The 57,671-nt window shown below is 73.4% G+C and carries 42 protein-coding genes and 2 pseudogenes (2 of these 44 only partly in view); 26 read left to right on the top strand and 18 right to left on the bottom strand.

The genetic code is table 11. The features are described from left to right. Window positions 1–197: the final stretch of an ABC transporter ATP-binding protein gene (locus Q2K16_RS04145; RefSeq protein ID WP_302746359.1), read on the top strand. 1,483 nt of this gene lie to the left of the window's left edge; the window shows 197 of its 1,680 coding nt (coding positions 1,484–1,680); its start codon lies beyond the left edge, outside the window; the stop codon is at window positions 195–197. Between the two features lie 252 nt (window positions 198–449). After that, entirely contained in the window at window positions 450–1,157 is a 708-nt protein-coding gene (locus tag Q2K16_RS04140; RefSeq protein ID WP_302743617.1) for a VOC family protein, read from the top strand. Between the two features lie 70 nt (window positions 1,158–1,227). Here the strand turns inward: Q2K16_RS04140 and Q2K16_RS04135 are convergent, their stop codons facing one another. Both Q2K16_RS04135 and Q2K16_RS04130 read right to left on the bottom strand, forming a co-directional pair. Further along, window positions 1,228–1,527: an STAS domain-containing protein gene (locus Q2K16_RS04135; RefSeq protein WP_302743616.1), complete on the bottom strand. Its 300-nt coding sequence runs from the start codon at window positions 1,525–1,527 to the stop codon at window positions 1,228–1,230. Next, complete coding sequence (locus Q2K16_RS04130) at window positions 1,524–5,624, bottom strand: SpoIIE family protein phosphatase (protein ID WP_302743615.1); 4,101 nt, start codon at window positions 5,622–5,624, stop codon at window positions 1,524–1,526. Before Q2K16_RS04130 ends, Q2K16_RS04135 begins: the two co-directional genes overlap by 4 nt. 360 nt (window positions 5,625–5,984) lie before the next feature. On the opposite strand from Q2K16_RS04130, the gene Q2K16_RS04125 reads away from it, so the two are divergent. Beyond that, a complete protein-coding gene (locus tag Q2K16_RS04125; RefSeq protein ID WP_088647449.1) occupies window positions 5,985–7,001 on the top strand; it encodes a LacI family DNA-binding transcriptional regulator in 1,017 nt (338 codons plus the stop codon). Window positions 7,002–7,076: 75 nt separating this feature from the next. On the opposite strand, the gene Q2K16_RS04120 is transcribed toward Q2K16_RS04125, so the two are convergent. Then, window positions 7,077–7,727 (bottom strand): formylglycine-generating enzyme family protein, encoded by a 651-nt coding sequence (locus tag Q2K16_RS04120; protein ID WP_302746358.1) that lies wholly within the window; start codon window positions 7,725–7,727, stop codon window positions 7,077–7,079. A gap of 63 nt (window positions 7,728–7,790) precedes the next feature. Then, window positions 7,791–9,449 carry an FAD-binding dehydrogenase gene (locus Q2K16_RS04115; RefSeq protein WP_302743614.1) on the bottom strand — a complete coding sequence of 553 codons (1,659 nt, stop codon included), beginning with the start codon at window positions 9,447–9,449 and terminating at the stop codon, window positions 7,791–7,793. Window positions 9,450–9,545: 96 nt separating this feature from the next. Here Q2K16_RS04115 and Q2K16_RS04110 point away from each other — a divergent pair, with 96 nt between their 5' ends. The 6 genes from Q2K16_RS04110 (at window position 9,546) to Q2K16_RS04085 (ending at window position 17,515) form a co-directional block, all read left to right on the top strand. Next, window positions 9,546–10,802, top strand: a complete 1,257-nt coding sequence (locus Q2K16_RS04110; RefSeq protein WP_302743613.1) for a PucR family transcriptional regulator — start codon at window positions 9,546–9,548, stop codon at window positions 10,800–10,802. Between the two features lie 32 nt (window positions 10,803–10,834). Continuing rightward, window positions 10,835–12,472 carry a copper resistance CopC/CopD family protein gene (locus Q2K16_RS04105; RefSeq protein ID WP_302743612.1) on the top strand — a complete coding sequence of 546 codons (1,638 nt, stop codon included), beginning with the start codon at window positions 10,835–10,837 and terminating at the stop codon, window positions 12,470–12,472. A gap of 124 nt (window positions 12,473–12,596) precedes the next feature. After that, entirely contained in the window at window positions 12,597–13,850 is a 1,254-nt protein-coding gene (gene kynU, locus Q2K16_RS04100) for a kynureninase (RefSeq protein ID WP_302743611.1), read from the top strand. Between the two features lie 80 nt (window positions 13,851–13,930). After that, the gene (locus Q2K16_RS04095; RefSeq protein WP_302743610.1) at window positions 13,931–15,496 is read left to right on the top strand and encodes a Na+/H+ antiporter; all 1,566 of its coding nucleotides are present in this window, start codon (window positions 13,931–13,933) and stop codon (window positions 15,494–15,496) included. Window positions 15,497–15,849: 353 nt separating this feature from the next. Continuing rightward, window positions 15,850–16,014, top strand: a complete 165-nt coding sequence (locus Q2K16_RS04090; RefSeq protein ID WP_302743609.1) for a hypothetical protein — start codon at window positions 15,850–15,852, stop codon at window positions 16,012–16,014. 127 nt (window positions 16,015–16,141) lie between these two features. Further along, window positions 16,142–17,515, top strand: coding sequence for a carbohydrate-binding protein (locus Q2K16_RS04085; RefSeq protein WP_302743608.1), 1,374 nt, complete (start codon window positions 16,142–16,144; stop codon window positions 17,513–17,515). Window positions 17,516–17,615: 100 nt separating this feature from the next. Here the strand turns inward: Q2K16_RS04085 and Q2K16_RS04080 are convergent, their stop codons facing one another. From Q2K16_RS04080 to Q2K16_RS04070, 3 genes are all read right to left on the bottom strand, one after another. Then, window positions 17,616–18,002: a S1 domain-containing protein gene (locus Q2K16_RS04080; RefSeq protein ID WP_302743607.1), complete on the bottom strand. Its 387-nt coding sequence runs from the start codon at window positions 18,000–18,002 to the stop codon at window positions 17,616–17,618. A gap of 76 nt (window positions 18,003–18,078) precedes the next feature. Next, window positions 18,079–20,271: a carbohydrate-binding module family 20 domain-containing protein gene (locus tag Q2K16_RS04075; protein WP_302743606.1), complete on the bottom strand. Its 2,193-nt coding sequence runs from the start codon at window positions 20,269–20,271 to the stop codon at window positions 18,079–18,081. 305 nt (window positions 20,272–20,576) lie between these two features. Beyond that, on the bottom strand, window positions 20,577–22,022 hold the full coding sequence (locus Q2K16_RS04070; RefSeq protein WP_302743605.1) for a pectinesterase family protein: 1,446 nt from the start codon (window positions 22,020–22,022) through the stop codon (window positions 20,577–20,579). Between the two features lie 204 nt (window positions 22,023–22,226). Here Q2K16_RS04070 and Q2K16_RS04065 point away from each other — a divergent pair, with 204 nt between their 5' ends. Genes Q2K16_RS04065 through Q2K16_RS04040 form a run of 6 tightly spaced genes read left to right on the top strand, consistent with a single transcriptional unit; the run spans window position 22,227 to window position 28,419 of the window. Further along, the gene (locus Q2K16_RS04065; RefSeq protein WP_302743604.1) at window positions 22,227–23,159 is read left to right on the top strand and encodes an STM4015 family protein; all 933 of its coding nucleotides are present in this window, start codon (window positions 22,227–22,229) and stop codon (window positions 23,157–23,159) included. Window positions 23,160–23,165: 6 nt separating this feature from the next. Continuing rightward, complete coding sequence (locus Q2K16_RS04060; protein WP_302743603.1) at window positions 23,166–24,116, top strand: STM4015 family protein; 951 nt, start codon at window positions 23,166–23,168, stop codon at window positions 24,114–24,116. Between the two features lies 1 nt (window position 24,117). Continuing rightward, window positions 24,118–25,317 carry an STM4014 family protein gene (locus tag Q2K16_RS04055; RefSeq protein ID WP_302743602.1) on the top strand — a complete coding sequence of 400 codons (1,200 nt, stop codon included), beginning with the start codon at window positions 24,118–24,120 and terminating at the stop codon, window positions 25,315–25,317. After that, complete coding sequence (locus tag Q2K16_RS04050) at window positions 25,305–26,108, top strand: STM4013/SEN3800 family hydrolase (protein WP_302743601.1); 804 nt, start codon at window positions 25,305–25,307, stop codon at window positions 26,106–26,108. Before Q2K16_RS04055 ends, Q2K16_RS04050 begins: the two co-directional genes overlap by 13 nt. Beyond that, window positions 26,105–27,430 carry an STM4012 family radical SAM protein gene (locus tag Q2K16_RS04045; protein ID WP_302743600.1) on the top strand — a complete coding sequence of 442 codons (1,326 nt, stop codon included), beginning with the start codon at window positions 26,105–26,107 and terminating at the stop codon, window positions 27,428–27,430. The genes Q2K16_RS04050 and Q2K16_RS04045 overlap by 4 nt, the downstream gene beginning before the upstream one ends. Then, window positions 27,427–28,419: an STM4011 family radical SAM protein gene (locus Q2K16_RS04040; protein WP_302743599.1), complete on the top strand. Its 993-nt coding sequence runs from the start codon at window positions 27,427–27,429 to the stop codon at window positions 28,417–28,419. Before Q2K16_RS04045 ends, Q2K16_RS04040 begins: the two co-directional genes overlap by 4 nt. 13 nt (window positions 28,420–28,432) lie before the next feature. Here the strand turns inward: Q2K16_RS04040 and Q2K16_RS04035 are convergent. The 7 genes and pseudogenes from Q2K16_RS04035 to Q2K16_RS04005 form a co-directional block, all read right to left on the bottom strand. Continuing rightward, window positions 28,433–29,603 (bottom strand): annotated as a pseudogene (locus tag Q2K16_RS04035) (MFS transporter). 8 nt (window positions 29,604–29,611) lie between these two features. Further along, window positions 29,612–31,396, bottom strand: a complete 1,785-nt coding sequence (locus tag Q2K16_RS04030) for an IucA/IucC family protein (RefSeq protein WP_302743598.1) — start codon at window positions 31,394–31,396, stop codon at window positions 29,612–29,614. Then, on the bottom strand, window positions 31,393–31,968 hold the full coding sequence (locus tag Q2K16_RS04025) for a GNAT family N-acetyltransferase (protein ID WP_302743597.1): 576 nt from the start codon (window positions 31,966–31,968) through the stop codon (window positions 31,393–31,395). Before Q2K16_RS04025 ends, Q2K16_RS04030 begins: the two co-directional genes overlap by 4 nt. Continuing rightward, window positions 31,965–33,257, bottom strand: coding sequence for a lysine N(6)-hydroxylase/L-ornithine N(5)-oxygenase family protein (locus Q2K16_RS04020; RefSeq protein ID WP_302743596.1), 1,293 nt, complete (start codon window positions 33,255–33,257; stop codon window positions 31,965–31,967). Before Q2K16_RS04020 ends, Q2K16_RS04025 begins: the two co-directional genes overlap by 4 nt. Before the next feature lie 26 nt (window positions 33,258–33,283). Next, window positions 33,284–34,834 (bottom strand): pyridoxal phosphate-dependent decarboxylase family protein, encoded by a 1,551-nt coding sequence (locus Q2K16_RS04015; protein WP_302743595.1) that lies wholly within the window; start codon window positions 34,832–34,834, stop codon window positions 33,284–33,286. A 143-nt stretch (window positions 34,835–34,977) separates the two neighbouring features. Continuing rightward, on the bottom strand, window positions 34,978–36,222 hold the full coding sequence (locus tag Q2K16_RS04010; protein WP_302743594.1) for an MFS transporter: 1,245 nt from the start codon (window positions 36,220–36,222) through the stop codon (window positions 34,978–34,980). After that, complete coding sequence (locus Q2K16_RS04005; RefSeq protein WP_302743593.1) at window positions 36,219–36,929, bottom strand: siderophore-interacting protein; 711 nt, start codon at window positions 36,927–36,929, stop codon at window positions 36,219–36,221. The genes Q2K16_RS04010 and Q2K16_RS04005 overlap by 4 nt, the downstream gene beginning before the upstream one ends. Before the next feature lie 106 nt (window positions 36,930–37,035). On the opposite strand from Q2K16_RS04005, the pseudogene Q2K16_RS04000 reads away from it, so the two are divergent. Together Q2K16_RS04000 and Q2K16_RS03995 are read left to right on the top strand one after the other, a co-directional pair. After that, a pseudogene (locus Q2K16_RS04000) lies at window positions 37,036–39,081 on the top strand (penicillin acylase family protein); the annotation flags it as partial. A gap of 6 nt (window positions 39,082–39,087) precedes the next feature. Continuing rightward, window positions 39,088–39,648, top strand: coding sequence for a GNAT family N-acetyltransferase (locus Q2K16_RS03995; RefSeq protein ID WP_302746357.1), 561 nt, complete (start codon window positions 39,088–39,090; stop codon window positions 39,646–39,648). A gap of 54 nt (window positions 39,649–39,702) precedes the next feature. On the opposite strand, the gene Q2K16_RS03990 is transcribed toward Q2K16_RS03995, so the two are convergent. After that, window positions 39,703–40,200: a DinB family protein gene (locus Q2K16_RS03990; protein WP_302743592.1), complete on the bottom strand. Its 498-nt coding sequence runs from the start codon at window positions 40,198–40,200 to the stop codon at window positions 39,703–39,705. 188 nt (window positions 40,201–40,388) lie between these two features. Between Q2K16_RS03990 and Q2K16_RS03985 the strand changes: the two genes are divergently transcribed. Next, complete coding sequence (locus Q2K16_RS03985; RefSeq protein ID WP_302746356.1) at window positions 40,389–41,084, top strand: GyrI-like domain-containing protein; 696 nt, start codon at window positions 40,389–40,391, stop codon at window positions 41,082–41,084. Here the strand turns inward: Q2K16_RS03985 and Q2K16_RS03980 are convergent. Next, window positions 41,069–41,395, bottom strand: coding sequence for a hypothetical protein (locus Q2K16_RS03980; protein ID WP_302743591.1), 327 nt, complete (start codon window positions 41,393–41,395; stop codon window positions 41,069–41,071). The genes Q2K16_RS03985 and Q2K16_RS03980 overlap by 16 nt on opposite strands. A gap of 89 nt (window positions 41,396–41,484) precedes the next feature. Between Q2K16_RS03980 and Q2K16_RS03975 the strand changes: the two genes are divergently transcribed. From Q2K16_RS03975 to Q2K16_RS03955, 5 genes are all read left to right on the top strand, one after another. Then, window positions 41,485–41,952, top strand: a complete 468-nt coding sequence (locus Q2K16_RS03975; RefSeq protein ID WP_302746355.1) for a hypothetical protein — start codon at window positions 41,485–41,487, stop codon at window positions 41,950–41,952. Further along, entirely contained in the window at window positions 41,952–43,349 is a 1,398-nt protein-coding gene (locus Q2K16_RS03970) for a hypothetical protein (protein WP_302743590.1), read from the top strand. The genes Q2K16_RS03975 and Q2K16_RS03970 overlap by 1 nt, the downstream gene beginning before the upstream one ends. Next, entirely contained in the window at window positions 43,346–44,749 is a 1,404-nt protein-coding gene (locus Q2K16_RS03965; protein ID WP_302743589.1) for a VWA domain-containing protein, read from the top strand. The genes Q2K16_RS03970 and Q2K16_RS03965 overlap by 4 nt, the downstream gene beginning before the upstream one ends. 14 nt (window positions 44,750–44,763) lie before the next feature. Then, on the top strand, window positions 44,764–45,876 hold the full coding sequence (locus Q2K16_RS03960) for an ATP-binding protein (RefSeq protein ID WP_302743588.1): 1,113 nt from the start codon (window positions 44,764–44,766) through the stop codon (window positions 45,874–45,876). Window positions 45,877–45,956: 80 nt separating this feature from the next. Then, window positions 45,957–48,782: a DUF5682 family protein gene (locus Q2K16_RS03955; protein ID WP_302746354.1), complete on the top strand. Its 2,826-nt coding sequence runs from the start codon at window positions 45,957–45,959 to the stop codon at window positions 48,780–48,782. Between the two features lie 126 nt (window positions 48,783–48,908). Here Q2K16_RS03955 and Q2K16_RS03950 read toward each other — a convergent pair whose 3' ends face one another. Beyond that, on the bottom strand, window positions 48,909–50,546 hold the full coding sequence (locus Q2K16_RS03950) for a fibronectin type III domain-containing protein (RefSeq protein ID WP_302743587.1): 1,638 nt from the start codon (window positions 50,544–50,546) through the stop codon (window positions 48,909–48,911). 527 nt (window positions 50,547–51,073) lie between these two features. Here Q2K16_RS03950 and Q2K16_RS03945 point away from each other — a divergent pair. The 3 genes from Q2K16_RS03945 (at window position 51,074) to Q2K16_RS03935 (ending at window position 57,354) form a co-directional block, all read left to right on the top strand. Continuing rightward, complete coding sequence (locus tag Q2K16_RS03945) at window positions 51,074–52,579, top strand: CehA/McbA family metallohydrolase domain-containing protein (protein WP_302743586.1); 1,506 nt, start codon at window positions 51,074–51,076, stop codon at window positions 52,577–52,579. Between the two features lie 354 nt (window positions 52,580–52,933). Further along, entirely contained in the window at window positions 52,934–55,672 is a 2,739-nt protein-coding gene (locus tag Q2K16_RS03940; RefSeq protein WP_302743585.1) for a M14 family zinc carboxypeptidase, read from the top strand. Between the two features lie 122 nt (window positions 55,673–55,794). Next, on the top strand, window positions 55,795–57,354 hold the full coding sequence (locus Q2K16_RS03935) for a class I SAM-dependent methyltransferase (protein ID WP_302743584.1): 1,560 nt from the start codon (window positions 55,795–55,797) through the stop codon (window positions 57,352–57,354). A gap of 71 nt (window positions 57,355–57,425) precedes the next feature. Here the strand turns inward: Q2K16_RS03935 and Q2K16_RS03930 are convergent, their stop codons facing one another. Further along, window positions 57,426–57,671: the 3' end of a RodZ family helix-turn-helix domain-containing protein gene (locus Q2K16_RS03930; protein ID WP_302743583.1), read on the bottom strand. It continues 648 nt past the right edge of the window; the window shows 246 of its 894 coding nt (coding positions 649–894); its start codon lies off the right edge, out of view; it ends in the stop codon at window positions 57,426–57,428.

Genomic DNA, 57,671 nt, shown 5'->3' with positions numbered 1-57,671 from the left:
GCACCGAGCGGGCGCTCGGTGCGGTGCTGGCCGGCCGGACGGTGATCGCCATCGCGCACCGGCTCAACACCGCGCACGACGCCGACCGGGTGGCGGTGCTGGAGGACGGCCGGATCACCGAGATCGGCCGGCACGACGACCTGGTCGCGGCCGACGGCGTCTACGCCTCCCTCTGGCGCTCCTGGCACGGCCACTGACCGCCACCGCCACTTCGAAAAGTTTCCCCGCTGATGTCGCCCGTGGGCAGGGATTCGACGCGCACGACCACTTGAAGTTTCCGAAACGTTTCCGTAAAGTCATCATTGTCGATGTGTTGGACGGTGGCCCCCGTCGTCGGCAGGCAGGTCCGGGCGGCAACGCCCGTCCCCCGCCCGGACCCCTGCCGCCGTCCGAGGGCCGCGCGCCGTAAAACCGTTGTCGCCCCCGGCGAGGATGGCTACGGTGCCCGGATGCTCCCGCGACACCTGACGCTGACCCTGGACGCACGGCACCCGACCCGACTGGCCCGGTTCTGGGCCGACCTGCTCGGCCAGGACACCGTCGCCGACGGCACCGGCGGCGTCCGCCTGCCCGGCACCGACACCCGACCCGACCTGCGGTTCGTGCCGGGCCAGCCGCACCGCACCGGGCCCCACCGGATGCACCTGCACCTGACCAGCGACAGCCCCGACGACCAGCAACGGCAGGTCGCCCGGGCGCTGACCCTCGGCGGCAGCCACCTCGACGTCGGGCAGCGGCCCGAGGAGACGCACGTCGTGCTGGCCGACCCCGAGGGCAACGAGTTCTGCGTCATCGGGCCGGGCAACACCTTCCTCGCCGGATGCGGCCGGCTCGGGGAGGTCGCCTGCGACGGCACCCGCGAGGTCGGCCTCTTCTGGAGCCGGGCGCTGGGCTGGCCGCTGGTGTGGGACCGGGACCAGGAGACCGCCGTCCAGGCACCGCACGGCGGCACGAAGGTCGCCTGGGGTGGGCCGCCCGTCGCCCCGCAGCGGGGCCGCGACCCGCAGCGGTTCGACCTCGCCGCCGTCGGCACCGACCCGTCGCCGGAGGTCGACCGGTTGGTCGCCCTCGGGGCCACCCGGCTCGACGCCACCGCCACCGGGGTCGTCCTGCTGACCGACCCGGACGGCAACGTGTTCGGGGTGACCGCAGGCTGAGCCCACCCGCCGCGAACCGCACGGCGACCGCCAGGAGGGCACCAGCAGGAGCAGCCCGGCGGACCGGGGATCAGTCGGCGAAGGTGACAGTGGTCAGCTCGGTCAGGCCGGAGATGGTCAGGACGCTGCCCAGCAGCGGGTTCGCCACCACCCGCAACCGGTCGACGTGGGCGAACAACGCGGCGAGCGCGGCGCTGTCCAGGTACTCCACCCCGGTCAGGTCCACGGTCAGCAGGTGCCCGTCGACCACCGCGCCGGCGATCGCGGCCCGGAACCGGTCGGCGTTGCTCATGTCGATCTCACCGGCGACGGTCAGCAGCGGGGCGCCGTCAGGCTGCCGGCCGGTGGCCAGGTCCAGGGGCGTGTTCATGCGGGAATCCTCGTGTGCAGCTCGACGGTGGTGCCGGCGTCGGTGGTCCGGATGTCCACGTGCGACATCAACGCGCGCATCAGGTTGATGCCGCGTCCCCGGTCGTGGTCGATCTCGGGCACCTTCCACCGCCCGGAGTCGACCACCGTGACGAACAGCTCGGTGCCCGCGGCCACCGCGAGCAACCGGATCAGCCCGGGACGGGCGTCGCGGTGGCCATGCTCGACCGCGTTGGCGCACGCCTCGCCGGTGGCCACCAGCACGTCCTGGGCCAGGTGCGGGTCGGCACCGGTGCGGCGCAACCACTGGCGCAGGGTGGAACGCACCGGGGCCATCTGCGACCGGTCAGCGGGGAACGACAGCTCCAGCGGTGCCGGGTGGCGGTAGAGCAGCAGGGCGATGTCGTCGTACCCGCCCCGCGGGGTCATCCGCTGCATCACCCGGTCGGCGAGCTGTTCCACCCCGGCGGTGTGGTCCTCCCGGACGGCGGAGGCGGCCTGCGCGATCCCGGTGTCGAGGGACTGCCGGCGGCGTTCCACCAGGCCGTCGGTGTAGAGCAGCAGCACGGCCCGGGGCGGCACGATGCTTGTCGCGTCGGGGCGGCCACCGCGCGACGGGATGCCCAGCGGGCTGCCCCGGCCGGCGGCCAGCAGTTCGGTGTGGCCGTCGGGATGGGTGAGGATCGCCGGCGGGTGCCCGGCGCTGCTGTAGGTCAACCTCCCGGTCTCCGGGTCGAGGATGCCGCAGAACACGGTGGTGCAGGCCGCGCCGGGCAGCATCCGGGCGAACCGGTCCAGGGCGGTGAGCACCTGCGCCGGGCCGGACGCCTCCAGCAGCAGGGCCCGGCAGGCGCTGCGCAGTTGCCCCATCACGGCGGCGGCGGGCAGGCCCCGGCCGACGCAGTCGCCGACGACGATGCCGATCCGGCCGTCGGGCAGGTTCACCGCGTCGTACCAGTCGCCGCCGACCTCGAGGGGGCGGGTCGCCGGCTCGTAGCGGACGGCGAACCCGGCGGGGAGTTCGGCCGGGCCGAGGATGGAGCGTTGCAGGGCGACCGCCACCTCACGCTGCTGGTCGGCGGCGTGGGCCCGGTGCAACGCCTGCCCGAGCGCCCCGCACAGCAGCAGCAGGAGCATCTGGTCCTCGGTGCCGAAGCCCCGTGCCGGGTCGAGTTCGAGCCAGATCACCAGCGGGCCCTGTGGCGAGTCGACAGTGGTGCCGACGCCGGCGGGCCGGGCCCCGGCGGCCGGGTCGATGGTGATCCGCAGGGGTGGCTGCGCCCGCAGCGCAGTGACCGTCTCGCGGGCCGGGTCGGACAGTTGCCCCCAGTCGGTGCCGGGGGTGGCGGTCACCGTCGGCGTGCCGTCGGGTGCCCAGTGGGTGGCGACCGCCCGGTGGGCCTGCCAGAGCTGGCGCAGCTCCTCGACGCCGGCGCGCAACGCCTCGCTGGTGCTGCCGGCCCGGGACAGCCGCTGGTTGAGGGTGCTGAGGGCGGTCTCCCGCTGCACCGCGTACCGTTCGGCGGTGACGTCGCGGATCGTGCCGACGACCATCCGCCGTCCCTGGTCGTCGGTGACCGCGTTGAAGGCCACCGCCGTCCAGAGGCGGTGCCCGTCGCGGTGCCGCAGCGGCACCACGAACGATCCGTGGGCGACGGTCATCGCCTGGGCGAACGCGTCGGCCACCAGCCGGTTCGCCGAGGCGTCGGCGACGTCGTCGGGCCACCACGGGTAGCGGGGACGGTAGGGCAGTCCCTCGGGGCCGTACCCGAACAGCTCGGCGAAGGCGGTGTTCATCTCCACCAGCGCGCCGTCGGCGTCGAGGACGAAGAACCCCTCCTGCAACGAGTTGATCAGCGCGGTCCGCCAGTTGGCGTGGTGGTTGCGCAACCGGGCCAGGTCGACGTTGGCCCGGACCCGGGCCAGCAACTCCTCGGCGGAGAAGGGTTTGACCAGGTAGTCGTCGGCGCCGGCCTCCAGCCCCTCGACGGCGGCCTCCTGGCCGGCGCGGGCCGACAGCAGCAGCACCGGCACCCCCATGGTGCGGGGTTCGGCTCGCAGCGCGGCGACCAGTTCGAGGCCGTCCAGGCCGGGCATCATCACGTCGCTGACGATCAGGTCGGGCGGTACGGTCCGGGCCCGGGCCAGCGCGGCGAGCCCGTCGCCGACGGCGGTGACGTCGTAGCGGGACCGCAGCAGCCGGTGCAGGTACTCGCGCATGTCGGCGTTGTCGTCGGCGATCAGCACCCGGGGCCGGTCCGCGCCCGGCAGGTCGACCGGCGACGGCTGCGGCACCGGGCGGTCGTCGGTGTCGGCGGCCGGCAGCCAGCGCAGCGCCTCCTCGACGAACGGTTCGGCGCTGTCCGACGGCACCGGCGCGCCGACGCCTGTGACGACGTGCTCGGCGGGCAGGTGGGCGACGCCGTACGGCAGCCGCACGGTGAAGGTGGTGCCGACGTCCGGGGTGCTGTCCACGGTGATCGTGCCGCCGTGCAGGCCGACCAGTTCCCGGACCAGGGCCAGGCCGATGCCGCTGCCCTCGTGGGACCGGGACCGGGCCTGCGGCACCCGGTGGAAGCGCTCGAACAGCCGGGGGATCTCGTCGGCCGGCACCCCGATGCCGGTGTCGACGACCTGCACCGTCGGCGTGCCGTCGCGTTCGGCGACCGCCACCCGGATGCCGCCGTGGAAGGTGAACTTGAGGGCGTTGCTGAGCAGGTTGAGCACCACCTTCTCCCACATCGCCCGGTCGACGTGCACCGGCCCGGACAACGGGGGGCAGTCCACGTCGAGGGTGAGGCCGGCGCGTTCGACCGCCGCCCGGAACACGCTGGCCAGCTCGGCGGTGAACCGGGACAGGTCGACGGGCTCGTAGCTCGCCTGCATCCGGCCGGCCTCGATGCGGGAGAAGTCGAGCAGCGCGGTGACCAGCTTGCCCAGCCGCAACGCGTTACGGTGCATGACGTCCAGCTCGTCGCGGACCTGCGCGTCCCCGTCACCCAGCCGGGCCCGCAGTTCCTGCAACGGGCCGCTGATCAACGTCAGCGGGGTACGGAACTCGTGGCTGATGTTGGAGAAGAACGCCGTCTTGGCCCGGTCCAGCTCCACGAGTTCCTCGGCCCGCTGCTGCTGCACCTCGTAGGCGACCGCGCCGTTGATCAGGGCGGCGCTCTGCTGGGCCACCAGGTCGAAGAAGGTGCGGTAGCCGTCGTCGAGCGCCCGGCCGGCGCTGGCGGCCAGCACGATGACGCCGATGTCCTCGGCACCGGTCTCGCCGTGCAGCGGCAGCACCACCGCCTCGGTCGGTGCGGTCTGCCAGCCCCCGGTGGGGAGTTCGCCGACCCGGGCGACGAGGTCGGTGACGTGCGCGGGTCGACCGTCGGCGAGCACCTGGGCCACCGGCCACACCGCCGCGGCGGCGCCGTCGGCCTCACCGGGCAGGGTGCTGGCGGTCAGCCGCAGGTCGCCGTCGCGGGCACGCAGGTACACCGCCGCGTACGGCACGTCGGCCCCGGCCCGGCCGAGCGATCCGGCGACCAGCTCGCACGCCTCGCCGACGGTACGGGCGGTGCCGGCCTGGGCCCCCAGGTCCTGCAACGCGGCGAGCCGGCGCTCACCGATCACCCGTTCGGTGGTGTCGCTGACCGCGGTGAACACGCCGCGCACCACACCGTCGTCGTCGTGCAGCGGGCTGTAGGAGTACGTCCAGTACGTCTCCTCCCAGTAGCCGTGCCGGTTCATCGGCAGCAGCAGATCCTCCGACCAGGTCGCCTCGCCGGTCTCGACCACACCGCGCAGCATCGGCCCGATGATGTGCCAGATCTCGCCCCACACCTGGTCGCCGGGCTTGCCGAGGGCCGGGTGTTTGCCGCCGAGCAGCGGGCCGTAGGCGTCGTTGTAGAGGAACCGCAGCTCCGGGCCCCACCAGACGATCATGGGGAACCGGGAGGTCAGGCAGATCCGGGTGGCGGTGCGCAGGCTCGCCGGCCAGCCGTCGACCGCGCCGAGGGAGGTGGCGGGCCAGTCGAAGGCGCGCATCCGGGCCGCCATCTCGCCGGTGCCGGTGAACACGGAACGCCCCGCCTCAGCCTCGGCCATCGCCGCCCCGCCCTCCCGCACGTCTCGCGCAGGGACGACCGCGTGTCCGCGGTTCGTCGCCGGCCACCGGCAGAGTCTCCTGCCGTCGCGGCACAGCATGCCGCATGCGCGGCCGGAGCAGAAATCGGGCGGGGCGCGGAGGCGCGTTCCTTCCCGGCCTGACCCTCCGCACCGGACAAGTCGGTTTCGGGAAAGTTTCGGCTGTCCGACGCCCGGCGACCCGCGTCCCGCAGACGGGCCGACGCGCCGCCGGGAGCCGGTGTCGGGCGGTCGCATCGCCGTAACGACCAGGGCGTCACCCGACCTCCGAAACTTTCGGGCTATGCTGCCGACGGGCGCACGACTGCGGAGGAGATGGGCATGGCGGAGGACCGGGCGACGCTGTCGGAGATCGCGACCGCCGCGGGGGTGTCCGTACCCACCGTCTCGAAGGTGCTCAACGGTCGACCCGACGTCGCCCCGGCGACCCGGCGGCGGATCCAGGATCTGCTCGACCGGCGGTCGTACACCGCCCGCCGGGCGCCCTCGGTGCCCGGTGCCGCCGGCCTCATCGACCTGGTCTTCCGGGATCTCGGCAGCCCCTGGGCGATGCAGATCCTCGACGGCGTCGAGGAACTGGCCTACCGGGCGGGCGTCGGGGTGGTCGTCTCCGCCGTGCACGGCCGCAGCCGCAGCCGCCCCGACCGGCGGTGGATCGAGCAGCTGTCCAAGCGCCGCTGCGACGGGGTGCTGCTCGTGCTCTCCGACCTGTCCCCCAGCCAGCAGGGTCAGCTCGACGAACTGGGCATCCCGGTGGTCATCATCGACCCGGCCGGTCAGCCCGGCGCGGGCATCCCGTCGGTCGGGGCGACGAACTGGTCCGGCGGGGTGGCCGCCGCCGAACACCTGCTCGACCTGGGTCACCACCGGATCGCGGTGATCGGCGGCCCGCCGACGGTGCCGTGCAGCCGCGCCCGGGTCGACGGGTACCGGGCCGCGATGAACGCCGCCAACCGCAAGATCCCCGCCGGGTACGTCCGGCACGGCGACTTCACCTCCCCGTCGGGCTACCGGGAGATGAACGCCCTGCTGGACCTCGCCCAGCCCCCCACCGCCGTGTTCGCCTGCGCCGACGAGATGGCCCTGGGCGCCTACGAGGCGCTCTACGAGCGGGGCGCCCGGGTCCCCGACGACATCAGCATCGTCGGCTTCGACGACCTCGACTCGGCCCGCTGGGCGGCCCCGCCGCTGACCACCGTGCGTCAGCCGCTGGCCGAGATGGCCGGCATGGCGACCCGGATGCTGCTCTCCCTGGTGGCCGGGGAGGGGCTGGACAGCCACCGGATCGAGCTGGCCACCCCGCTGATCGTGCGGCACAGCACCCGTCGGCTGGCCTGACCGGCGGGTTCCACCCCCGGCCGCCTTCCCCGTCCGGCGCGCCAGGGGACCGTCCGGGGGGTACCGGTCGCGGGGTCAGCGCGGCAGGGAACGGGCCAGCCGGAAGCCGACGTCGTCGATGCGCAACGTCGGGTGGCTGCGGCGGCGTACCGACGCGCGGCAGCTCCAGTGCTCGTCGAACCAGCCGCCCCCGCGCAGCACCCGGTATCCGCCGTACACCTCGGCGTCGTAGACGTCCCAGCACCACTCCCAGACGTTGCCGAGCAGGTCGTACAGGCCCCACGGGTTGGGGGTGCGCCCGGCCACCGGGTGCGGCCGTTCGCCGGAGTTGTCCCGGTACCAGGCGATCTCGTCGAGCGGGCCGTACCGCGGACCGGTGGTGCCGGCCCGGCAGGCGTACTCCCACTCGGCCTCGGTCGGTAGCCGGTAGCCGTCGGCGCACGGGTCCCAGTCCGCGCCCTCCCCGTCGTCGTGCAGCCGGTACGCCGGGGTCAGCCCCTCCTGCCGGGACAGGGTGTCGCAGAAACGCACGGCGTCCACCCAGGACACCCCCTCCACGGGCAGCCGGTCGCCCCGGGTGCTGCTCGGCCGTTCCCCGGTCACCCGGGCGTACCACCCCTGGGTGACCGGTACGACGCCGAGCCGGTACGCCGCCACCCCGACCGACCAGCGCCGCTCGGTACGCCTGTCGGACAGGATCACCTCCCCCGCCGCGACGGTCACCATCGCGGTCAGCGCGTCGTCGTCCACCGCAGCCGAGCCTACCGAGGGCGCGGCCGGGTAGCGGCGTCAGCCGACGGCCGTCGCCGCGGCGCGACCGGCGGTGCGGCCGGAGAAGAGGCAGCCGCCGAGGAAGGTGCCCTCCAGGGCGCTGTAGCCGTGCATGCCCCCGCCCCCGAAGCCGGCGACCTCGCCGGCCGCGTACACCCCGCCCAGCGGTTCGCCGTCGGGGCGCAGCACCCGGGCGGACAGGTCGGTGTGCAGCCCGCCGAGGCTCTTGCGGGTGAGCACGTGCAGTTGCACCGCGATCAGCGGGCCGGCCGCCGGGTCGAGCAGCCGGTGCGGGGTGGCGACCCGGATCAGCCGGTCACCCCGGTAGCGGCGGGCCCCCCGGATCGCGGCGAGCTGGGCGTCCTTGCCGAACGGGTGGGTGATCTCCCTGTCCCGTGCCTCGACCAGCGCGGTCAGCGCGGCGGTGTCGAGCTGCGGCCCGTCGGTCTCGGCGGCCAGCTTGTTCATGCCGGCCACCAGCTCGGGCAGGGTGTCGGCGACGACGAAGTCGGCCCCGTGCCGCTTGAACGCCTCGACCGGGCCGGGCGCCCCCGGTCGGACGCGTTGCAGCACCTGCCGGACGCTGCGGTTGGTGAGGTCGGGGTTCTGCTCGGAGCCCGACAGCGCGAACTCCTTCTCGATGATCTTCTGGGTGAGCAGGAACCAGCTGTAGTCGTGGCCGGTGGCGCGCAGGTGTCGCAGGGTGGCCAGGGTGTCGAAGCCGGGGAACAGCGGCACCGGCAGCCGGGCCCCGGTGGCGTCGAGCCACAGCGAGGACGGGCCGGGCAGGATGCGGATGCCGTGTCCGGGCCAGATCGGGTCCCAGTTGCGCAGCCCCTCGGTGTAGTGCCACATCCGGTCCGGGTTGATCACCTGCCCGCCGGCCGCCTCGGTGACGGCGAGCATCCGGCCGTCGACGTGGGCGGGGACGCCGGTGACCATCCGGGCGGGCGGGGTGCCGAGCCGGGCCGGCCAGGCCCGCCGGACGAGGTCGTGGTTGCCGCCGATGCCGCCCGAGGTGATGATGACGGCCTGGGCGTCGTGCTGGAAGTCACCGACGACCTCCCGGGAGCTGCTCTGCCCCCGGGGCGCGTCGTCGGGGGCGAGGAGCGCGCCGCGTACCCCGGTGACGACGCCCGCGGTGGTGACGAGTTCGTCGACCCGGTGCCGGAACAGCAGCGTCACCCGGCCCTGCGCGACGGCCTCGTGGACCCGCCTGGCGAACGGCTCGACCACGCCGGGGCCGGTGCCCCAGGTGACGTGGAACCGGGGCACCGAGTTGCCGTGCCCGTGGGCCGCTCCCCCGCCCCGCTCGGCCCAGCTCACCACCGGGAACACCCGGTGGCCCAGCGACCGCAGCCAGGCCCGTTTCTCCCCGGCGGCGAAGTGCACGTACGCCTGCGCCCACTGGCGCGGCCAGTGGTCCTCGGGCCGGTCGAAGGCGGCGCTGCCGGTCCAGTCCTGCCAGGCCAGCTCGACCGAGTCGCGGATGCCCATCCGCCGCTGCTCGGGCGAGTCGACGAAGAACAGCCCGCCGAACGACCAGAACGCCTGCCCGCCGAGGTTGTGCTCCGACTCCTGGTCCAGCAGCAGCACCCGGCGGCCCGCGTCGGCGGCCTCGGCGGCGGCGACCAGGCCGGCCAGGCCGGCGCCGATCACGATGACATCCGTCTCCATGCGCCGACCCTAGGTAGCTTGGTGCCAAAATGATCCGTGCCGGGGCGCAGTATTCACCACCGGAATTGTCACCCGGATGACAAAGGATGGCCGATCGTGTCCGACGCCCTGCTCGACATCGAGCCCGGCCTCGCCGGGCTCGCGCCGTCGGTCGGCGACCGCCTGCGGGAGCTGCGTGGGCCGCTGCACGAGCGGATCCTCGCCACCGTCCGGGCCGCGATGGCCGGCCAGGGCCGGTCGCTGACCGGTGGGCAGGGGCAGGGCCTGGCGCTGGGCGTGCAGACCGCCGTCGACACCTTCGTCGACGCGGTCGCCGACCCGGGCCGGGAGCTGACCGGGACCCGGGAGGTGTTCCACGCCCTCGGCCGCACCGAGTACCGCGAGGGGCACCGGGTGGACGCGCTGCGGACCGTGCTCACCCTCGGGGCCCGCGACATCTGGGCCTTCCTGGTGGAACACGCCACCGCGCCGTCCGCGCCCGGCGGGCCCGCCGCCACGCCGGCCGGCACGGACCCCGGCCCGGCCCCGGCCGACCTGTACGTGATCGCCGGGGCGCTGTTCGGCTACGTCGACGCGCTGGCGGGGGCCGCCGCCGAGGGGTTCCTCGCCGAACAGCGCGACACCGCCCAGGACTGGGCCACCACCCGCCGCCGGCTGGTCACCCTCCTCGTGCAGCCCGACCCGCCGACCGGGGCGGTGCTGCACGCCGCCGCCGACGCGGCCCGCTGGCCGTTGCCGGCGACGGTGGCCGTGTTCAGCGTCGACGGCACCGACGCCGAGCACGTGGCCCGGAGCATCGGCGCGGGCGCGCTGGCCGCCGTCGTCGGCGACGCCATCCGGGTGGTGCTGCCCGAGCCCGGTACGCCGGGGCGGCTGGACCGGGCCCGGCAGGCGCTGGTCGGGCGGCGGGCCGCGCTCGGGCCGACGGTGCAGCGGCACCGGGCGCGGCTGTCGTACCGGCTGTCCCGCCGGGCGCTGGCCCTGCACCAGCACGGCGCGCTCGGCCCGGACCCGGTGGTGTCCTGCGACGACCACCTGCTCACCCTGCTCACCGCGTGGGAGCCCGGCCTGGCCGGGCACCTCGCCGGCACGGTGCTGGCCCCGCTGGCCGGGCTGCGGCCCACCACCCGCCGGGCGCTGGCCGAGACGCTACGCGGCTGGCTGCGCCGGCAGGGGCAGGTGGTCGCCGTCGCCGCGGACCTGCACACCCACCCGCAGACGGTCCGCTACCGGATGCGGCAGCTACGCGGCCTGTTCGGCCCGGACCTCGACGACCCGGACGCCCGCCTCCTGCTGACCCTCGCCCTGCACCAGCACCCGACCGGTGAGCCGGATCGTTCCGGCGACGGTTGAACCATGTGATCACGAAATACGAACCACTGTGCGTGCGTACCACCCGTTCCGCCGTACTGCTGGGGTTCCTCCTGGCGCTGCTGTCCGTACCGCTGGCCCCGGCGACCCCGGCCGCCGCCCACGCCGCGCTGGTCGCCACCAGCCCGGTCCGCGACGCGGTGATCGGCTCCCCGCCCGGGGAGGTGGTGCTGGTCTTCAGCGAGTCGGTCTCGCCGGTCGTCGGCCGGGTGCAGGTGCTCGGGCCGGACGGGCGGCGGGTCACCGCCGGAGAGCCGGTCGCGGACGGGGCCACCCTACGCATCCCGGTCCGGGTGCCGGACCGGCCGCTCGGCACCTACCTGGTCAGCTACCGGGTGATCTCGGCCGACAGTCACCCGGTCGCCGGCAGCTTCGCCTACTCGGCCGGTGCGCCGTCGGCGACGCCCCCGGAGCCGGTGAGCGTGGACGAACGACCCTCGGGCGGGTGGACCCCGGCCGCCCGCTACGTCGGCTACCTGGGCCTGGTGCTGGCGGTCGGTCCCACGCTGCTCGGCGCGGCGCGCTGGCCGCCCCGTCGCCGCCGTCGCGCGGTGACCGCCACCGGGTACGTCGGTCTCGCCCTGGTGGCCGTGGGCACCGCCGGGACGTGGGTGGCGCAGGCCGCGGACATGGTCGGGGTGCCGGTCGGCGACCTGACGCGCGGCGACCTGACGGCGGTGGCGGGCAGCGACGTCGGCCCGGTGCTCGGCGCGCGGCTGGCGCTGGCCGGGATCGCCGCCGGGCTGCTGGCGGCGGTGGCCGGGGGACGGGCCGGGCGCGGACGCCGGGCGGCGCTGGCGGTGGTGGGCCTGGCCGGGCTGGTCACCTGGCCGCTGGCCGGGCACCCGGTGGCCTCGCCCCTGCCGCCGGTGAGCATCCTCGCCGACGTGGTGCACCTGGCCGGGATGAGCGTGTGGCTGGGTGGGCTGTTCACCCTGGCGGTGTTCCTGCTGCCCGGCACCCACCGGCGGGTGCTGGGCCGGGTGCTGCCGGCCTGGTCGCGGTGGGCGACCGTCGCGGTGGGGTGGCTGGTCGCCTCCGGCGTCGGGCAGGCCGCGATCGAACTCGGCCGGCCCGGCGCGCTGGTCGGCACCACGTACGGGCGGCTGCTCTGCGCCAAGGCGGCGCTGCTCGCCGCCGTGCTCGGTGTCGCAGCCTGGCAGCGGCGGGCGGTGCGCGCCGGACGGGCCGTCGACCGGCCCGGGCGGGTCGCGCGGGCCGCCGGGGTGGAACTCGCCGCCACGGCGGTGGTGCTGGCGCTGACCGCCGTGCTGGTGCAGACCCCGCCCGGCCGGACCGCCGACACCGAGGCCGCCCGCGCCACCCGTGAGGGTGTCGCACAGACCCTCACCAGCGGCACCTACACCCTCCAGTTCGACATCTACCCGGTACGGGTGGGGGTGCCGAACTCGCTGCACGCATACGTCTACACCCCGCAGGGGCAGCCGCTGCCGGTGGCCCAGTGGACGGTCAGCCTCGCCCTGCCGGCGGCCGGGATCGAACCGATGACGGTGCCGGTGGACACCCCGGAGCCGCACCACGGCAGCGCCGAGATCAGCCTGCCGGCGCGCGGGGACTGGACGATCCGGTTCACCGTCCGTACCAGCGACATCGACCAGGCCACCGTCACCGCCACCGTCCCGGTCCGCTGACCGGCGACGCCCCTGGTGCGCCGGGGGCGTCGCCGGTCGGTGCCTTGGCCCGGCCGGGGTGGGCCGAGCAGGCGATCCGTTAGCCTGCATCGGCCCGGGTGTCCCCGGGCGGAGGGAGGACACCATGAGCACACACCCGTCCCGGCACGTCGCGCAGGAGCGGGACGCCGCCGATCCGCTCGCCGGCCTGCGGGACCGGTTCGTGGTGGACGACCTGCTCTACCTCGACGGCAACTCGCTGGGTCGGCTGCCGGCCGCCACCGGCGACCACTTGGCCGGGCTGGTCCGTGGCGGGTGGGGCACCGAGCTGGTCCGCAGCTGGCCGACCTGGATCGAGTGGCCGCGCCGCATCGGTGACCGGATCGCCGCCCACGCGCTGGGTGCCCGCGACGGCGAGGTGATCGTCTCCGACTCCACCTCGGTCAACCTCTACAAGCTGGCCGCCGCCGCCCTCGACGCCCGGCCGGGCCGGGGCACGATCCTGGCCGACGCCGAGGAGTTCCCCACCGACCGGTACCTGCTGGAGGGGCTGGCCGCCCAGCGCGGGCACACCCTGCGGCTGCTCCCCTCCGACCTCGACGAAGGGCTGGACCCGGAGACCCTGGCGGCGGCGCTGACCGAGGACGTGGCGCTGGTGGTGCTGTCGGCGGTGTCGTACCGCTGCGGGGCCCTGCTGGACGTCGCGGCGGTGACCGAGGCGGCCCGCCGGGTCGGCGCGCTGGTGCTGTGGGACCTGTCGCACGCGGTCGGCTCGGTGCCGCTGGACCTGACCGCAGCCGGGGCCGACCTGGCGGTCGGCTGCACCTACAAGTACCTCAACGGCGGCCCCGGCGCGCCGGCCTTCCTCTACGTCCGGCGGGAGCTGCAGGAGTCGTTGCGGCAGCCGATCTGGGGCTGGTTCGGCCAGCGCGACCAGTTCCGGATGGGCGCCGGCTACGATCCCGCGCCCGGCCCGGAGCGGTTCCTGGTGGGCACCCCGCCGGTGCTCGGGATGGCCGCCCTCGCCCCGGCCCTGGACGTGCTGGCCGACGCCGGAATGGACCGAGTCCGGGAGAAGTCGGTACGCCTCGGCGAGCTGATCGTCGAGTTGGCCGACGCCTGGCTCGTCCCGCACGGTTTCCGGCTCGCCTCGCCGCGCGACCCGGACCGGCGCGGCGGGCACGTGTCGCTGTACCACCCGGAGGGGTTGCGGATCTCCCGCGCCCTGGTCGACGCCGGGGTGGTCGGCGACTACCGGGTGCCGGACCGGCTGCGGCTCGGTCCGGCGGCGCTCTACACCCGTCACGTCGACGTGTGGGACGCGATGGACCGGCTACGGGACATCGCCGAGCGGCGGGCCTGGACCGGCGTGCCGGCGGAGCCGTCCCGGGTCACCTGAGCCGATCCGGGCAGATCCCGGATTCTCCCCGCCCCGCCGCCGACTTCGTATCAGCATGTCGGGTGGAGGCGGGGGGTGGCGTGGACGTCCTGGTCCTGATCGTGGTGCTGGCCGCCACCGTGCTGGTCGGCACCACCATCGGCGGCCGGTACCGGGTCGCCCCGCCGGTGCTGCTGATCACCATGGGCGGCCTGCTGGCGCTGCTGCCCCCGCTGTCGGACGTGGTGCTCGAACCCGAGGTGGTGCTGCTGCTCTTCCTGCCGGCCGTGCTCTACCGGGAGAGCCTGGTGATCAGCCTGCGGGAGATCCGGTCGAACCTGCTGGTGATCGCCTCGCTGGCGGTGGCGCTGGTGGTGGTGACCATGGTGGCGGTGGCGCTGGTGGCCAAGGCGTTGGGGATGAGCCCGCAGGCGGCCTGGGTGCTGGGGGCGGTGCTCGCCCCCACCGACGCGGCGGCGGTGGCCGGCCTGGCCAAGCGGATGCCCCGCCGCATCCTGACCACGTTGCGGGCGGAGAGCCTGGTCAACGACGGCACCGCGCTGGTGCTGTTCTCGGTCACCGTCGGCCTGATCGTCGGCGGCGCCGCGCCCGGGGTGCTCGGATTCCTGGGCCGGTTCGTCGGCTCGGCCGGGGGCGGGCTCGCCGCCGGTCTGGCCGTCGGGCTGGTGGTGGTGCTGATCCGCCGCCGGCTGGACGACCCGCTGCGCGAGGGTGCGCTGAGCGTGCTCACCCCGTTCGCCGCGTTCCTGCTGGCCGAGGTGGTGCACGCCAGCGGGGTGCTCGCCGTCGTGGTCGCCGGGCTGCTGCTGTCGTACGCCGGGCCGAGGGTGATCCGGGCCCGTTCCCGGGTGCTGGCGTACGCCTTCTGGGACCTGTCCACCTTCCTGATCAACGGGGCGCTGTTCGTGCTGCTGGGGATGCAGATCCCCCGGGCGGTGAACCACGTGACCAGCACCTCGCTGGGGCAGTCGGTGGCGATCGCCGCCTCGGTGACGCTGATGGTGGTGGTCGTCCGGCTGGTGTGGTTGCAACTGTTCTCCTACGGCCTGCCGGTGGTGGGCCGGGGCGCCACGGTGAGCCGACGGGTCCGGGTGGCGGCCGGCTGGGCGGGGTTCCGGGGGGCGGTGTCGCTGGCCGCCGCCCTCGCGGTGCCGGTCACCACGGCCACCACGCACACGCCGGTGCCGGAACGGGATCTGATCATCTTCTGCACCGCGGTGGCGATCGTGTCGATCATGCTGGTGCAGGGCACCACCCTGCCGGCGGTGGCCCGCTGGGCGGGACTGCGGGGCGACGAGGCACGCGGGGACGAGGTGCGGCACGCCCGCCGTCGGGCCACCGAGGTGGCGTTGGCGGCGCTGCCGGGCGTCGCCGCCGACCTCGACGTCGAGCCGGCGGCGGTGGACCGGTTGCGCGCCGACTACCAGCGCCACCTGGACCTGGTGCGGGAGTCCGGTGGCGGGCCCGAGGCCGACCGGGCACAGGAGTCGGACGCCCGGCTGCGGTTGGCGGTGCTGGAACACAAGCGCCGCGAGGTGACCCGGCTGCGTGACAACAACGAGATCGACGACAGCGTGCTGCGCGAGGTGCAGGCGGCGCTGGACATCGAGGAGATCCGCCTGCTCGGCCCCCAGACCGAGGACTGAGCACCACGGTTCCCGATCCGCCGGACAGCCGCGGCGAGCCGCCCGCGCCCACCATCAGCACCTCGGCCTGGCGACGGCATCGACTCGACCTCGCCTGGGCCTACACCCGGTTGCGGCGGTGACGAGTTGGCGAAGCTGGCCGACCTGATGGGTTGCGCCCGCTGACTGGTACACCACGTCCGAGTCAGTGACACGCCGTCATCGGATCGTACCAATCGCGCCTTTCTGATTACCCTTGGTCACGCCAGCCTATGGTCCGGTGGCCTGACCGTCGATCTCAGCCACCGTCGTCGGGCGCGGCGGCGGTGTTCTTTCACGGGCACGCCGTCACGCCCCTGCCAACGGAGGTGGGGATGCGGGACCAGGGCGAGCCGGCACCGAGTCGGGGCGAGCGGATCCAGGCTGCGGAACACGAGGCGGCGAGGCAACGACTCCTCGCGCAGGCCGAGGCCGAACGGATACCGGCCGAGGAGACGACCCGGGCGCTACCGGACCGGCGGTGGCGTCATGGACAGTAGCGAGCTGTTGCCGATGGGCGGCGGGTCGAGTATCGGCGGGGGCGGCGGCACGGCCCGTCGGCAGCGGGGCATTTACATTTAACAAACTTAACTGATAGCCTCCCCGCCATCGACGAGGAGGTATGTCATGCGACTTCGACCTGCGACGACGGCCGTGCTGGCCGGGGCGGTGCTGCTCGCCGCCGCGCTGCCCGCCGCGAACGGGCTCGCCGCGCCGACCACCGCCACCGGCAATGCCAGCACCCTGGCGGCCTGCTCCGCACCGGCCTGGGCCGAGGGCGTCAGCTACCCGGCGGGCACCCGGGTCAGCTACCTCGGCCGCCTCTACGAGTCGCTGGTGACCCACACCCCGCCGGCCGGCGCCGGCTGGAACCCGGCCGCCGTCCCGGCGCTCTGGCGCGACCTCGGCGCGTGCACCGGAACCCCCACCCCGTCGCCGACCCCCACCGCCACGCCCACCCGGACCCCGTCGCCGACACCCACGCCCACCCGGACCCCGACCCCCACCGCCACCCCCGGCACGACCACGCCGCCGCCCGACGGCACGGGCTGCGCGCTGAAGTCCCGGCCGACCGGCAAGGTGCTCCAGGGCTACTGGGAGAACTGGGACGGCGCGGCCAACGGCGTCCACCCGCCGCTGGGCTGGATACCGATCACCGACGCCCGGATCCCCGGGCACGGCTACAACGTGGTCACCGCCGCCTTCCCGGTGATCCGCGCCGACGGCACGGTGCTCTGGGAGGACGGCATGGACGCCACCGTCAAGGTGCCCACCCCGACCGAGATGTGCCAGGCCAAAGCCGCCGGACTGACCCTGCTGCTGTCGATCGGCGGCGCCACCGCCGGCATCGACCTCGGCTCGGCGGCCGTCGCGGACCGGTTCGTCGCCACGGTCGTGCCGATCCTCAAGCGGTACCACTTCGACGGCATCGACATCGACATCGAAACCGGGCTGACCGGCAGCGGCGACATCACCCGGCTGTCCACCTCACAGGCGAACCTGATCCGCATCATCGACGGGGTGCTCGCCCAGATGCCGGCCGGCTTCGGCCTGACCATGGCCCCGGAGACGGCCTACGTCACCGGCGGCAGCGTCACCTACGGCTCCATCTGGGGCGCGTACCTGCCGGTCATCAAGCGGTACGTCGACAACGGGCGGCTCTGGTGGCTGAACATGCAGTACTACAACGGCAGCATGTACGGCTGCGCCGGTGACTCGTACCCGGCCGGGACGGTGGCGGGCTTCACCGCCCAGACCGACTGCCTCAACGCCGGCCTGGTCGTCCAGGGCACCACCATCCGGGTCCCGTACGACAAGCAGGTCCCCGGCCTGCCCGCGCAGCCCGGCGCCGGCGGCGGCTACCTCGCGCCGGCCTCGGTGGCGCAGGCGTGGAACACCTACCGGGGCGGCCTCAAGGGGCTGATGACCTGGTCGGTGAACTGGGACGGGTCCAAGGGCTGGACCTTCGGCGACAACGTCCGCACCCTCCAGGGCCGCTGAAACCGGCGGGTCGGGGCCCCGCCCGCAGTGGTGGCCCCGACCCGCGGGAGCATCCCGGAATGACAGCCGCCCCCGTACCCGCGCCGGCGAGGCCGATGACCTACCGGCAGGTGCTCACCACCCGCAACGTCCCCCAGCTGCTGCTGTCGGCCTCGTTGTCCCGCCTGGCGTCCGAGACCTCGACGACGAGGGTGTGCCAGGTGCCGGTGGCAACGGGGTGGGAGATGCCGGCCAGCACGGTGACCGTACTGCCGTTCACCGCCTGCAACTGCACCCGGTCACCGGGCAGCAGCGCCAGCCGGTGGTGACGCGTCGCGCCGGACGCGCGGGCCAGCAGCCCGACGTGGCCATCGGTGACGACGCTCCAGCTTCCACCCGACCTCGACCAGCCGGCGGTGTCACCGTCGGTGAAGTCGTCGCCGAACACGGTGGCGGCCGAGGCGGTGCTGGCCGGCCCGGCCAGGAGGGCGGCCGAGGCGGCGAGCACGGCGACGAGCAGCGGGGCCAGCCGGCGCGGCGGCCGACCCCCGGGGAGGGGATCGACCGCCGTGGTCAGTCCGGCGTCACCGCCAGGTGTCGTTGGCGCTCCACGAGCCGGTGGATCCGACGGTGGCGCTACGGTTGCCACCGGACTCCCAGGTCACCGTGCCGTCCGGGTTCTTCTTGAGGTACTTGTACTCGAACGACGTGTTCGCCGGCAGGGCGACCGTGGCCCGCCACAGCGGGTAGGCGGCCGAGGAGAGCGCCACCGCGTTGGCCGGGTTCCACGAGCCCAGCGCCGCGACGCTGCCCACCACGTAGACGTTCTGCCCGTACGAGGTGGTGGCGTTGACGGTGAACGACGCGCCCTGGGTGCCCGCCGGGTCACCCCGGAAGGTGTCGGTGACCGACGCGGTGCCGCCGCTCGGCGTGGTCAGCGTCCGGTTGCTCCCCGACTCCCAGGTCACGACGCCGGCCGTGGTCTTCTTGAGGAACTTGAACTCCACCGTCGAGGACGCCGGCAGGGTGACCGTCGCCCGGTACGTCCCCCCGCCCTGCGCGGTCAGCGGGACGGCGGCGACCGGGGCCCACGAGCCCAGCGCCGGGACGCTGCCGACGACGTGGACGCTCTGGTCGCCGGCCAGCGCGGCGGTCACGGTGAAGGTGGTGGCGACCGTGCCGGCCGGAGCGGTAGGCGTCGGCGTGGCGCTGGCCGTGGGCGTCGGCGTGGCGGTGGGCGTGGCCGCCGGGCCGCCCTTCGCGTTGACGTGCAGCGCCACCGCGCCGTTGGCGGGGATCTGGACCGCCGCCCGGCCACCGCTGACGGTCACCGTGGTGCCGGTGCAGCCGGACGTGCCGCGCGCCCCGGAGATCACGTCGCAGTACGACCCGTCGGCCAGGCCGGTGGTGAAGGTGGCGGTGACGGCGGACCCGGAGTCGTTGATCCCGATCCAGGCCCGGTCGCCCCGGTGGAAGCCGATGACGTTGCTGTTGACCACGGTGAAGTCGGAGACGGTCTTGACCGACTTCGCGGCGTTCGCCCAGCCGACCATGCCCTTGATCCCGGTGGACCGGGTCAGGCAGTTCCAACTGCCGCCGCAGACGGTGTCGGTGACGTACCCGTTGCCGTCGGCGGGCGGCGACTGGTTGCGGTTGGACCAGGTGAAGCTGTCGTAGACCGACGGCTTGCCGTGCGGGTAGGCCAGCGCGAAGTAGTTGGCCAGGACGTAGTCGCTGCCGTCGCGGTAGGACAGCACCACCCCGTCGCGCTCCAGGTCGTGGTTGGTGACCATGGCGAACACGTTGGCGCTGGGCGCGTCGAGGTTCCAGCTGCCGACGTTGGCCAGGTTGGCGATCGAGCCCTGGAAGGCGGACTTCAGGCCCTTGGCGTACCCGAAGTCGAGCACGTCGCCGTTGCCGGTGAAGGCGCGCGCCTTGAGGGCGTCGTTGCTGGCACCGTCGAAGATCTCCTGGGCGACGTACGGGCGCCTGTTCTCGGCGGTGGTGTTGCGCACCTTGCCGAGGATCGCGGCGAAGTCGTCCTTCCTGACGTGCTTGACCGCGTCCACCCGGAACCCGTCGACGCCGAGGCCGACCAGGTCGTTGAGGAACCCGGCGATCGTGGTGCGGACGCTGTCCTTCTCGGTGTAGAGGTCGGTCAGGGACAGCAGCTCGCAGCTGGTCACCTGGGCCTCGTTGTTCCAGTCGTTGATCGCACCGGAGGTCGGGCAGTTGTCCCCCGGGCGGTGGAAGTCGCCGGTGCCGTAGGGCACGGCGGGGAAGCTGTAACCGGGGCCGGAGAAGTCGGTGCCGGCGTACCCGACGACCGACTCGGGGTTGTTGGCGCCGGCCATGTGGTTGACCACCGCGTCGACGTACACCCGCACGCCGGCGTTGTGGCAGGTGGTGACCATGTCGGCGAACTGCTGCCGGGTGCCGAACCGGCTCTCCAGCCGGTAGGAGACCGGCTGGTACACCTCGTACCAGGGGTGGACGCCGTCGGCGCTGGTCGGCAGGCTGACCGACTCCTGCGGCGGGGCGACCTGCACCGCGCCGTAGCCGGCCGGGCCGAGGTGGTCGGTGCACGCGGCGGCGACGGACCGCCAGTTCCATTCCCAGAGGTTCGCGGTGACCTCGCTGTCGTTGAGGGCGACGGCGGCGGTGGCGGGAACGGTGGCCGGCAGCGCGGTCAGGCCGGCGAGGGAGGTGGCGGTGACGGCGAGGGCGAGGAGGCCCCGTCGCAGACGGGTTCCCCGGGAGACGCGGGGTGTGGGCATCGGGAGTGGACCTACTTCCGGGGGTCGAAGCGGCGCTGGTCGGTGTGGACGGCCGTCCGGTGGAGAAGACGATGCGGCATCGATGAAAGGTTTTGCAAGACCTTGCGGCAAAGTTTTCGACATCTGCCGGCAATGATCGGCAAGGTGTTGCAGCGTGCCGCGCCTCGGCCACCCCGCGTCGCCACCGCCTCCGCCGTCCACGAGGGGGCACCCCGCACACAGGCCCGGTTCCCCCGCCCCGGAGGTCGGGATGGGAAGACCGGGCCTGCGGGTGACCCTCGTTCAGGGTCGTGGCGTCCGGGCGGTCACATCGGGTTCCAGCCGTCGCTGCCGGCGAGGTAACGCTGCGGCGTGTAGGTGGCCGCCTGCGCGTCGCTGAGCTGCGGGCGGTTGCCGTTCGTGCCGGCACCGGGCCCGGTGTTGCGGTACTCGCGGAACCGCGCGTTCTGCCACCCGTTGCCGGACATGTCGATCCAGGGCTGGGCGGTCTTCATGGTCGCGCTCAGCGTCGACTCCCGGTAGAGGACCTGGGCGTCCGGCCCCCACGGGCGACCGAGCTGGGTGGTGTTGTTCGTCGCCCCGGTGACCGTCGACCGGTAGATCAGCATCCCGTACGTCTTGCTGGCCGGCGTCCGGGCGGCGGTGATCGGTCCACCTGTCGACCGCTTCTCGTAGATCGAACTGCCGTCGATGACGATCGTGCCGCCGCCGAAGATGAAGTCGACGGTGCCCTCCACGTAGGAGCCGACCACGTACGCCCGGGTCTTGTCGTTGACCAGGAAGGTGTCCTGGTCGCCGAGGAGCCGGACGTTGCGCAGCACCGCCCGGTCGGCGTTCAGGTGCAGCGCCACCGCCTGCTGGTCGACCCCCGAGGTGTTCTCCACGAAGTCGTTGGCGATGGTCAGGTTCTCGGCGACGAAGTTCGCCCCGTCGACGAACATGCTCGCGCTGTTGAAGGTGCCGTAGGTCGTGCCGTCCGGCTTACGGGTGCCGGCGGAATTGTTGTAGACGAGTACGACGTTCGACGGTGCCGAGCCGAGGCCGCGCAGGGTGACGTTGGTCTTGTTCGACGCCACCCGGACGACCTCGCGGTAGGTGCCGGGCTTGATGGTGATGGTGGTCCGGCTCGAACTGTTCGCCGGCACGGCGTCGATGGCAGCCTGGACCGTGCGGTACCTGCCGCTGCCGTCCGCGGCCACCGTCGGCGTCCCGCTGGTCGGCGGCGGCGTGGTCGGGGGCGCGGTGGTGACCGGCGGAGGGGTGGTGGGCGGCGCGGTCGTCGGGGGCGGCGTGGTGGGCGGTGGCGTGGTCGGCGGCGCGGCGGTGGTGGGGGTGGTCGACCCGGTGCAGGCGGTGCCGTTGAGGGTGAAGCCGGCCGGGTCCGGGTTGCTGCCGGTCCAGGTGCCGTTGAAGCCGACGTCCACGACGCCGCCGGTGGCGATGGCGGCGTTGTAGTCGAGGTTGGTGGCGACCACGCTGCCGCTGGTCGGGCTGGCGGTGAAGCCCCACGCGCTGGTGATGGTCTGCCCGGCCGGGAAGGTCCAGCCGAGCCGCCAGCCGGCGACGGGGTCGCCCAGGTTCCTGATCGAGATGGCGGCGGTGAAGCCGCCGGCCCACTGGGCGCCGACCTGGTAGGTGACCTGACAGCCGGCGGCGGCCTGCGCCGAGACGGCGGTGACGACACCGGCGACGAGGGTGGTGGTGACGGCGGTGGCGACGATCGACGCCGCCCGCCGGGTGCGGTTTCTCACGAGCGAACTCCCCGGGGTATCCGAACACGGACCGCCGTGGGAGCGCTTACCCGAGCCTCGCACACCTGACTTTCGCTGTAAAGCGTCACCGGCCGGACACCCCCGGTAGGCGCGGACCGGTCCGGCCAACCCGGCGCTGATCATCCTGTCGGTCGGGCCTGTTACGGTCGCGCCGCTGTCACACCAGTCGAGCCGGAGGTAGGCGTGATCCGTTCGCACATGTCGTCGTTCGCCGGAATGCCGGTGGTCCCCTTCACACCGGGGATGACCCTGCCCGACGACCCGTCGGCCGTCGCCTGGCGGCTGGAGGTCGAGGACTTCGAGGCCGAGCCGGAGGAGTTCGCGGGCCTGGTCACGGCGCTGCGGGCGGAGGTGCCGGGCGAGGCGGTGCGCGCCCTGGTGATCGGCGAGTGGGGCTCGGCGTACGAGCGGGCCCTTCCGGTCGACCTGCTGGCCGACGCCGCGAAGGACTGGACCGCCCTGCGCGCGGTGTTCCTGGCCGACCTGGTCAGCGAGCAGTGCGAGATCTCCTGGCTCACCCACGGCGACCTCACTCCGCTGCTGACCGCCTACCCGGAGCTGGAGACGCTGTGGGTACGCGGGGCCAACGAGCTGACCCTGCGACCGGTGCGCCACACCGGCCTGCGGGAGCTGGGCTTCCAGACCGGCGGGCTGCCCGGTGCGGTGACCCGGGCGGTGGGCGACTGCGACCTGCCCGCCCTGCGCCGGCTCGACCTGTGGCTCGGCCGGCAGGACTACGGCGGCGACACCGGCGTCGACGACCTGGCCGCCGTCCTGGCCGGCGATCGGCTTCCGGCGCTGCGGCACCTGGCGGTCTGCAACGCCGAGTTCGCCGACCACGTCGCCCGGGCGGTGGCCACCGCACCGGTGGTGCCCCGGCTGGAGGTGCTCGACCTGTCGATGGGGGTGCTCACCGACCCCGGCGCCGAGGCGCTGCTCGCCGGGCAGCCGCTGACCCACCTGCGCCGCCTCGACCTGCACCACCACTTCCTCTCCGCCGAGGTCGCCCAACGGCTGGTGGACGCGCTGCCCGGTGTCCAGGTCGACCTGGACGACCCGCAGACGCCCGACGAGTACCACGGCACGGTCTACCGGTTCACCGCGGTCGGGGAGTGAGCGACGATGACTTTCGGTTCCCACGCCCAGACGTTCGCCGGCCGACCGGTGGTCGAATTCCCCGCCGACGGGCCGCCGCCGGTCGTGGACGGCCCGGTCTGCTGGCGGGTCGCCGACTGGCACTTCGACGGCAACACCCGGCAGGACACCCTGTCGGAGCAGTTCCGGGACCTGTTCGACCGGTTCGTCGAGCAGGTCGGTGACCGGGTCGAGGCGCTCGTCGTCGGGCCCTGGGGATACGCGGCGTTCCACTACGCCCCGATCGCCCAGCTCTGCGCGGCGGCGGACCGGCTGCCCCGGCTGCGGGCCCTGTTCCTCGGCGACATGGTCACCGAGGAGTGCGAGGTCTCCTGGATGCGGGTCGGCGACGTCAGTCCGTTGCTGACCGCGTACCCGCAGCTGGAGGTGCTGCGGGTACGCGGCGGTGAGGACTTCAGCTTCTCCCCGGTGCGGCACGAGCGGCTGCGGAAGCTGTCCGTGCAGAGCGGCGGCCTGTCCCGGGAGTTCGTCGGCGCGGTGCTCGCCTCGGAGCTGCCCGCGCTGCACCACCTGGACCTGTGGCTGGGCACCGACGACTACGGCGGGAACACCACCGTGGCCGACCTGGACGCGTTGCTGGCCGGCAGGCTCTTCCCGGCGCTGCGCCGGCTCGGACTGCGCAACTCCGAGATCACCGACGAACTGGCCGCCGCGCTCGCCACCGCCGCCGTGGTGCCCCGGTTGGAGCGGCTCGACCTGTCGCTGGGCACCCTGTCCGACGACGGGCTGGCGGCGCTGCTCGCCGGGCAGTCCCTGACCCACCTGTCCGTCCTCGACCTGCACCACCACTACCTGTCGGAGGAGGCCGCCAACCGGGTCGTCGCCGCGTTGCCCGGCGTCGAGGTGGACGTCTCCGAGCCGGAGGAACCGGACGAGGACGACGGGGAGATCTACCGCTACACGGCGGTGTCGGAGTGACATGCGACTGACCGTGGTGGGCAACCCCGACAACCGGCGGGTCGCGCTGTTCCGGCGGGCCGTACGCGCGGCGGGGTTGCCCGACCCGGCGGTGCTGCCCTGGGCTCGGGTGCTCACCGTGGCGGCCCCGCCGGACGCCGACGCCCTGGTCCGGGTCGACTCCCCCGGCGAGGACGCGGAGGTGGACCGGCTGCTGCGCGGCGCGGCCACCCCCGCCCGGCACGGAGAGCTGATCGGCCTCGCCGACACGTACGCCGGGCTGGTGGCCGGGATGGGCCGGGTCGCCGCCGGGGGCGCGACGCTGCTCAACCACCCCGACGACGTGGCGGCGCTGTGCGACAAGCGCCGCTGCCACGCGCTGCTGTCGGCCGCCGGGGTCCCGGTGCCGGCGGCGCTGCCACCGGTCGAGGGCTACCCGCAGTTGCGGGCGGCGATGGCGGCGGCCGGGTGGCACCGGGTGTTCGTCAAACCGGCGCACGGCTCGTCGGCGGCCGGGGTGATCGCGCTCGCGGTCGGGCCACGCCGGATCCAGGCGGTCACCCCGATCGAGGTCACCCCGGACGGGCTGTTCAACTCGCTGCGGCTGCGCCGCTACGACGACGAGGCGACCGTCGCGGCGCTGGTCGACCGGCTCGCCCCGGAGGGCCTGCACGTGGAGCAGTGGCTACCCAAGGCCGGGCTGGCCGACCGGGTGGTCGACCTGCGGGTGGTGGTGGTCGCCGGCCGGCCCACCCACGCGGTGGTCCGCGCCGCCCGGGGCCCGCTGACCAACCTGCACCTGGGCAACGCCCGCGGCGACCTGGCCGCGCTGCGGGCGGCGGCCGGCCCGGAGTCCTGGGCGGCGGCGATGCGGACCTGCGAACGGGCGGCGGCGTGCTTCCCCCGGTCGCTGCACGTCGGGGTCGACCTGATGTTCCTGGTGGGTTGGCGGCGGCACGCGGTGGCCGAGGTCAACGCGTTCGGCGACCTGCTGCCCGGGGTGCTGACCGACGGCCGGGACACCTACGCCGAGCAGGTGCACGCGCTGACCGGCGGCCGGTGGGACCGGTGGCGGGCGACCGCGCCGGTGGCCGGCCCGACCGGCGACGACCCGGCAGCGGCCGGGCGCGACACGGCGGTCGGCACGGCGACGGGGCAGGGTCGCCCGGCAGCCGACGGGCCGGCGACGACCCGGCGGGAGGAGGTCGGATGCGCGCCCTGATCGGCAGTCACGACATCTGCCTGGTCACCCTCGACACGCTGCGCTTCGACGTGGCCGCCGAGCTGGCCGGGGCCGGGCGGACACCCCGGCTGGCCCGGGTGCTGCCGGGCGGGCGGTGGGAGCGGCGACACTCCCCCGCCAGCTTCACCTACGCCGCGCACCACGCCTTCTTCGCCGGTTTCCTGCCCACCCCGGTCGGGCCGGGGCGGCACGAGCGGCTGTACGCGGCGGCGTTTCCGGGCAGCGAGACCGCCGGGGACGACACCTGGGTCTTCGACGCCCCCGACCTGCCGACCGCACTGGCCGGAGCCGGCTACCACACGCTCTGCCTGGGCGGGGTGGGTTTCTTCAACAGGCGCAGCCCGCTCGGGTCGGTGCTGCCGGGGCTGTTCGCCGAGGCGCACTGGGAACCGGAGTTCGGGGTCACCTCCCCCACCTGCCTGGACGCGCAGCTCGACCGGCTGGCCGAGGTGCTGCCCGGCCAGCCCGCCGACCGGCCGGTGTTCACCTTCCTCAACGTCGCCGCCCTGCACCAGCCCAACCGGCACCACCTGCCCGGCGCGGCGCACGACAGCCGGGACAGTCACGCCGCCGCCCTGGAGTACGTCGACTCCCGGGTCGACCGGCTGTTCGCCCTGCTCACCGGGCGGGGACGGCCGGTGTTCACGATCGTCTGTTCCGACCACGGCACCGCGTACGGCGAGGACGGGCACACCGGCCACCGGATCGGCCACGACGTGGTGTGGACCGTCCCGTACGCCCACTTCGTCCTGCGACCGGGGGAATGGTGACCAGCACCGACACGGGCCTCGACGGCTCGCCGTACCAGCAGTACCTCTACGCGTACCCGCACAAGACCTCCTACCGGGCGCTGCGGCCCCGTCCGCTGCTGGCCGACGTGTGGCGGGCCGAGGCCCGCGACGCGCTCTTCCTCTACGTGCACCTGCCGTTCTGCGAGATGCGCTGCGGCTTCTGCAACCTGTTCACCCGGGCCAACGCTCCGCAGGAACAGGTCACCGCCTACCTGCGGCAACTGCGCCGGCAGGCGGAACGGGTCGCCGACGCGCTCGGCGACGACGCCGGGTACGCCCGGGTGGCGCTCGGCGGGGGCACCCCCACCTACCTGACCGCGGGCGAGCTGACCGACCTGTTCGACATCGTCACCGGCACCTCCGGGGCGCGGCTGCCGGGCGTACCGCTGGCGGTGGAGACCTCGCCGGCCACCGCGACGCCGGACCGGTTGGCGGTGCTCACGGCGCACGGGGTGCACCGGGTGAGCATCGGCGTGCAGAGCTTCCTCGACGACGAGGCACGGGCCGCCGGCCGGCCGCAGCGCCGCGCGGAGGTGGAGACGGCGCTCGGCGCGATCCGGGCCGCCGCGGTCCCGGTGCTCAACATCGACCTGATCTACGGCATCGACGGGCAGACGGCGGCGACCTGGCAGGAGAGCCTGGACGCGGCGCTGGCCTGGCGACCGGAGGAGCTGTACCTGTACCCGCTCTACGTGCGGCCGTTGACCGGGCTGGGTCGGCGGGCGCACGGCCGGGCCGACTGGGACGCCCACCGGCTGGCCCTCTACGAGCAGGCGGTGGAGGTCCTCGGCGCGGCCGGCTACCGGCAGGAGTCGATGCGGCAGTTCCGCCGCGCCGACGTGCCCGCCCCGGACGGGCCGGACTACTGCTGCCAGGACGACGGCATGGTCGGGCTCGGCTGCGGGGCGCGCTCCTACACCACCGCGCTGCACTACTCGTTCGACTACGCGGTTTCCGTGACGCAGGTCCGGGCGGTGCTGGACGACTACCTGGCCCGCCCCGCCGACGACTTCCGTCACGCCGAGTTCGGCTTCGCCCTCGACGGTGCCGAGCAGCGCCGCCGGTGGCTGCTCAAGTCGCTGCTGCGTGCCGAGGGGGTCGACGCAGCGGCCTACGCCGCCCGGTTCGGTCGGCCGCCCGGCGAGGACTTCCCCGAGCTGGGGCGGTTGGCCGACCGGGGTTGGGCGGACGACACCGGGCTGCGGCTCACCCCGGCCGGGCTGGCCCGGTCCGACGCGATCGGCCCGTGGCTGACATCCGCCCGGGTCCGGCAGGCGATGACCGGGTACGTGCCCCGGTGACCGCCCGGCCACCGCTGCCGCTCCACGCCGTCCCGCCCCGCACGGCGCTGCCGCTGCACCCCGTCACTCCCCCGGCGGCGCGGCCGGGGGGTTCCGGAGCCGGGCCCACCGACGTCGGGTCGGAGCTGGCGGTGCTCTACCGGGGGCCACTGGCGAGCTGCAACTACGACTGCCCGTACTGCCCGTTCGCCAAGCGGATCGACCCGCCGGAGCTGCTGCGCGCCGACCGGGCCGCGCTGGAGCGGTTCACCGGCTGGGTGGCGGCCACCACCGACCGGCGGCTGTCGGTGCTGTTCACCCCGTGGGGCGAGGGGTTGACCCGCAGCTGGTACCGCGACGCCATGGTGGCGCTGTCGCACCTGCCGCACGTCGACCGGGTGGTCAGCCAGACCAACCTGGCCGCCCGGGTGGACTGGCTGGCCGACGCCGACCGGGCCACGGCGGCACTGTGGACGACGTACCACCCGGGGCAGGTCAGCCGGGACCGCTTCCTCGCCCGCTGCGCCCGCCTGTCCGAGCTGGGCGTGCGCTACTCGGTGGGGGTGGTCGGTCTGCCCGAGCACCTGGCCGAGGCGCGGGCGCTGCGCGCCGCCCTGCCCGGCGAGGTGTACCTGTGGGTCAACGCCGCCGACGGGCACCACTACACCGCCGGGCAGGAGGCGGACTGGACGGCGCTGGACCCGCTGTTCGGCTGGAGCGTCCGCCCGCACCCGTCGCTCGACCGGCCCTGCCACGCCGGGGAGACGGCGATCTCCGTGGCGGGCGACGGCACGGTGCGCCGCTGCCACTTCCGCCCCACGCCGATCGGCAACCTCTACGACGGGTCGTGGCGGGCCGCCCTGAAGCCCCGGGCGTGCGACGCCGCGCTCTGCGACTGCCACATCGGGTACGTCCACCTCAAGCCGCTCGGGTTGCGCGACGTGTTCGCCGGTGGGGTGCTGGAACGTATTCCCGCCGCCTGGCCGGCCCCGAGCCAGCCAGAACTCTGAGCGGCCCGGCCGGTCAGCGGGTGCGCTCGGCGCGGCGCAGCAGCCCGGCGGCGAGCAGCCCACCGGCCAGGACCGCCACCGCCCCGGCGGTCTGCCCGGTGACCAGCGCGGACGCGAACGCGTCGGTGACCAGGCCACGTTCGGTCTCGCCTGCGGCGGCGGCCAGCGCGGCCGGGTACGAGCCGGCACCGGCCACCGCGACCGGCGCGAGCGCGGCGAACCGGGCGTTGAGCACCGCGCCGAGGACGGCGATGCCGAGGCTGCCCCCCACCTCGGCCATGGTGCCGTCGTTCTCGGCGCCGACGCCGGCCTTGGTCGGGGGATGGAGCTCAGCACCGCCTCGACGATGGCCGGGTTGGCCAGGGCGCAGCCGAAACCCATCACCAGCAGCCCGGTGAGCAGCACGGCGTAGCTGTCGGCGCGGACGTGGGTGATCAGGGTGAGGCCGGCGGAGAGCAGCACCATGCCCAGCGCGATGGCCCCGGGCACCCCGAGCCGGCGGATCAGCCGGGTGGCGACCCCGCCGAGGTTGAGCAGCACGATGGACAGCGCGAACGGCACCATCCGCAGTCCCGCCTCCCAGGCGGGGTAGCCGCGAACGAACTGGGAGGTGCTGGGTGAGCAGGAACAGCGCGTCGGTGGGCCCGAAGGTGATAGTGCATGTCCAGCATCGGGGCGGTGGTGCGCCGTTCCCACACCACGAACGCGGCCAGCAGGAGCACGCCGACGCCTGCCGCGCCGAGCACCGGCGGCGCGGTCCAGCCGCGTTCGCGGCCGTCGATGATGGCCCCGACCACGCCGGTGAGGCCGGCGGTGGACAGCAGCGCCCCGCCGACGCCCATGCCGGCGCGGGCGGCGATCACCTGGTCGACGGAGCGGGCCAGCCCGGCGGCCAGCGAGCCGACGCCGAACAGCACTTGGCCGGCGACGAGCAACCGGCGGCGGCCGTACCGGTCGGCGGCGCTGCCGGCGGTGAGCAGCAGCCCGCACTGCACCAGCGCGTACGCGTTGATCATCCACTGGATGTCGGTGGTGCTCGCGTCCAGTTCGGTGGTGAGCACCGGCACCGCCACGGTGAGCACGGTGTTGTCCAGCACCACGGTCAGCTGGGCGAGACAGAGCACCGCCAGGATCAGCCAGCGGGACCGCAGCGGGGTCGCCGTGTCGGGGGGCGCGGCGGACAGGGCGGTGGTCATCGGGGTGGGGCGTAGCGGGCGAGCGGATTGGTCAGGGTGCCGGCGAACTGGAGCGCCGCCGACGGGTCGGCGAGGTCGACCATCTGCTGGTTGTTGCGCAGTTGCAGCCGGTTGAGGCAGGACAGGGTGAACTCCTCGGCGAACAGGTCGTGCCGGCGCAGCCGGTCGGCCAGGTGCGGCACCCGGGCGGCGTAGTCGGTCGCGCAGTCGGCGACGGTACGCCAGAAGTCGTCCTCGTCGAGCACCCCGGCACCGGCCAGCACGGCGTTGAGGTGGCGGAAGAAGCTGTCGAAGACGTCGGTGAAGATGGTCAGCAGCTGCTCGTCGTCGGGGATGGCGGCGCGGACCCGCCGCACCGGCGGCGGCAGGTCGGCGTCGGGGTCCATCACCACGATCTCCTCGGCGATGTCCTTGAAGATGACCCGCTCGACCGCACCCTCGTGCAGCACCAGGATGACGTTCTCGCCGTGCGGCATGAAGGCCAGCCGGTGGGCGTAGAAGCTGTGCAGCAGCGGCACCAGGTAGGCGTCGAGGTAGCGGCGTAGCCACTCCCGCGCGGGCAGGCCGGACTCGGCGACCAGGGCGGCGGCCAGCGACCGTCCGTCGCGGTCGGTGTGCAGCAGGGCGGCCATGGTGGACAGCCGTCGGCCGGGGGCCAGGCCGGGCACCGGGCTCTCCCGCCACAGCGCCGCCAGCATCTTGCGGTATGGCGAGTAGCGGTCGGTGGCCGCCTCGTACTGCGGGTGGCGGTAGCCGACGGCGGCCCGCTCGCGCAGGATCGTCAGCCCGGTACCGGCGAGCACGGGGTCGTCGGTGACCAGGTCGACGAGCCAGTCGTTGATCGCCGGGGTGGCCTCCATGTAGGCCGCCGACAGGCCGCGCAGGAAGCCCATGTTCAGCACGGACAGCGCGGTCTTGACGTAGTGCCGGCGCGGGTCGGTGACGTTGAAGAAGGTCCGGATGGACTGCTGCGGCAGGTACTCGTCGGGGGCCTCGCCGAGGCAGACCAGGCGTCGGCGGGCGACCTCGCCGGCGAAGGTGACGGCGAGGCGGTTCCACCACTGCCACGGGTGCACCGGGATGAGCAGGTAGTCGTCGGGGTCGACCCCGGCGTCGGTCAGGGTGGCGGTGAACCGGGCCAGGGTGTCCGGGCCGAGTTCGGTGTGCAGCAGGGTGGCGTAGTCGAGGTCGGCGGCGCTGCTGAAGGTGGCGTGGTCGCGGTGCGCGGCGACCCAGACCAGCCGCACCGGCCGGCCGGCCTCCGGGGCGTACGCGTGGTATTCGTGGATGCCGAAGCCGATCCGGCCGTTGTTGGCCACGAAGCACGGGTGTCCCTCGGTCATCCCGCTCTCGATGGCCTGGAAGTCGGCGCGGGCCAGTTCGTCGGCGCTCACCGCCGGCCGGGTCAGCTTGAACGCCGCGCCGGCCAGGGTGGAGGTGATCTCCTCAAGGTAGACGGGGAGCACCTGGTCGGTCAGGCCGAGCGCGCCGCGCAGTTCGAGGCAGAGGTCGACGGCGTCGAGCGGCAGGTCCTCGTCGCCGCGCCGCCGGCTGATGCTCTCCGGGTCGATCTGCCAGTGGTCGAGGGCGAACCGGCGGGCGGTGAATCGGTACTCGACCGTGTCGTCGTCGGAACGGACGGTCCACCGGCCGTCGCCGGTGGGGGCGGGCTCGATCAGGCGTTCGTGGGCGAACTCGGCCAGCGCCTTGGCGACGAGCAGCCGGTGGGCGTGGGCCCAGGTGGCGGGGGTCAGGTGGGCCACGGATGCGGCGGGGTTCACGCGGGCACGTCTCCTCGGGTGGCGGCCAGGAACTGGTCGCGGGTGCAGACGCTGAGCAGGGCGTCCTTCTCCGGTTTGCGGATCGGTCCGACGACGGTGAAGCCGACGGCGGCGTTGAGGGCGTGCACGGCGGTGTTGCGCACGTCGGGCTCGACGACGACCCGTCGGGTGGCCGGGTCGGCGAACAGCCAGTCCAGGACGGTGGTGATGACGGCCCGGGTGAAGCCGTGCGCCGGCCGGTCGGTGGGGGCGCAGAGGAGGTGCATGCCGACGTCGCCGGACCGGGCGGGATAGAGACCGGCCAGCTCGACCCGGGCCGGGTCGTAGCGTTCGGCGAGGAACGTCGGCTCGCCGCGCCACAGCCCGAGGTACGCGTCGTGGTGCGGGTGGTCGGCGATCCCCCGGTACTCCCGGGCGACCCGGTCGACGTCGGCGTCCTGCATCAGCCAGAACGCCGACTTCGGGTGGGTCACCCACCGGTGCAGCAGCGCGGCGTCGCCCTCCGGGTCGAGCGTCCGCAGCGTGAACTCGCCGAGGACCGGGTCGTGGCGGCGGTACACGGGGACGTTCACGGGGTGCCTGCGGTCGGAACTCCGAACTCCTGGAAGGCGATCCGCTGCTCGATCGGGTAGTGCTCACGTCCGGTCAGCTCGCGGATGATCCAGGAGTTGCGGTACGGGCCCATGCCCAGGTCGGGTGAGGTGATGCTGTGGGTGTGGGTGCCGGCGTTCTGCAGGAACACCCCCCGGCCGGTGTGGTCGATGCTGTAGTTGCGGGCCACGTCGAAGCGGCCGTGGGCGTCGAAGCGCAGCCGGTCGCGGATCGGGTCGAGGAACTCCGGCACCCGGTAGTGGTAGCCGGTGGCCAGCACGAGCGCCTCGGTGTCGAGGGTGAGGTCCCGTCCCTGCTCGACGTTGCGCAGTCCGAGGGTGTACGTCCCGGTCGCCTCGTCGTGGCGGGCGCTGGTGAGTTCGGTGTTGGTCAACAGCCTGGTCGGCACCGGGCCGTGCACCCGGTGGGCGTAGAGCAGGTCGAAGATGTCGTTGATCAGGTCGGCGTTGATCCCCTTGAACAGGCTCTTCTGCGCGCCTTCCAGCCGGTAGCGGGTGGCCTCGGGCAGCGCGTGGAAGTAGTCCACGTAGTCCGGTGAGGTCATCTCCAGGGTGAGTTTGGTGTATTCGAGGGGGAAGAAGCGCGGCGACCGGGTGACCCAGTTGAGTTGGTAGCCGTGGGTGCCGAGGTCGGTGAGCAGGTCGTGGTAGATCTCGGCGGCGCTCTGCCCGCTGCCGACGACGGTGATGCTGCGCCTGGTACGCAGTGCCGCCCGGTGCTCCCGGTAGCGGGAGTTGTGGATGACGTCGCCGCCGAGGTCCCGGCAGGCGTCCGGGACGTACGGCGGGGTGCCGGTGCCCAGCACGAGGTGGCGGGCCCGGTGGGTGACCCGTTCACCGGCCGCCTCGGCGTGCACCACGTACCGCTCGTCGCCGGGGTCGTAGGAGATGCCGGTGACCTGGTGGCCGAAGCGGACCGAGGGCAGCTTCGCCGCCGCCCAGCGGCAGTAGTCGTTGTACTCGTGGCGCAACGGGAAGAAGCTCTCCCGGATGTAGAACGGGTAGAGCCGGCCGACCTCCTTGAGGTAGTTGAGGAACGAGTAGGGCGAGGTCGGGTCGGCCAGGGTGACCAGGTCGGCGATGAACGGCGTCTGCAACCGGGTGGACTCCAGCAGCATGCCGGGGTGCCAGTCGAACTCGTCGCGGGCTTCGAGGAACAGGCCGTCGAGGTCGTCGAGCGGCGCGGTCAGACAGGCCAGCCCGAGGTTGTACGGGCCCAGCCCGACGGCGATGAAGTCGTGGGTCGACACAGGGGTTTTCTCCAGGGCGGGGGTGGTCAGCCGACGGGGCTGGACAGCTCGGCGGTGGCCCGGGTACGGGCGTACCAGCCGGCGTGTTCGGCGATCAGGTCGAGCACGTGGGCGATGTCGTCCAGGGTGGTCTCGGGGTTGAGCAGGGTGAGCTTGAGGTGGTGCGCGCCGTCGACCTTGGTGCCGGCGACCAGCGCCGCGCCGGAGGCGGCCAGTGCCTCGCGGGCGTGCAGGTTGGCGTCGTCGACGACGTCGCGGCCGGCGCCCGGCGGCAGGTAGCGGAACACGACAGTGCTCAACTGCGAGCGGGTGACCACCTCGAAGCGGGGGTCGTCGGCGAGCAGCCGCCAGGCGGCGGCGGCGAGGTCGACCACCTCGTCGAAGAGGCTGCCGATGGCGTCGGGGCCCATGATGCGCAGGGTGAGCCAGAGCTTGAGGGCGTCGAACCGGCGGGTGGTCTGCAGGCTCTTGTCGACCTGGTTGGGGATGCGCCGTTCGGCCATCCGGGCCGGGTTGAGGTAGTCGGCGTGCCAGGTGGCGTGGCGCAGCACCCGCCGGTCGCGGACGACCAGGGCGCTGGAGCTGACCGGCTGGAAGAACGACTTGTGGTAGTCGACGGTGACCGAGTCGGCCCGTTCGATGCCGGCCAGCAGGTGCCGCCGGGTGGGCGAGACCAGCAGCCCGCAGCCGTAGGCGGCGTCGACGTGCAGCCAGACCCCGGCGGCGGTGCAGATCTCGACGATCCGGTCCAGCGGGTCGATGGTGCCGAAGTCGGTGGTGCCGGCGGTGGCGACCACGGCCAGCACGGTCTGGCCGTCGCGGCGGCACCGGTCGAGGGTCTCGGCCAGTTCGTCGGTGCGCATCCGCCGGCCGGCGTCGGTGGCGATGGTGAGCACCGCGTCGGCGCCGAGGCCGAGCAGTTTGGCGGCCTTCTGGACGCTGAAGTGCCCGGCGGTGGAGGTGATGATCCGCAGCCGGGACAGCACCTCGGGCCGGCTGGGCCGGTCGGTGCCGCCGCCGACGATCCGGGCGTACGCCTCCTCCCGGGCCAGCAGCAGCGCCTGGAGGTTGGACTGGGTGCCGCCGCTGGTGAAGATGCCGTCGGCGGCCGGCCCGAAGCCGATCCGCTCGGCGGTCCAGTCGACCAGCCGGCGTTCGATGAGGGTGCCGCCGGCGCTCTGGTCCCAGGTGTCCAGGGAGGAGTTGACCGCGCTGAGCACCGCCTCGCCGAGCAGGGCGGGGATGACCACCGGGCAGTTGAGGTGGGCCAGGTAGCGGGGGTGGTGGAAGTAGACGGCGTCGCGCAGGTAGACGTCGTGCAGTTCGTCGAGGGCGGCGGCGGTGTCGCCGAGCGGACGGTCCAGGTCGATGCCGGCGACCCGGGGGGCCAGTTCGTCGGGGGTGATGCCGGTGCCGGGCCGGTCGACGCCCGCGACCCGGGCCGCGACCCGGTCGATGCCCTCGGTGACGGCCCGGCGGTAGTCCTCGACGGTGCCGGCGGTGAACAGGTGGGCGCGGGGTGGGGTGGGACGCGTCCCGGTCACGGGGGCCTCGACGGTGGATCCGGGCAGGCTCATGAGCAGTCCTCGACGGTCGGTGACGGGGGCGCGGGCGGGACGGCGGGCGGGTCAGGTCGTCCCGGCGGCCCAGTTGATCTCGCGAGTTAGGCTACCCTCACCTAAGTGCTTGTCAATGCCGACACCCCGCCCCGCCCACCGGCTCAGCCGACCGGGGTGACGTCCGGGACCACCGGCTCGGCCGGCCGGATCGCGCCGGCCCGGAACCGGCGCTGGTGCCCCAACCCGACCAGGACACCGACGGCGACCAGCACCACCGAGGCGAGCGCCACGGCGGGATACCCGACCCGGTCGGCGGCGGCCAGCCCGACCGAGGCCGCCAGGAACGAACAGATCAGCCCGAACGACGACAGCACGGTGAAGTCGGTGCCCCCGGTGCCCGGCCGCGAATAGTCCATGTTGACCACGTAGAGCACGACATTGGCCACGGTGTACGCGGCCATGAAGCAGCACAGCGCGGCCACCGTCGCCTGAAGCGGCGCCCGCCCGTTCAGCAACGGCAGCAGCAGCACCGTGGAGACCGCGAGCGCCGCTCCCCCGACGACGAGCAGCCGCCCCCGGCCGAACCGGTCCACCCCGACCCCGGCGAGCAGGCCGGCGACGATCGCCGGGGCGCTGATCACCACACCGGTGACCACGCCGATGCGGGCCAGCGACCAGCCCGCGTCGACCAGCGCCGGGGTGACCAGGGCGTAGGCCGCGCCGGCTCCGGTGTAGACCAGCGGCACCACGCCGAAGGTCCACCAGCGGCAGCCGGGCTGCCCGAACACCGACAGCAACGCCCGGTACGCCTGCCCGGCGCCTGCCACCCGGGCGACCCGGTCCGGTTCCCGCAGCCGCCACACCACCAGCAGGCCGACCGCGGTCAACGCGGCCAGCAGACCGATCGCCGGCACCCAGCCGAACCGGTCGTAGACCAGCACGCACGCGCCACCGCCGAGCAGGTTGCCCAGGTAGCTCGCGGCCACCTGGATGCCGTTGCCGGCACCCCGCGTCCCCTCCGACAGCACCCGGACGGCGACCGCGTCGACGGCGATGTCCTGGGTGGCGGAGAGGAAGACGTACGCGGCGCAGATCGCCACCACCGGGCCGAGCCGCCGGGCCGGGTCGGCGAACGGCAGCAGCGCCAGCAGGGCCAACACCAGACCGGCCTGCAACGGCAGCAGCCAGGACCGGTAGTGGCCGTGCCGGCGGGAGCCGTACCTGTCGATCAGCGGGGCCCAGAGGAACTTGACCGGCCAGACCAGACCGACGAACTGGAGCAGGGCCAGGGTGTCCAGCGAGGTGCCGCCGTCGCGCAGGATGGCGGTCAACCCGACGGTGATGAACCCGATGCCGAGATACTGCGTGACGTAGAGCGTGGTGAGCGTGCCGAGGCGTCCGGTCACCTGGCGCTCCAGTAACCCAACGCGGTGAGCTGCTGCCTGCCCACGCCGAGGGTGCGCCGTACGTGCCGGGTGAGCGCGCGGGTGCTGCCCGCCTCGCAGGCCAGCCAGTAGTGGGCGTCCGGAGCGGCCGGCAGCTCGGCCCGGACGGTGTCGACGAGCTGCTGCCCGTCCTGCCCGCGCGGCACCCAGGTGACCCGGTGCTGGTCCCCGGCGCGCGGGGTGAGCGCCTGCTCACCGGCGTGGGCGTACTCCAGCCAGACCGTGGCGGGGATGCCGGCGGCGGCGTCGAGCAGGCTGTTCACCGCCGGCAGCGAGGCGGCGTCACCGACCAGGTAGAGGTGCGCGGGGGCCGGGTCGGGCAGGGCGAAGGCGCTGCCCTGGAGGGTGGCCACGATGGTGTCACCGACCTGCGCGCCGGCCGCCCAGCGGGCCGCGCAGCCGTCGTGCAGGGCGAATTCGAGGCTGAACCGGCCGGCGGCCGGGTCCGGGTCGACCAGGGTGTACGCCCGCTGGTGCGGACGGCCGGCGTCGTCGAACCAGAGCCGGATCCACATGGTGGGGTGCACCTTGGCCGCCGCCAGCAGGCCGCCGTCGTCCATCGACAGACGCCGGTAGTGGTCGCCGACGGGCTCGGTGCCGCGCACGGTCAGCCGGAAGTCCCGGCCGCCCATGGCCTTGAGCACCAGGGCCTCCCAGTTCCGTTTCACACGCCCTCCAGGTAAGGTCCGCCTAAGTTAGGCGAGGGTAACTCACCTGGGGAGTCCTGTGGAGAGTGGCACCGGCACGGAACCGGGCGGTCGTCCGGCCACCGGCGTGCACCGCGACCGGTGGGGCGTACCGCACCTGTGGGCCGACACCGTCGACGAGCTGGCCCGGTGGCAGGGCAGGGTGGCCGCCACCGACCGGGCCTGGCAGCTGGAGGTCGAACGGTGGCGGGCCGAGGGCCGGCTCGCCGCCCACGTCGGCCCGTCCGAACGGGACTGGGACCGGTTCGCCCGGCGGGCCCGCCTCGACGACACCGCCCGGCGCTGCTTCGACAGGCTCGCCCCGGCCACCCGGCGCTGGGTCGCCGCGTACGCCGACGGGGTCAACGACGCGTTGCCGGCCGGCGCGGCGGCGGCCCCGGAGTTCGCCGCCACCGGCAGCACGCCCGGCCGGTGGCGACCCTGGTCGCCGCTGGGCGTGTTCCTGGTCCAGCACATCCTGTTCGGCACCTTCCCGCAGAAGCTGTGGCACGCCCACGTCGCCGCCACCCTCGGCCCGGACGCCCGCGACCTGTTCGCCGTCGAGGGGCCCGGCGGCTCCGGCAGCAACGCCTGGGCGCTGCCGGCCGACCCGCTGACCGGCCGCGCGCCGGTCATCGCCGGCGACCCGCACCGGCTGCTCGAACTACCCGGCATCTACCAGCAGATCCGGCTCGCCTGCCCCGAGTTCGACGTGGTCGGGCTGGCCTTCCCCGGCGTACCGGGGCTGCCGCACTTCGGGCACGCCGGTGACGTCGCCTGGGCGGTCACCAACGCGATGGCCGACTACCAGGACCTCTACCGCGAACAGCTCCGCTGCGACGGCGACCGGGTACTGGTCCGCGACGCCGACGGCTGGGTGCCGGCCCACCGGCACGTCGAGCGGATCGAGGTACGCGGCGGCGCGACCGAGACCGTCGAGGTGATCGAGACCCCACGCGGCCCGGTGATCGACCACGACCGGCACACCGGCGAGGCGCTCAGCCTGCGCACCCCGACCCGGGTCACCGGGAACCTCGGCTTCGAGGCGCTGCTGCCGCTGCTGCGGGCCCGCACCGCCGACGACGTCGCCGACGCGCTGCGCAGCTGGGTCGAACCGGTCAACAGCGTGCTCGTCGCCGACCGGCACGGCACGGTGCACCAGCTCGTCGCCGGCCTGGTGCCCGAGCGCGACGACAGGTGCCGACGGGAACCGGTGCCGGGCTGGGACCCCCGCTACCGGTGGCGCGGTGACTACGCCACGGCCAAGCCCGTCGAGGTCGACGAGCCGGTGGTCTGCGCCAACGACCGGCGCGACGACACCGCCGCGCTCGGTGTCGACTTCGCCCCGCCGCACCGGGCCCGCCGCATCCGTGACCTGCTCGCCGACGGCGTCGCCGCCCCCGACGTCCACATGGACACCCGGCGTGGGTCGACGGTCCTGCGGGACCTGCTCGCCCGACTCGACCCGACGCCGCTGAGCGCGCCCGCCAGGCGGCTGCGGGAGCGGCTGACCGGATGGGACGGTCGGATGGCCGCCGACAGCGTCGACGCCGGGGCGTTCGCCGCCTGGCGGGCCGCGCTGGTCCACCGGTTGGCCGCGCACCCCGCGCTGGGGCCGCTGCACTCCCCCGGCGGCTTCGACCCCCTCTTCGCGCCGTGGACCGACCCGCTGGCCCGCATCGGGCACGCCGTGGAGGGGGTGGTCGCCGGGCTGTCCCGCCTCGGCGGCGAGGTCGAACCGCTCGCCGCCGCCGCCCTGCAGGACGTCGCCACCGCCGACCCGGCCGGGACCTGGGGACGGCGCCACCTGCTGCACCCGCTGCACCTCGGGGTGTCCGACGCGGTCACCGAACGGGTCGCCGCGATGCGGGCGGCCACCACGCTCGGCGGTGACACCGACTGCGTGCTGGCCACCTCCAGCGTCCCCGGAATCTCCGACGCGTGCTGGCGTGGGCCGGTCGCCAGGTACGTGTGGGACCTCACCGACCGGGCGGCGAGCCGCTGGATCGTCCCCTTCGGCGTGTCCGGCCGCCCCGACGACCCGCACTTCGCCGACCAGTTGCCGCTGTGGGCCACCGGTGGGCTGATCCCCGTCGGCACCGACTGGCGCACCCTGACCACACCCCGAGACGAGGACCCCGTGGCCTACCACGAGCAGATCCCCGGCTTCGGTGAGCTGACCCTCACCGTGGTCGACCCGGCCGCCCACGCCACGCTGCTGCACGGCTGGGTGACCGAGCCCCGTGCGACGTTCTGGGGCATGGGGTCGTATACCGTCGAGGAGGTACGCGAGGTCTACACGTTCATCGACGGCCTGAGCACCCACCACGCGTACCTGATCGGGTTGGACGGCACACCGGTGGGCCTGTTCCAGACCTACCGGCCGGAGGCCGACCCGGTCGGGGAACGCTACCGGGTACGCCCCGGCGACATCGGCATGCACCTGCTGCTCGCCCCGGGCCGCCGGCCCCCGCGCGGGCTCACCGACGCGGTCGGCCCGGCGCTGGCCCGGTTCCTGTTCCGCGACCCCACCCGGCTGCGGATCGTGGTCGAGCCCGACGTGCGCAACCGGTTCGCGCTGCGCCGGCTGGAACGCGAGGGGTTCACCTTCGCCGACGAGATCGACATGCCCGACAAGCGCGCGCAGTTGGCGTTCCTCACCCGGGAGGGGTTCGCGGCGAACCATCCCGTCCCGGCGTGAGCCGCCCGACCCGCGGCAGGCACCCGTCCCGGTCGGGGCGTGCACCGCGCACCGTCAGCCGGCGACGATCTGCTCGCGGAGGATGTCGGCGTGCCCGCAGTGCTGGGCGAGTTCGCGGAGCACGTGCAGATACACCCACCGCAGCGGGACCGGTCCCCTCCGGTGCCCGGACAGGACGTCGTCGAGGTCCAGCGTCACCGCCGCCCGGCGGGACGCCGCGCAGGCCTCCCGGTACGCATGCCGTACGCCGGCGATCGTGTCGTCGGCCTCGAGCACGAACGACTCCTCCGACGCGGCGGGGATGCCCAGCTCGGCGCGCGACCGACCGGTGACGGCCTCGTCGAACCAGACCCGTTCCACGAAGGTCGCGTGTTTCACCAGGCCCAGCAGCGTGGTCCGGGAGGGCACCAGCGACCGGCGTGCCTGTTCCTCGGTCAACCCCTCCAGGCAGCCGTCGAGCGCGGCGCGGTGCTCGTCGAGGAACGCCTCGAACTGCGCACGGAGCGGCTGGGCGACGACGGCTTCGGCGAAGGTCGGCGGAAAGGCGGGCATGCGGCACAGCATCCCAGACACGCCGTCCGGTCGGCTGCCCGGGAATTCCTCTGGCATAGTGTCGGTCGGTCGCGGCACGGACGTCCAGCGGCCGACGGACTGCCGGGAGGGAGGGTCGGGAGCATGACGAGGTGTCCGGTCCCGTCCGGTGCCGGGTCGACGGGCCACTGCCCGGGCGGCGTCGACCGATGCCGGTGACGGATCCCGCCGACGGGAAGGTCGACTTCCGGCGGACCCTGGACGCCTACCGGGCGCAGAAGGGCCGGTTCCGGCTGGTTGACGTGCCCGACATGCAGTACCTGATGATCGACGGTCGGGGCGACCCCAATACCGCGCCGGCCTTCACCAGGGCGGTCGAGGCGCTCTATCCCGTCGCGTACCGGGTGAAGTTCGCCAGCGGGCGGGAACTCGGGCGGGACTACGTCGTGCCGCCGCTTGAGGGCCTGTGGTGGGCCGAGGACATGGCGTCCTTCACCACGGCGCGGGACAAGTCGCGGTGGCGCTGGACGCTGATGCTCATGGTCCCCGACTGGATCGGGCCGGGCATGGTCACCGCCGCCGTCGCGCAGGTCGGGGCGAAGCGGCCACCCGGGCGGCTGGACGACGTCCGCCTGGAGCGGCTGACGGAGGGGCGGTGCGTGCAGACCCTGCACGTCGGCTCCTTCGACGACGAGGCCGCCGTGCTCGCCCGTCTGCACGACGAGTTCGTCCCCGCCCACCGGCTCCGCCTGACCGGCACCCACCACGAGATCTACCTGAGCGACTTCCGCAGGGTCGCACCCGACCGGAGACGCACCATCCTGCGCCAGCCGGTCGTCGACGAAACCCGGCCCGTCGGGGATGGTCGCGGGGCCGCCGACGGCGGCGGTCAGCCGGCGCGGTAGCTCAGGTGGTGGCCCGTCGGCCAGCTGTGCAGGTTGTTGAGTTCGGCGGCCGGGCCGGTGCAGTCGGTCGTCCGGTAGCCGGACACGGAGTGGAAGCCTCCGCTCCAGGCGAGCAGCCAGGTCGCGTCGGCCGGGACGGGACGGCAGACGCCGTCGGGCGTGGCCTGCCGGCCGACCACCTCGGTCGGGTAGCTGGAGTAGAAGACCAGCCCCGTGTCGGACCTCGGGACGGGGCGACGGGAGACCGTGGAAGTGTCGTACCCGTGGGCCATGATCTTGTGGTCACGGCGACGCCGGCCCGGCCGGCGCACGCCATCAACCATGGTCGACGCCGGTGTGCCGGCGGGTGGGAGGACATGCGGTGACGGACGCTGACGAGGCCGCGTGGCGGCGGCGGAGCGTGGTGGCGGTGGTGCCACCGGCCCGGCCCCGCAAGCTGGCCAAGGTGCCCTTCGTCGAGCTGGCCGACGGGCGGTTACAGGGTGTGGTGTCCAGCGGTTCCGACATCGAGCGGGTGTACGTCTCGTCGGTGACCGCCGGTGACCACGCCTACCACTGCAGCACCAACAACAACCGGCCCTGCGGCGGGCTGCGTGGCGCGCCCTGCAAGCACCTGGAGGCCCTCGCCGACGAGGCCGTCCTCCAGTACGGCGTCGACCGGGTCGCCCGCTACCTGCGGGTGGACGCCGGTGACGGCACGCAGACCGGGGTCGAGCTGCTGTCCCGGCTGGACGCCCGGCACGAGCCGACCTCCGCCGCCGTGGTGTTCAGCCGGTTCCTGCGCCACCTGGCCTACCTCGAACTCCCGACCAGCACCACGGCGCTGCCCGAGCTGCACTGGTTCCCGTCGACCGGGGCAGGTCGCTGATGCTCGGCACGCAGCTGGCGCAGCTGCACGGCAGCGCCCCCGCCGGGCTGGCCGACGCCGACGACGTGGTCGCCGGATTCGACGAGGCCCTGCTACGGGGCTTCGCCCGGGTCGGCGAGGCGGACGCCACCGCGCTGACCGCGCTGGCCGGTGCGGTCGCGGGCACGCCGCTGGGTGAGCGGGTGGCCGAGGCGGTGGGCAAGGTGACCGCCGGTTCCGCCGGGCAGGAGCACCTGGCCGCCCTCGCCGGTGCCCGCACGGCGCTGCTGGGCGCGGCCCACGACGCCCTGACCGCCCGGTTCGACGCCGCCCTCGGGCGGGAACGCACGGCGTGGACGGCACCCGCCGGCGAGCCCGCCGGCGGCTCCCCCGCCCGCGCCGCCGCCCGGTCCTGGCTGCACGAGACGGCCCTCGCCGGATGGCGGGGCATCGACCACGAACTGCTCTCCGCCGTCGGCACGCCGGTCGAGGCGGCGCTGGCCGAGCCGGGGGCGCGGCGGCTGGCGGTGCTGCTCGACGGGCTCGCCGCCGAGCTGCGGGCCGGGTTGCCGGTGGCCACCATGGCGCAGCCGCCGGTACGCCGCTGGGCGGACCTGTGGGCCCGTGGCGTGCTGCTGGCCCAGGACGGGCCGGTGCCCGACGCGGCGGTCGACGCCGGACGGGTCACCGGTCGGCTGCTGCCGCTCGGGGTCGACGTCCACGAGCACGAGACCGCCGTCCAGGTGCAGTTGCACGCGATCCTCGAACCGGCCGACGCCGGCCCGGCCCGGCTGGTCCGGGTGGCGGTGGGCGCGGCGAAGGTCGCCACGATCGGTGGCCCGGCGGTGTGGCGGCTGCTGTCGGCGTACCCCGTGCTGCTCACCGCGATCGCGCAGCGGCGGGCACTGACCGTGACCGACCTGCCGGCGCACGGCGGCGACCTGCACTGGGTCGACGAGCGGGCGCAGGCCGGCGAGCCCGCCGACCCGTTCGCCACCGCCCGGGTGCTGCTGGGCACGGCGACGGCGGCGGCCACCGCACCGCTGGACCGGCATCCGGCGGCGATCGCCGAGCCGGTGCTGCTGGAGGGTTACACCGTGCACGACGGCGGGGCGACCGTCGACCTCGACGGGCAGCGCCTCGCGGTCGCCCTGGACCGGCTGCCGGCCGGCGGGCCGCTCACCCCGGCGCTGGTCGCCGCCTCGTCGTCCTGCCTGGGCCTGGCCCGTTTCGACGGCGGCCGGTGGCTGGTGCAGCCGCTGGCGGTGCAGGCCACCGTCAAGCGCCGGCCGGTCGAGGCGCACAACGGCGACTGGGCCGACGGGGTGACCGACCCGAAGGTGGCGAAGGCCGAGGCCAGGGCGGGCGACGCCGTGGCCGTGCTGCGCGAACGCGCGGGACGGTTGCTGCGCCGATGAACGACCCGACCCCGACGACCGGCGCCCTGCCCCCGGGTGACACCGTGCCCCCGGGCGATGCGGTCACCCCGGGTGACCTCGCTGCCGCCAACCGACGGCAGGTGCTCTACTGGCGGCTGCTGGGGCGGCTCTTCGACCCCGACGAACAGCCCACGCTGGAGGCGGCGAGCGTGGCCGTGGTCGACGACCTCGGCCTGCCCGCCGTGCTGCTGGACCCGACCGTGTCGGTGGACACCGTCGTGCAGCGTTTCCCCGCGCTCGCCGACGAGTTCCGCGGTCTGCTCGCCCCCGACCCGGCCGACGCCCCGGACGATCCCGACGTCGGGACCCACCGGCCCGGCGAGGCCGAGGTGCGCCGGGCGGCACTGGTGTCGAAGCTGCTGCTCAACGTCTTCGGCACCGGGTCCGGGCCGGTCAGCGCCGGCCAGCTGGCCCGCTGGCAGGCCGACGCCGGCTGGTTCGCCCAGGCGCTCGGCACCACGCCTGAGGAACTGCGTCGGCAGGGCGGCGGGCTGGGCGCCACCCTCACCGGCCTGGAGGGCGACCTGGTCCGCCGGATGCACCTGCGCGAGGTGCTGGCCGACCCGAAGCTGGCCGCCCAGCTCACCCCCAGCATGTCGCTGATCGAGCAACTGCTGCGGGACAAGTCCAACCTGTCCGGGGTGGCGCTGGCCAACGCGAAGTCGCTGATCCGGCGGTACGTCGACGAGGTCGCCGAGGTGCTGCGGACCCAGGTCGAGCAGACCACCGTCGGCACGATCGACCGGTCGGTGCCGCCGAAGCGGGTGTTCCGCAACCTCGACCTCGACCGCACCATCTGGCAGAACCTCACCAACTGGAGCCCGGAGGACGAACGCCTCTACGTCGACCGGCTCTACTACCGGCAGACCGCCCGCAAGACCACCCCGTCGCGGCTGATCGTGGTGGTGGACCAGTCCGGGTCGATGGTCGACTCGATGGTCAACTGCACCATCCTCGCCTCGATCTTCGCCGGGCTGCCCAAGGTGGACGTGCACCTGATCGCGTACGACACCCGGGCGCTGGACCTGACCCCGTGGGTGCACGACCCCTTCGAGGTGCTGCTGCGCACCAAGCTCGGCGGCGGCAACGACGGGCCGGTGGCGATGGCGATGGCCCGCCCCAAGATCGTCGAGCCGCGCAACACGGTGCTGGTGTGGATCTCGGACTTCTACGAGTTCGACCGCTCCCAGCCGTTGTTCGACGGCATCGAGGCGGTGCACCGCTCCGGGGTGCGGTTCATCCCGGTCGGCTCGGTCAGCAGTTCCGGTCAGCAGAGCGTCAACCCCTGGTTCCGGCAGCGCCTCAAGGACCTGGGCACCCCGGTGCTCTCCGGTCACATCCGCAAACTCGTCTTCGAGCTCAAGAGCTTCCTCACCTAGGAGAATCACCCCTCATGTCCGAGATGTTGCGTGCCCCCGCCGAGGTCAAGTACGCCGACGAACTCGACTACCTGGAGTCGGTCGACACCGGCCCGAAGCCGTTCTCGTGGCGGTTGAGCCCGCGCATGGTGCGGCTGTTCGTCCTCGGCTCGGAACGGGCCGACGGTCTGGAGCGGGAGATCCCGCAGAAGTGGTTCGGTGACGGCAGTTTCGTCGAACGCAGCATCGTGACCCTGGCGTCGGACCGGGGCCTGCTGCTCATCGGTGACCCCGGCACCGGCAAGAGCTGGCTGGCCGAGCTGCTGGCCGCCGCGATCTGCCGCAACTCCACCCTGGTGGTACAGGGCACCGCCGGCACCACCGAGGACCACATCAAGTACTCGTGGAACGTCTCGATGGTCATCGCCAAGGGGCAGTCCCGCGAGTCGATGATCCCGTCGCCGATCATGACGGCGATGGAACAGGGCGTCGTGGGCCGCTTCGAGGAGCTGACCCGGTCCACCAGCGACGTGCAGGACGCGCTGATCTCCATCCTGTCGGAGAAGTACGTCTCCATCCCCGAGTTGAACGACGACAACATCGTCTTCGCCCAGCCCGGTTTCTCGATCATCGCCACCGCGAACAGCCGGGACCGGGGCGTCAACGACCTGTCGTCGGCGTTGAAGCGCCGGTTCAACTTCGTCCGCATCCCGGTGGTCACCAACAAGCGCAGCGAGGCGGAGATCGTCCGGTTCCGCACCGAGGAACTGCTGCGCCGGCACCGTATCGAACTGGACGTGCCGCCCACCCTGCTGGACATCCTGTTGCAGAGCTTCGCCGACCTGCGGGCCGCCGCCGCGTCGGCGACCAGCGACGACGAGAAGCTGGAGTCGGCGCTGTCCACCGCCGAGCAGATCGGGGTGCTGGAGGACGCCATCCTGCACAGCCAGTTCTTCGGCGACCGGGCCCTGCGGGTGGAGACGCTGGCCGCCTCGCTGATGGGGTCGCTGGCCCGGCGCAGCCCGGAGGACCTGGCGATCCTCAACAAGTACCTGCACGGCGTGGTGGAGCCCCGGGCCAAGCAGCACGGCGAGGGCTGGGCCGGCTTCCTCGACGGCGGTCGCCAGGCGATCGCCTCGCTGTCGTGACCACCGCCCACACCGGCACCGCCGCGCCGCCCGGTGTCACCCGGCCCGCGACCGCCGTCGGCGACGCCGGTTCCGGCGGGGTGACCGCCGGACCGTTCGGGGCGCTGCGCGAGCAGCTCACCGACGCGGCTGCCACGTTCGCCGGTTCCGCCGACGCGCTGGCCGGCATCCTCGCCGGCATTGTCGACGACGTCGACCGGGCGTTGGGCGAACGGTTGGAGATCTTCCCGGTCTGTCACCACTCGCCGGCCTCGGCGCTGGCGATGGCACGCCGGCTGCGGCACAAGCAGCCCAAGGTGATCTATCTGGAGCTGTGCGAGGATCTCCAGCCGCTCCTGGGTGAGCTGCGCAACTGCCGGCTGCCGGTGGCGTTGCAGGCGTTCGCCTCCGAGCTGGACGGTTTCCCCGCCGAGTGGGGGCCGCTGAGTGTCGTCGCCCCGGTCACCGAGGCGTCCGCCGAGTACCAGGCGATCGCGTACGCGCTGGAGACGCCCGGGGTGGAACTGGTGCTGGTGGACCGTTCCACCGACCACGTCTTCCAGTGGTCGCCGCGCGGCGACGCCGGGGCGGCCACCGACGCGCCGGCCGACACCGCGCCGGCGGAGGCGGCGGCCGGCGAGGCCGGTGAGCAGACGGCGTTGCACGGCGACGCGGTCGGCGTGGAGATCGGCGACCTGCGGCCCCGGTTCGCCGAGTTGGAGGCGTACCTGCTGCACCACGGCAAGGTGCGGCACTGGTCGGAGTGGTGGGACCAGTACGTCGAACGGCCCCTCGCCGACGCCGACCACGACACCTACCGGCAGGTGATGGTGCTGATTGGCAGCCTGTTCCGTCGGCTGCGGCCGGCCGGGTCGGACCGTACCGACCGCGACGAGGACCGGGAACGCTACATGTGGACCCGGATGCGGGAGCACCTCGCCGCGTCCGGGGCCGACCCGGCGGACTGCCTCTACGTGTGCGGCGCGTTCCACGCCGCCAGCCGGGTCGAGCAGTTCGGGCTAGACTCCCCCGCCCCGGACTTCGCGATCACCCCCCGCACCGGCACCCGGTGGCGGTACGGGCTGATCCCGTCGAGCCACTCGGCCATCGAGGCACAGTTCGGGCTGGCCCCGGGGTCGGTGTCGATCGCCGCCGCGAACTGGACGCAGGCGGTCGGCCGGTCGGGCCTGACGCCGTACCGGCTCGACGGTCAACGGGGCGGCAAGGGCGGCCGGGGCCGGCGGAAGGCCGTCCCGCCGGCCGCCGGGCCGGCCGGTCCGGTCGCCGACCGGCTCACCGGGTTCCTCGCCGCGCCACCGCCGCTGGACGGGCTGGACGAGGCGGAGCTGCGCGGCTGGTGCGTGGACATCGTCCGGTTGGCCCGCCGCAACGGGTACCTGGCCAGCACGGCCGACGCGATCGCGGTGTTCGAGACCTCGATCCTGCTGGCCGGGTTGCGCAACCGGGCCCGGCCCACCCCGTACGACTTCGCCGACGCGGCGGTGACCTGCATCGAGAAGGACGTCGTGCCGGGGCGGCGGGACGTGCGGCGGCTCTGCGAGATCCTGCTCGGCGGGGACCGGATCGGGCAGGTCGGCTACGACGCCCTGCCGCCGCTGGCCCGCGACGTGCTCGACCGGCTCCAACCCCTCGGCCTGGACCTGGAGAAACGCACCATCCAACGGGCTCTGCTCGACCTGCACGCCACCCCGGAGCTGGCCGGCTGCTCGGATCTGCTGTGGATGCTGCGGCACCTGCTGCCCGGCGACGCGGTCCGCCCGATCATGGGTGAGCGCCGGTTGGGGCACCGGTCGATCCAGGAGAGCTGGGACCTGGCGTTGGGCCGGCACCAGCGGGCACTGATCGAGCTGGGCTACGAGGCGGTGACCGTCGAGCAGGTGCTGGAACAGCGGCTGCGGCGGTCGGTCCGGGGCCCCGAGGCCACGGCAGCCGGTGCCCTCGCCGCCGTGGAGGATGCCATCCGGTTGCTGGACAGCCCCCGGCTGGTCGACGAGTTGGGCGCGCGGGCCGTGGAGCTGCTGGCGGCCGAGCGGACCGTCGACGACGCGCCGGACGTGCTGCGGCGCATCCGCAGGTTGCTGGCCCACCATCGGGCCACCGTGCCGGCCCTGCCGGCCTGGTGCGCGGCGTTCGTGACGGTCGGGTACGCGCACTACTGCACCCTGCTGCCGACCGCGTTCGTCGAGGAGGAGACCGGGGTCCGGCAGGTCGGGGCGATGCTCGGCTTCCTGTTCAGCATGGAGAGCCTGGCGCTGTCGCTGGGCTGCGACAGGTCCCAGCTCGAACTCGCGGTGGCCCAGTCGCATCCCGAGAGCCCGGCCAAGGTCGCCCTGCTCTGGGCGGCGCGGCACCAGCTCGGCCTGCTGCCGCTGGCCGAGTTGCGGCAGCGCTGCGCCGACCTGCTGGGTAACCCGCTGGTGGTGCCGGCGTTCCCGAAGTACCTCTCCGGTTTCGTGCACGCGCTGGAACCGGTGCCGGGGCTCGCGCCGTTCGTGGTGGAGACGATGTCCACCGCCTTCGCCCGGTTGCCCGACCCGGTGCTGCTGCCCTGGCTGCCCACGCTGGTCACCACCCTGCGCGAGCACGGCCCGGAGCTGGTGCCGCTGCTGGTGCGGGAGGCCGCACGCACCTTCCCGGGGACGCTGCCCGAGTTGGACACCTGGGTGCCGCCGTGGCTGGGACCGCCGCCCGGGCCCGCTGCGGCGGCCCGTCCGGGCCTGCCGACGGGGCAGGTGCACGGCCTGCTCGCCGCGCATCCGGTGGCGGTGGACGCGGTCGCCGGGTTGCTGGGCTGCGACGGCGGTTGGGCGGAGCCGGTCGACGCCCCGGCGGGCTCGGCGGCGACGACACTGCTGCTCGCCCATCCGGGCACCGGGGAGGCGGTTTCGGTGCTGCTCGGCGGCTGAGGACCGGCCGCCGGGCCGGACCGCTGGTGGTGCGGCCCGACGCCTGGTCGCCCCGCTGGTGCCGCCACCGCAGGCGCGGTGGCGGCACCAGCGGCCCGGGTCGCCGGGGTGGGGGTCAGGGCCGGGTCACGGGGTGTACGTCACGGCCGGGTAGTCGGCCTGCGCCTGGACGAACTGCGCCTGCCAGTCGGCGGGCCAGCCGCCGAAGGCGGTGGTGGCCAGTGGCTTGAGGCTGACGCCGGCCGCGCCGCTCCAGAAGTGCACGAACTCCCCCCAGTTGAGGTCCCGGGCGTAGACGCCGTCGAACTGGTGGAAGTTCTGGGACAGCAGCTGGAAGAACGTGTTGAGCACGACCTTGCCGCCGTAGTTCTGGTAGATCGGGTAGAACCAGTCCCGGAACCAGTAGGTGTTGGCGACGGGGAAGTTGTCCGAGGTGAGCAGCTTCGCGTTCTTCCAGCGGGTGGCGTCGGTGGTCCGGCCGGTACCGACGTAGCAGTCGTACTGGAAGATCTCGGCCCACTTGCTGTCGCCCCAGAGGGCGTACGCGGGTGAGCCGTTCACCCCGAACGCGGTGAACTCCACGGTGTGGTTCATCTCGTGGGAGATCACGTCCTCGTTGAGGTCGGTGTTTCCCCAGCCGCCGCCGCTCATGTCGTTGACGTCGCGGAATGCCGTGTTGGGGTCGAACTGGCTCAACGCGAACCCGCCCGATCCCGCATCGTCGTGCAGCACCTCGTACAGCCGCTGGCCGCTGAGGTTGCCGTAGTTGGCCTGGACGTACTCCCAGATCTGTTTGGCGTAGTCCTTCACCCAGGTCAGGTCGGTCGAGGCCAGTCCCGGATCACGGTAGATGGCCACGTTGGCGTCGTAGTAGTAGCGGGTGAGCGTCTCGTTGGGGGCGTGCCAGGTCTCGGTCCAGGTCGTGGCCGGGGTGGCGCTGAGGGTGGTGGTGTCGGCGGTGGCGTAGCCGGAGTTGCCGGCCACCCCCTCGGCCCGCAACCGGTAGTAGTAGTGGGTGCCCGCCGGCAGTTTCAGGTTGTGGAACTTCGTCGTGCTGGCCGGCAGCACGTACGCGGTGCTCCAGGTGGTGCCGTTGGTCGAGCGTTCCAGCCGGTAGGCCGTCTCCCACCGGGTGTTGTCGGTCCAGGTGAGCCGGATCTGGTCGGTGGCCGCGGTGGCGAGCAGGCCGGTGGGCGCCGCCGGCGCCGGGGTGGTGGCGGTGGTGGTCCCGTAGATCTGCCACTCGCCGATCTGCATGTTGACCGACCCGTTGGTGGCGGTCACCCGCAGCCGGTAGTACCGGTAGGCGGTGATGTTGCCGAACGAGTAGGTGTTGCGGTGGAAGCCGGTGATGAATGTCTGGTTGCTCTGGGTGTCCAGCGGTGTCCAGCTGCTGCCGGTGGCGGAGGCTTCGAAGACCCAGTTACGCGGGTTGCGGTCGGGCCAGTCGTTGGCGGAGGTGACGGCGTAGCTGGTCACCACGGCCGCCGTGGTCGCCTCGAACTGGATCCAGCCGGCGCCGCTGTAGGTGAAGTACTTGCGGTAGGGCGTGTTGTCGATGACCTTCTCGATGCCCTCGTCGCCGGTGGTGGACCACTGGTCGGTGATCGTGCCGGGGGTGTCGGTGATGTCCACCGCGGCGGCGAGGTGGACACCGGCCAGGTGGCTCGGGGTCCCCGCGACCAGCAGGACGATCGTGGCCACCGCGGCGAGCAGGGGCAGCGCCGGGCCCGGGGGGCGGCGGCGGATCGGGTCAGCGCGCATGGAGTGGGTTCCTCTCGGCGTGGTCGGTCCTGACCGGTACGTGCCGGGAGTCGATGCCACCTCCCGGTGACCCCCGCGCACGCGACACGACGACCCGCCCCCGTGGTCCGGGGATCGGGTCGTGGAATACGTGGCGGGGAATTGGTCCGGAGTGTCTTCGCCAGGAGCTTGACGAATCGGCCGGGCGACACCGGACATGCATTCGATGTGGATACCGCGACCGCTCCCCGTTGACCGTCTGCGCACCGAATACTAGTTGCGACATAGCAACAGGTCAATGAGATCCCTTTCTCGCCGATGAGTAGTCAATGCATTCGCATGGATATCCCGCCCATGGGAGGCGACGCGGGCCGGCAGCCGGGGCCGGGGGCGCGGGGCGGGCCGGTCAGCAGCCGGCCGATGGTGCGGCGGCGCTGGCCGGCCGTCGTTCACCCGCCCCCCGCGCGCCGTGCAGCGGCCGTTCACCCGCCTCTCGGAGGCTTCGTCACCGACACGGTCGACACCCGGATCACGTGGAGGGCTCCGCAGTGCAGCACAGGGATTCCGAGGACGCCACAGGCGGTCAACTGTCACGCCGCCAACTGGTGAAGTACGCGGGCGTCGGCGCGACGCTCGCCGCCGCCGGCCCGTTCGTGGGCGTCGAGGCGGCCCACGCCGCCCCGGACCGGCAGGATCAGGCGACGGCCGGCTCGGGCCGGGCCGACAACCGGATCTGGCGGGCCGGCGACCACCACATCCATTCCGAGTACAGCGGGGACTTCGACACCTCGACGAACCCGCCGACGTTCCGCAAGGGCGCCGACGCGGTCTATCCGATCGTCACCAATGCGATCATGGCGAAGAACTTCGGGCTGACCTGGGCGATGTGCACCGACCACGGTGGACCCACCCACTCGAAGGTGAACCTGGAGCAGGCGTACCCCGATCTGCTGCGGTCCCGCCGGCTGGTGCCCGAGGTGTTGCAGTTCTGGGGAATGGAGTTCGACGCCCCGGCGATGGACCACCACACCCTGATGATTCCCCGGCACGCCGACGAGGCGAAGCAGCTCTTCGAGTTGGAGAGCCGGTTCGCCAAGCGGGACCCGTTCCCGGCCGACCCGGGCCGCGACACCGAGGCCAGGATGGTGGAGTTCCTCCGGGTGGCCCGGACCATGCCGCACAGGCCGCTGGTGATCGCCCACCACACCTCCCGCTCGGCGACCGGGCTCGGGGTGCACGGGCAGGACCTCCCGCACGAGTTCCGCAACGGCAACGACGTGGCCCCGGACGTGTACGTCGGCTTCGAGGGCGCCCCGGGCCACCAGGCGGGCCCGCTCAACGGCAGCGCGCGCGGCGGCTACGGCAACCACCCCACCTACGGCGGCTACGACCAGGCGACCGCCCGGGTCGGCGGGCTGTGGGACGCGCTGCTCGGCGAGGGCCGACGCTGGTGGATCACGGCGACCTCCGACTCGCACGTGCACTGGACCCGGGGCGGCACCGACTTCTGGCCGGGCGAGTACAGCAAGACCTACGTGCTGGCCCGGCAGGAGTACCACGACATCATGGACGGGCTGCGGCACGGGCGGATCTTCGTCACCACCGGTGATCTGATCACCCGGCTCGACGTCACCGCCAGCAGCCAGGGCCGCTCGGCCGGCTCGGGGGAGACCGTCACCGTCAGCCGCCGCGACCGCACCGACGTGGACGTCGAGATCAGGTTCCGGCCACCGGCCGGCACGAACGCCAACGGCGACCGGCCGCAGGTCCGCCGGGTCGACCTGATCGTCGGCCGGGTGACCGGCCTGAGCGTCGACCGGGACGCCGACACCAACCCCACCACCGCCGTGGTGGCCCGGTTCGGTCCGCGCGACTGGCGGCAGCAGGGCGCGCAGTACGTCATCAGGCACACCCTGCGCGACGTCGGGACCGACAGCTACCTGCGGGTGCGCGGCACCAGCACCGACGAGGCCGAGCCGCTGGCCGACGGGCTGGAGAGCCCGTGGAGCGACCTGTGGTTCTACTCCAACCCGGTGTTCGTCCGGGTGCGCTGACCGTCCGGTCCCGGCCCGCCGGCGGCGGGCCGGGACCCGGCCCCAGCGGGTCGACGACGTTGAATATCAGCAGGGGTACGGCAGGGCCCATCCGGTGGCCGGGGTCCATGATGGACGCCGGCACTCGCCACCAAACGCCCGCGTTCGAGCGGGTGTGGGGCAATTGGCGAATCGCGTACCAGCCCCCGGTTGTGAATCTTGACCAGCCGAAAGCGCAGGTCATACGCTCCGGGCACCCTTGATTCATTTCCCGGGAAGGGAAACGGGACACCCATGCGAACTGCCGGACTCCGCTCCACATTGCATTCCCGCAGACGGTTGGCGGGCGCCACCGCAATCGTACTACTGGCCGGAATGACCTCCCTGGTGGCCGGGCCCTCGGCCGCCGCGGCACCGCCGACGACCTGTGGTACCGATCCCACCGACCGACTGGCCTCGGTGCCCAGCCCGGAGAGCTTCCTCGGCTTCCCGCTCGGCACCGGCCAGGAACGGGTGGTCACCAACGAGGAGGTGCGGGGCTACCTCGACGCCGTGGACACCGCCTCCAAGCGGGTCGTCACCGGCGTGCTGGGCACCAGCGTGCTCGGCCAGCCGCTGCCGTACGCGATCGTGTCGAACGAGCGCAACGTACGGCCGGCCGTGCTCAAGGGCATCGCCGAGGACGTCCGCTCGCTGCGCGACCCCCGGACGGTCAACCAGCAGCAGGCAGGCGAGATCGCCGAGGCGGCCCCGGCCATCGTCTGGGTCACCGCCAACGTGCACGGCGGCGAGAAGAGCGGCACCGACGCCGCCCTCAAGACGCTGTACGAGCTGGCCTCCGGGCTCTCCTGCGAGGTCCAGCAGCGCAACGACAACCTGATCACGGTCATCGTGCCGACGCAGAACCCGGACGGCCGCGACGCCAACCGCCGGCAGAACGAGTACGGCTTCGACATGAACCGGGACTGGTTCGCCCGGACCCAGCAGGAGACCGACGGCAAGCTCGAACTGATGCGCAAGTACCCGCCGCAGGTCTTCATCGACGCGCACGAGATGGGCGGCCGGCAGTACTTCTTCCCGCCCAACGCCGACCCGATCCACCACGAGATCTCCGGCGAGGCGGTCGACTGGATCAACCGGATCGGCGAGGCCAACAAGGCCGGCTTCGGCTACAACGGCGCGTGCGGCGGCGCGGTGACCACCGAGTGCTACTTCAACTACTCCACCTACGACCTGTTCTTCATGGGGTACGGCGACACGGTGCCGGCCGCCGGCTTCGGTGCCGCCGGCATGACCTTCGAGAAGGGCAGCTCGTCGGCGGTGGCCGACCGGGTGCAGCAGCAGTTCCACACCCAGTGGTCGACGCTGGGCTGGGCCGCGGCGCACAAGTCTGAGGTGCTCGACGGCTGGTTCAAGGTCTGGAAGGACGCCCTCGCCCAGGGCCGGGCCGGCACGCTGGAGCCCAACGAGGTGGTCCAGCCGACCAACACCGTGCAGTTCCCGGTGCCGGCGCAGACCGTCCGGTCGTACTTCCTGCTGCCCGACCGGCAGCTCGCCGACGCCCGCCAGCTCGTCGAACGGCTGCGCCGGATGGACGTCGAGGTCTACCAGGTGAAGAAGGCCGTCAAGCTGCCCACCGCCAAGCTCTTCGGCGGCCGGTCGGCGACCAACCTGACCGTGCCGGTCGGGTCGTACTGGATTCCGATGAACCAGCCCCAGAAGCACTGGATCCAGGCGATCATGGGTGAGGACCCGTACACGCCGTTCCCGTACTTCTACGACGTGTCGTCATGGAGCAACCCGCTGCTGATGGGCGTGAACGCCGTCTACACCGGCGCGGACGTCAAGCCCAACGCGGAGCTGATCGACAAGATCCAGAACACCGGTGGCGGCAAGATCCTGGCCGCGCCGCCGCTGAAGGGCTCCTACACCTACGAGCTGGACTCCGCCGCCGCGGCCGAGTTCACCTTCACCCTGCTGGGCCGGGACGTGCAGCTCGTCCGGGACCTCGACAGCGGCCAGGTGGGGATGCCGGCCGGCGCGTTGACGCCGGAGCTGAACACCGTGGCCAAGAAGCTGGGCGTCACGCTCACCCCGTACACCACGGCGGCCGTCGGCACCCCGATCAGCCGGCCGGACGTCGGCCTGTTCCAGGGCACCGGCATCTCCACCACCTCCGGCTCGCACGGCGAGGCCCGGTACGTGCTGGGCAAGCGGTGGGGCCTGGACCTCACCCCGGTCACCACCGCCGACATCAACGACAACACCCCCGCCTTCACCGGCCGCACGGTGCTGCTGGTGCCGGACGGCAGCAACGCGACAGGTGGGCTGACCGCGACCGGGCAGGCCAACCTGCGCAACTGGATCGCCCAGGGTCACACCTACCTGGGCCTGCGCAACGAGGGCACCCGGATGGCCCGCGCCGCCGGTCTCACCTCGACCACCGAGAAGCCGAAGCCGACCGGCTACACGGTGATCGGCTCGCACCTGCGGGTCGACGTGGACGCCGAGAGCCCGGTCGGGCTGGGTCGGCCGGCGGAGGACTTCGAGTTCAACAACAACGACCCGATCCTCACCCCGAGCAGCACCGGCCGCAACGTGCTGCGCTACCCGAGCGGGGACACCTTCTGGGCCAACGGCTACACGGTGCAGGGTGACGCCCTCAAGGGCACTGTCGCGGTGGTGGACGAGCCGACCGGCGCCGGCCGGGCGGTGCTGTTCGCGTTCAACCCGCTGTTCCGGGCGTACAACGAGAGTGGCCTGCACCTGGTGGCCAACGCGCTGCTGTACCCGGCCGGCGGCACGGCGGCACGGACCGCGTCGCCGGTCCAGGTCGACCCGGCCCGCGCTGCCGCGGCGGCCACCCCGGTCCCCGAGAACCTGGGCGGCGAGTGGCGGCCGTTCACCCTCCAGGTGGCCGCCGGTGACCTGGCCCGTACCGAGGCGGTCGTCGAGCGGTACACCGACACCGCGCGGGTCACCGTGGCGGACGGCTCGGCGTACCTGGTGATCCCCAACCCGGCGGGTCTCCAGATCGACGAGCACCCGTTCCTGGGTGACCTGGTGCGGACCCTGCGGGCCGAGCAGGTCCCGCTGCGCTCGCTGGTGGGCTGACCCCGACCGGCCGGGGGCGGGCACCGTACGGTGCCCGCCCCGGCCGTTCCGGCGGCCCGGTCGCCGGACGCACCCGGCACCCCGCGCGACGCCGGGAACCACCCGTCGGATAGGAACGGTGGATGCCCCGCTACCTGCTGTTTCCCGGCCGACATCACCTGCTGACCCGGTTCCAGGCCGACTATCTGCACCGGCTCGCCATCACCCGTCACCACGACACCCCGGACGGCGACCGGGCCGCCGGCGACGACGGGGTGACCGTGGTGTGGGCGGTCACCTCGGCCAACCACGAGAACACCCGCCGCAACCCGGTCCCCTACCACCGGCGGGAGGCGGCGATCGAACGGTTCAGCGTGCTGGCCGGCCTGCGGTCGGTGGTGGTGCCGGTCTTCGACACCGCCGAGACCGACCGGTTCGCCGAGGTGACGCTCAAGAACGTGGCGGCCACCGCCGGCCTGGAGCTGACCCCGGCGAACACCGTGGTCGCCTGTTCGACGCCGCAGGTCGCCGCCATGTACGCCCGGCTGGGCTTCCCGATCGCCGGGGTGGAGGCCGACGTCGACCCGCCTCCCGCCCGGCCCTGGGACGTGCTGCTGCGGCTGGCCGCCGACGACCCGTCGTGGCGGGAGCTGGCCCACCCGGCGACCCTCGACGTCTACGCCCGCTACCGGCTCGACGACCTGGTCCGTTCGGTGGTCAACGATCCGGTGGTCGGGGACGAGGGCGGGCTGACCGCCACCCGCGACTACCGGACGTACGCCGAGGCGTTCGCCGACGCGGCGCAGCGCAAGTGGACGGCGGTGCGCGAGCACGTGCGGCCCGGCCGGATTGTCGACGTCGGCTGCGGCGCGGGCGCGGTGCTGGAGCTGGCCGACCGGGAGCCGGCGCTGCGGGAGAGCGACCTGATCGGGGTCGAGGTGGCCCGGCACCTGTTCGAGGAGTGCGTGCACAAGAAGGCGCAGGGGGTCTTCGCCAACCCGAACGTCTTCTTCTACCGTCGCAACGTGCTCGGCGGGGCGGTGTTCGCGCCCCGCTCGGTGGACACCACGATGACCTTCGCGCTGACCCACGAGATCTGGTCGTACGGCGACCGGATGGCGTCGCTGCGCCGGTTCGTGCAGGCCATCTACGACCACACGGTGCCCGGCGGGGTGTGGATCAACAGCGACGTGTGCGGGCCGGACGGCCGGGACCTGACGGTACGGCTGCGGCTGTCGACTACCGACGGGACGAACCCGGCACAGCCCCGCGAGGATCTGGCGTCACTGCCGACCGACCAGGTGGCCGCGCACCTCGCCGGGCTGTCGACGCGGGCCCGGCTGGACCAGTTCGCCGTCGACTACCGGTTCCCGTTCGGCTACCGCCCGGTCGACGACGGCACCGGCGCGGTGGTCGAGCTGCCGCTCGGCGCGGCGATGGACTTCCTCACCCGCAAGGACTACACCGACAACTGGTTGTCCGAGACGCAGGAGGAGTTCTGCGGGCTGGAGTGGGCCGACTGGAAGGCCCTGCTGGCCGACGTGGGGTTCGAGGTCGACCCGGCCAGCGGCCCGTACCGCAACGACTGGATCGTCACCCACCGGCTCGCGCCGACCGCGGCGCTGTCGACGGTGGACGGGACCCCGCTGGACTGGCCGGTCACGCACGTGCTGCTGATCGCCCGCCGGCCGGTCAACACCTGATCGGGCGGCGGAAGGCGGAAGGCCGGGGGTGGGAGGAATCCTCCCACCCCGGCACCGCCGCCAGGAGCCGGTCAGGACAGGAACTTGTCCAACGCGGCCTCGATGGTGCCGCTGTCCGGGGCCGCGTACGCCTTCATCGTCGTCTTGTTGTACGAGATGAAGCTCGGGCACCGGGTCGCCGGGGCGTTGACGACCCCGCCGTCGCCGATCTTCTCCGCGGTCTTCGCGGCGTAGAAGGTCAGCTGGTAGCGCGACGAGATGTAGGAGACGGTGACGTTCTTGCCGTCGCTCGCCTTGTAGTCGCACTGCTTGGGCGC

The organism is Micromonospora cynarisoli (assembly GCF_030518815.1).
GTDB classification, from domain to species: domain Bacteria; phylum Actinomycetota; class Actinomycetes; order Mycobacteriales; family Micromonosporaceae; genus Micromonospora; species Micromonospora wenchangensis.
Note: the sequence above shows the minus strand (reverse complement) of the source record. Positions and strands in the feature narration are given on the sequence as shown.

Excerpts from the sequence above, each read along its gene's own strand:
- Q2K16_RS04140 (WP_302743617.1), top strand. The coding sequence starts at position 450 with ATGCTCCCGCGACACCTGACGCTGACCCTGGACGCACGGCACCCGACC.
- Q2K16_RS04135 (WP_302743616.1), bottom strand. The coding sequence starts at position 1,527 with ATGAACACGCCCCTGGACCTGGCCACCGGCCGGCAGCCTGACGGCGCC.
- Q2K16_RS04130 (WP_302743615.1), bottom strand. The coding sequence starts at position 5,624 with ATGGCCGAGGCTGAGGCGGGGCGTTCCGTGTTCACCGGCACCGGCGAG.
- Q2K16_RS04125 (WP_088647449.1), top strand. The coding sequence starts at position 5,985 with ATGGCGGAGGACCGGGCGACGCTGTCGGAGATCGCGACCGCCGCGGGG.
- Q2K16_RS04120 (WP_302746358.1), bottom strand. The coding sequence starts at position 7,727 with ATGGTGACCGTCGCGGCGGGGGAGGTGATCCTGTCCGACAGGCGTACC.
- Q2K16_RS04115 (WP_302743614.1), bottom strand. The coding sequence starts at position 9,449 with ATGGAGACGGATGTCATCGTGATCGGCGCCGGCCTGGCCGGCCTGGTC.
- kynU (WP_302743611.1), top strand. The coding sequence starts at position 12,597 with ATGAGCACACACCCGTCCCGGCACGTCGCGCAGGAGCGGGACGCCGCC.
- Q2K16_RS04090 (WP_302743609.1), top strand. The coding sequence starts at position 15,850 with ATGCGGGACCAGGGCGAGCCGGCACCGAGTCGGGGCGAGCGGATCCAG.
- Q2K16_RS04085 (WP_302743608.1), top strand. The coding sequence starts at position 16,142 with ATGCGACTTCGACCTGCGACGACGGCCGTGCTGGCCGGGGCGGTGCTG.
- Q2K16_RS04075 (WP_302743606.1), bottom strand. The coding sequence starts at position 20,271 with ATGCCCACACCCCGCGTCTCCCGGGGAACCCGTCTGCGACGGGGCCTC.
- Q2K16_RS04060 (WP_302743603.1), top strand. The coding sequence starts at position 23,166 with ATGACTTTCGGTTCCCACGCCCAGACGTTCGCCGGCCGACCGGTGGTC.
- Q2K16_RS04055 (WP_302743602.1), top strand. The coding sequence starts at position 24,118 with ATGCGACTGACCGTGGTGGGCAACCCCGACAACCGGCGGGTCGCGCTG.
- Q2K16_RS04050 (WP_302743601.1), top strand. The coding sequence starts at position 25,305 with ATGCGCGCCCTGATCGGCAGTCACGACATCTGCCTGGTCACCCTCGAC.
- Q2K16_RS04015 (WP_302743595.1), bottom strand. The coding sequence starts at position 34,834 with ATGAGCCTGCCCGGATCCACCGTCGAGGCCCCCGTGACCGGGACGCGT.
- Q2K16_RS03990 (WP_302743592.1), bottom strand. The coding sequence starts at position 40,200 with ATGCCCGCCTTTCCGCCGACCTTCGCCGAAGCCGTCGTCGCCCAGCCG.
- Q2K16_RS03985 (WP_302746356.1), top strand. The coding sequence starts at position 40,389 with ATGCCGGTGACGGATCCCGCCGACGGGAAGGTCGACTTCCGGCGGACC.
- Q2K16_RS03970 (WP_302743590.1), top strand. The coding sequence starts at position 41,952 with ATGCTCGGCACGCAGCTGGCGCAGCTGCACGGCAGCGCCCCCGCCGGG.
- Q2K16_RS03965 (WP_302743589.1), top strand. The coding sequence starts at position 43,346 with ATGAACGACCCGACCCCGACGACCGGCGCCCTGCCCCCGGGTGACACC.
- Q2K16_RS03960 (WP_302743588.1), top strand. The coding sequence starts at position 44,764 with ATGTCCGAGATGTTGCGTGCCCCCGCCGAGGTCAAGTACGCCGACGAA.
- Q2K16_RS03950 (WP_302743587.1), bottom strand. The coding sequence starts at position 50,546 with ATGCGCGCTGACCCGATCCGCCGCCGCCCCCCGGGCCCGGCGCTGCCC.
- Q2K16_RS03940 (WP_302743585.1), top strand. The coding sequence starts at position 52,934 with ATGACCTCCCTGGTGGCCGGGCCCTCGGCCGCCGCGGCACCGCCGACG.
- Q2K16_RS03935 (WP_302743584.1), top strand. The coding sequence starts at position 55,795 with ATGCCCCGCTACCTGCTGTTTCCCGGCCGACATCACCTGCTGACCCGG.